At 36.2% G+C, this 57,671-nt stretch carries 50 protein-coding genes, 7 tRNA genes and 1 pseudogene (2 of these 58 cut by a window edge); 34 read left to right on the top strand and 24 right to left on the bottom strand.

Annotated elements, in window-relative coordinates; all coding sequences use genetic code 11:
* A protein-coding gene (gene infB / locus CGC49_RS02965) for a translation initiation factor IF-2 (RefSeq protein ID WP_095893386.1) crosses the window boundary here: on the top strand, positions 1-1,283 show its final stretch. It extends 1,612 nt beyond the left edge of the window; the window shows 1,283 of its 2,895 coding nt (coding positions 1,613-2,895); its start codon lies beyond the left edge, outside the window; its stop codon occupies positions 1,281-1,283.
* 299 nt (positions 1,284-1,582) lie between these two features.
* Here infB and rsmA read toward each other — a convergent pair whose 3' ends face one another.
* Genes rsmA through CGC49_RS02950 form a run of 3 tightly spaced genes read right to left on the bottom strand, consistent with a single transcriptional unit; the run spans position 1,583 to position 4,582 of the window.
* Positions 1,583-2,350 (bottom strand): 16S rRNA (adenine(1518)-N(6)/adenine(1519)-N(6))-dimethyltransferase RsmA, encoded by a 768-nt coding sequence (gene rsmA, locus CGC49_RS02960; protein WP_095911809.1) that lies wholly within the window; start codon positions 2,348-2,350, stop codon positions 1,583-1,585.
* A gap of 45 nt (positions 2,351-2,395) precedes the next feature.
* Positions 2,396-3,094, bottom strand: a complete 699-nt coding sequence (locus tag CGC49_RS02955; RefSeq protein ID WP_042344135.1) for an ABC transporter ATP-binding protein — start codon at positions 3,092-3,094, stop codon at positions 2,396-2,398.
* A gap of 6 nt (positions 3,095-3,100) precedes the next feature.
* Complete coding sequence (locus tag CGC49_RS02950; RefSeq protein ID WP_095911808.1) at positions 3,101-4,582, bottom strand: DUF5687 family protein; 1,482 nt, start codon at positions 4,580-4,582, stop codon at positions 3,101-3,103.
* 217 nt (positions 4,583-4,799) lie between these two features.
* Here CGC49_RS02950 and CGC49_RS02945 point away from each other — a divergent pair, with 217 nt between their 5' ends.
* The gene (locus CGC49_RS02945; RefSeq protein WP_095911807.1) at positions 4,800-5,822 is read left to right on the top strand and encodes an endonuclease/exonuclease/phosphatase family protein; all 1,023 of its coding nucleotides are present in this window, start codon (positions 4,800-4,802) and stop codon (positions 5,820-5,822) included.
* A 45-nt stretch (positions 5,823-5,867) separates the two neighbouring features.
* Here the strand turns inward: CGC49_RS02945 and lipB are convergent, their stop codons facing one another.
* Together lipB and ccsA are read right to left on the bottom strand one after the other, a co-directional pair.
* A complete protein-coding gene (lipB, locus tag CGC49_RS02940) occupies positions 5,868-6,566 on the bottom strand; it encodes a lipoyl(octanoyl) transferase LipB (RefSeq protein ID WP_042007320.1) in 699 nt (232 codons plus the stop codon).
* Between the two features lie 106 nt (positions 6,567-6,672).
* Complete coding sequence (gene ccsA, locus CGC49_RS02935; RefSeq protein WP_095911806.1) at positions 6,673-9,813, bottom strand: cytochrome c biogenesis protein CcsA; 3,141 nt, start codon at positions 9,811-9,813, stop codon at positions 6,673-6,675.
* A gap of 130 nt (positions 9,814-9,943) precedes the next feature.
* On the opposite strand from ccsA, the gene CGC49_RS02930 reads away from it, so the two are divergent.
* Complete coding sequence (locus tag CGC49_RS02930) at positions 9,944-10,492, top strand: hypothetical protein (protein ID WP_042007332.1); 549 nt, start codon at positions 9,944-9,946, stop codon at positions 10,490-10,492.
* A gap of 79 nt (positions 10,493-10,571) precedes the next feature.
* Here CGC49_RS02930 and gyrB read toward each other — a convergent pair whose 3' ends face one another.
* From gyrB to CGC49_RS02880, 10 genes are all read right to left on the bottom strand, one after another.
* Complete coding sequence (gene gyrB, locus CGC49_RS02925; RefSeq protein WP_042007316.1) at positions 10,572-12,530, bottom strand: DNA topoisomerase (ATP-hydrolyzing) subunit B; 1,959 nt, start codon at positions 12,528-12,530, stop codon at positions 10,572-10,574.
* A 181-nt stretch (positions 12,531-12,711) separates the two neighbouring features.
* On the bottom strand, positions 12,712-13,809 hold the full coding sequence (locus CGC49_RS02920; RefSeq protein ID WP_042007312.1) for an OmpA family protein: 1,098 nt from the start codon (positions 13,807-13,809) through the stop codon (positions 12,712-12,714).
* A gap of 297 nt (positions 13,810-14,106) precedes the next feature.
* Complete coding sequence (gene murC, locus CGC49_RS02915; protein ID WP_095911805.1) at positions 14,107-15,459, bottom strand: UDP-N-acetylmuramate--L-alanine ligase; 1,353 nt, start codon at positions 15,457-15,459, stop codon at positions 14,107-14,109.
* A gap of 68 nt (positions 15,460-15,527) precedes the next feature.
* Complete coding sequence (locus CGC49_RS02910; RefSeq protein WP_095893379.1) at positions 15,528-15,845, bottom strand: nucleotidyltransferase domain-containing protein; 318 nt, start codon at positions 15,843-15,845, stop codon at positions 15,528-15,530.
* On the bottom strand, positions 15,842-16,276 hold the full coding sequence (locus CGC49_RS02905) for an HI0074 family nucleotidyltransferase substrate-binding subunit (protein ID WP_095893378.1): 435 nt from the start codon (positions 16,274-16,276) through the stop codon (positions 15,842-15,844). Before CGC49_RS02905 ends, CGC49_RS02910 begins: the two co-directional genes overlap by 4 nt.
* Before the next feature lie 54 nt (positions 16,277-16,330).
* The gene (locus CGC49_RS02900) at positions 16,331-16,783 is read right to left on the bottom strand and encodes a GNAT family N-acetyltransferase (protein ID WP_095893377.1); all 453 of its coding nucleotides are present in this window, start codon (positions 16,781-16,783) and stop codon (positions 16,331-16,333) included.
* A gap of 43 nt (positions 16,784-16,826) precedes the next feature.
* Positions 16,827-17,915 (bottom strand): undecaprenyldiphospho-muramoylpentapeptide beta-N-acetylglucosaminyltransferase, encoded by a 1,089-nt coding sequence (gene murG / locus CGC49_RS02895; RefSeq protein ID WP_095911804.1) that lies wholly within the window; start codon positions 17,913-17,915, stop codon positions 16,827-16,829.
* Complete coding sequence (locus CGC49_RS02890) at positions 17,915-19,786, bottom strand: sodium:solute symporter family protein (protein ID WP_042348582.1); 1,872 nt, start codon at positions 19,784-19,786, stop codon at positions 17,915-17,917. Before CGC49_RS02890 ends, murG begins: the two co-directional genes overlap by 1 nt.
* Before the next feature lie 64 nt (positions 19,787-19,850).
* Complete coding sequence (locus CGC49_RS02885; protein ID WP_042007294.1) at positions 19,851-20,921, bottom strand: trypsin-like peptidase domain-containing protein; 1,071 nt, start codon at positions 20,919-20,921, stop codon at positions 19,851-19,853.
* 15 nt (positions 20,922-20,936) lie between these two features.
* On the bottom strand, positions 20,937-22,115 hold the full coding sequence (locus CGC49_RS02880; RefSeq protein ID WP_157908985.1) for a hypothetical protein: 1,179 nt from the start codon (positions 22,113-22,115) through the stop codon (positions 20,937-20,939).
* Positions 22,116-22,618: 503 nt separating this feature from the next.
* Here CGC49_RS02880 and CGC49_RS02875 point away from each other — a divergent pair.
* Positions 22,619-23,359, top strand: coding sequence for a hypothetical protein (locus CGC49_RS02875; RefSeq protein ID WP_095911802.1), 741 nt, complete (start codon positions 22,619-22,621; stop codon positions 23,357-23,359).
* Between the two features lie 8 nt (positions 23,360-23,367).
* Here the strand turns inward: CGC49_RS02875 and CGC49_RS02870 are convergent, their stop codons facing one another.
* From CGC49_RS02870 to CGC49_RS02860, 3 genes are all read right to left on the bottom strand, one after another.
* On the bottom strand, positions 23,368-23,958 hold the full coding sequence (locus CGC49_RS02870) for a DUF502 domain-containing protein (RefSeq protein ID WP_042007285.1): 591 nt from the start codon (positions 23,956-23,958) through the stop codon (positions 23,368-23,370).
* 85 nt (positions 23,959-24,043) lie between these two features.
* Positions 24,044-29,101 (bottom strand): DUF5689 domain-containing protein, encoded by a 5,058-nt coding sequence (locus CGC49_RS02865; protein WP_157908984.1) that lies wholly within the window; start codon positions 29,099-29,101, stop codon positions 24,044-24,046.
* Positions 29,102-29,120: 19 nt separating this feature from the next.
* Positions 29,121-31,835, bottom strand: coding sequence for a carboxypeptidase-like regulatory domain-containing protein (locus CGC49_RS02860; protein WP_095911800.1), 2,715 nt, complete (start codon positions 31,833-31,835; stop codon positions 29,121-29,123).
* Positions 31,836-32,134: 299 nt separating this feature from the next.
* Between CGC49_RS02860 and CGC49_RS02855 the strand changes: the two genes are divergently transcribed.
* The 12 genes and pseudogenes from CGC49_RS02855 to CGC49_RS11235 all read left to right on the top strand — a co-directional run bounded on the left by CGC49_RS02855 (position 32,135) and on the right by CGC49_RS11235 (position 38,293).
* Positions 32,135-32,899, top strand: coding sequence for a superoxide dismutase (locus tag CGC49_RS02855; RefSeq protein ID WP_095911799.1), 765 nt, complete (start codon positions 32,135-32,137; stop codon positions 32,897-32,899).
* A 324-nt stretch (positions 32,900-33,223) separates the two neighbouring features.
* Positions 33,224-33,500: pseudogene (locus CGC49_RS11380) on the top strand (IS1 family transposase); the annotation flags it as partial.
* 160 nt (positions 33,501-33,660) lie between these two features.
* Entirely contained in the window at positions 33,661-34,050 is a 390-nt protein-coding gene (locus CGC49_RS02845) for a hypothetical protein (protein WP_095911798.1), read from the top strand.
* A gap of 29 nt (positions 34,051-34,079) precedes the next feature.
* Positions 34,080-34,301 carry a hypothetical protein gene (locus tag CGC49_RS02840; protein WP_095911797.1) on the top strand — a complete coding sequence of 74 codons (222 nt, stop codon included), beginning with the start codon at positions 34,080-34,082 and terminating at the stop codon, positions 34,299-34,301.
* A 4-nt stretch (positions 34,302-34,305) separates the two neighbouring features.
* On the top strand, positions 34,306-34,620 hold the full coding sequence (locus CGC49_RS02835; protein WP_095911796.1) for an SH3 beta-barrel fold-containing protein: 315 nt from the start codon (positions 34,306-34,308) through the stop codon (positions 34,618-34,620).
* Between the two features lie 128 nt (positions 34,621-34,748).
* Positions 34,749-34,821 (top strand) — tRNA-Val (locus tag CGC49_RS02830).
* Between the two features lie 56 nt (positions 34,822-34,877).
* On the top strand, positions 34,878-35,234 hold the full coding sequence (locus CGC49_RS02825) for a hypothetical protein (RefSeq protein ID WP_095911795.1): 357 nt from the start codon (positions 34,878-34,880) through the stop codon (positions 35,232-35,234).
* 197 nt (positions 35,235-35,431) lie between these two features.
* On the top strand, positions 35,432-36,136 hold the full coding sequence (locus CGC49_RS02820; protein ID WP_095911794.1) for a phosphoadenosine phosphosulfate reductase family protein: 705 nt from the start codon (positions 35,432-35,434) through the stop codon (positions 36,134-36,136).
* The gene (locus CGC49_RS02815) at positions 36,084-36,845 is read left to right on the top strand and encodes a ParB N-terminal domain-containing protein (protein WP_095911793.1); all 762 of its coding nucleotides are present in this window, start codon (positions 36,084-36,086) and stop codon (positions 36,843-36,845) included. The genes CGC49_RS02820 and CGC49_RS02815 overlap by 53 nt, the downstream gene beginning before the upstream one ends.
* An 89-nt stretch (positions 36,846-36,934) precedes the next feature.
* A complete protein-coding gene (locus CGC49_RS02810) occupies positions 36,935-37,573 on the top strand; it encodes a hypothetical protein (protein WP_157908983.1) in 639 nt (212 codons plus the stop codon).
* A 92-nt stretch (positions 37,574-37,665) separates the two neighbouring features.
* The gene (locus tag CGC49_RS02805; protein WP_095911791.1) at positions 37,666-37,851 is read left to right on the top strand and encodes a type II toxin-antitoxin system HicA family toxin; all 186 of its coding nucleotides are present in this window, start codon (positions 37,666-37,668) and stop codon (positions 37,849-37,851) included.
* A 40-nt stretch (positions 37,852-37,891) separates the two neighbouring features.
* Complete coding sequence (locus tag CGC49_RS11235; protein ID WP_198540634.1) at positions 37,892-38,293, top strand: type II toxin-antitoxin system HicB family antitoxin; 402 nt, start codon at positions 37,892-37,894, stop codon at positions 38,291-38,293.
* 30 nt (positions 38,294-38,323) lie between these two features.
* Here the strand turns inward: CGC49_RS11235 and CGC49_RS02795 are convergent, their stop codons facing one another.
* From CGC49_RS02795 to CGC49_RS02785, 3 genes are all read right to left on the bottom strand, one after another.
* Positions 38,324-38,692, bottom strand: coding sequence for a hypothetical protein (locus CGC49_RS02795; RefSeq protein ID WP_095911790.1), 369 nt, complete (start codon positions 38,690-38,692; stop codon positions 38,324-38,326).
* Between the two features lie 34 nt (positions 38,693-38,726).
* On the bottom strand, positions 38,727-39,992 hold the full coding sequence (locus tag CGC49_RS02790; RefSeq protein ID WP_095911789.1) for a site-specific integrase: 1,266 nt from the start codon (positions 39,990-39,992) through the stop codon (positions 38,727-38,729).
* 46 nt (positions 39,993-40,038) lie between these two features.
* A tRNA-Met gene (locus tag CGC49_RS02785) sits at positions 40,039-40,112 on the bottom strand.
* Between the two features lie 135 nt (positions 40,113-40,247).
* On the opposite strand from CGC49_RS02785, the gene CGC49_RS02780 reads away from it, so the two are divergent.
* On the top strand, positions 40,248-41,489 hold the full coding sequence (locus tag CGC49_RS02780; RefSeq protein WP_095911788.1) for a sulfate adenylyltransferase subunit 1: 1,242 nt from the start codon (positions 40,248-40,250) through the stop codon (positions 41,487-41,489).
* 87 nt (positions 41,490-41,576) lie between these two features.
* On the opposite strand, the gene CGC49_RS02775 is transcribed toward CGC49_RS02780, so the two are convergent.
* The 3 genes from CGC49_RS02775 to CGC49_RS02765 all read right to left on the bottom strand — a co-directional run bounded on the left by CGC49_RS02775 (position 41,577) and on the right by CGC49_RS02765 (position 44,350).
* Positions 41,577-42,185 carry a superoxide dismutase gene (locus CGC49_RS02775; RefSeq protein WP_095911787.1) on the bottom strand — a complete coding sequence of 203 codons (609 nt, stop codon included), beginning with the start codon at positions 42,183-42,185 and terminating at the stop codon, positions 41,577-41,579.
* 84 nt (positions 42,186-42,269) lie between these two features.
* Complete coding sequence (locus CGC49_RS02770) at positions 42,270-42,860, bottom strand: peptidylprolyl isomerase (protein ID WP_042344884.1); 591 nt, start codon at positions 42,858-42,860, stop codon at positions 42,270-42,272.
* A 2-nt stretch (positions 42,861-42,862) separates the two neighbouring features.
* Positions 42,863-44,350, bottom strand: a complete 1,488-nt coding sequence (locus tag CGC49_RS02765) for a sulfatase (protein ID WP_232745192.1) — start codon at positions 44,348-44,350, stop codon at positions 42,863-42,865.
* A gap of 212 nt (positions 44,351-44,562) precedes the next feature.
* Here CGC49_RS02765 and CGC49_RS02760 point away from each other — a divergent pair, with 212 nt between their 5' ends.
* From CGC49_RS02760 to rpoC, 17 genes are all read left to right on the top strand, one after another.
* Positions 44,563-45,123 (top strand): LemA family protein, encoded by a 561-nt coding sequence (locus CGC49_RS02760; protein WP_042005293.1) that lies wholly within the window; start codon positions 44,563-44,565, stop codon positions 45,121-45,123.
* A gap of 10 nt (positions 45,124-45,133) precedes the next feature.
* Positions 45,134-46,054 carry a M48 family metallopeptidase gene (locus CGC49_RS02755; protein WP_042005294.1) on the top strand — a complete coding sequence of 307 codons (921 nt, stop codon included), beginning with the start codon at positions 45,134-45,136 and terminating at the stop codon, positions 46,052-46,054.
* Between the two features lie 275 nt (positions 46,055-46,329).
* Positions 46,330-46,403: transfer RNA gene (locus tag CGC49_RS02750), tRNA-Thr, on the top strand.
* A gap of 32 nt (positions 46,404-46,435) precedes the next feature.
* Positions 46,436-46,520: transfer RNA gene (locus CGC49_RS02745), tRNA-Tyr, on the top strand.
* A 7-nt stretch (positions 46,521-46,527) separates the two neighbouring features.
* Positions 46,528-46,600: transfer RNA gene (locus CGC49_RS02740), tRNA-Gly, on the top strand.
* 15 nt (positions 46,601-46,615) lie between these two features.
* A tRNA-Thr gene (locus CGC49_RS02735) sits at positions 46,616-46,687 on the top strand.
* A 61-nt stretch (positions 46,688-46,748) separates the two neighbouring features.
* A complete protein-coding gene (gene tuf, locus CGC49_RS02730) occupies positions 46,749-47,936 on the top strand; it encodes an elongation factor Tu (RefSeq protein WP_042344887.1) in 1,188 nt (395 codons plus the stop codon).
* Positions 47,937-48,009: 73 nt separating this feature from the next.
* Positions 48,010-48,080 (top strand) — tRNA-Trp (locus tag CGC49_RS02725).
* Between the two features lie 16 nt (positions 48,081-48,096).
* Entirely contained in the window at positions 48,097-48,282 is a 186-nt protein-coding gene (gene secE / locus CGC49_RS02720) for a preprotein translocase subunit SecE (protein ID WP_042005296.1), read from the top strand.
* 12 nt (positions 48,283-48,294) lie between these two features.
* Positions 48,295-48,846: a transcription termination/antitermination protein NusG gene (nusG, locus tag CGC49_RS02715; protein ID WP_042005297.1), complete on the top strand. Its 552-nt coding sequence runs from the start codon at positions 48,295-48,297 to the stop codon at positions 48,844-48,846.
* Positions 48,847-48,900: 54 nt separating this feature from the next.
* Entirely contained in the window at positions 48,901-49,338 is a 438-nt protein-coding gene (gene rplK, locus CGC49_RS02710) for a 50S ribosomal protein L11 (RefSeq protein ID WP_042005298.1), read from the top strand.
* Positions 49,339-49,349: 11 nt separating this feature from the next.
* Complete coding sequence (gene rplA / locus CGC49_RS02705; protein WP_042005299.1) at positions 49,350-50,039, top strand: 50S ribosomal protein L1; 690 nt, start codon at positions 49,350-49,352, stop codon at positions 50,037-50,039.
* A 22-nt stretch (positions 50,040-50,061) separates the two neighbouring features.
* Entirely contained in the window at positions 50,062-50,577 is a 516-nt protein-coding gene (rplJ, locus tag CGC49_RS02700) for a 50S ribosomal protein L10 (RefSeq protein ID WP_095911785.1), read from the top strand.
* 53 nt (positions 50,578-50,630) lie between these two features.
* Complete coding sequence (rplL, locus tag CGC49_RS02695; protein WP_095893361.1) at positions 50,631-51,005, top strand: 50S ribosomal protein L7/L12; 375 nt, start codon at positions 50,631-50,633, stop codon at positions 51,003-51,005.
* Between the two features lie 265 nt (positions 51,006-51,270).
* Positions 51,271-55,080, top strand: a complete 3,810-nt coding sequence (rpoB, locus tag CGC49_RS02690) for a DNA-directed RNA polymerase subunit beta (RefSeq protein ID WP_042009083.1) — start codon at positions 51,271-51,273, stop codon at positions 55,078-55,080.
* An 85-nt stretch (positions 55,081-55,165) separates the two neighbouring features.
* Complete coding sequence (locus CGC49_RS02685) at positions 55,166-55,513, top strand: MmcQ/YjbR family DNA-binding protein (protein WP_042009081.1); 348 nt, start codon at positions 55,166-55,168, stop codon at positions 55,511-55,513.
* Between the two features lie 106 nt (positions 55,514-55,619).
* Positions 55,620-57,671, top strand: the 5' portion of a protein-coding gene (gene rpoC, locus CGC49_RS02680; protein WP_095911784.1) for a DNA-directed RNA polymerase subunit beta'. 2,241 nt of this gene lie beyond the right edge of the window; only the first 2,052 of its 4,293 coding nucleotides appear in the window; its start codon is at positions 55,620-55,622; its stop codon lies beyond the right edge, outside the window.

Here is a 57,671-nt window from a genome sequence, read left to right as displayed (position 1 = left end):
ACATTGCTATTATCGTAGTAGCTGCCGACGATGATGTAATGCCACAAACCAAAGAAGCTATCAGCCACGCACAAGCAGCGGGAGTTCCTATTATATTTGCTATCAATAAGATAGATAAACCTACAGCAAATCCTGAGAAGATTAAAGAACGTTTGGCTGGAATGAATCTCTTGGTGGAAGATTGGGGAGGAAAAATTCAATCGCAAGACATTTCTGCTAAACAAGGAATTGGCGTTCAAGAACTATTAGAAAAAGTACTACTTGAAGCTGAATTACTGGAGTTAAAAGCCAATCCAAACAAACGAGCTTTAGGAACTGTTGTAGAAGCATCATTGGACAAAGGTCGTGGATATGTTTCGACAGTATTAGTTGAAACAGGAACTCTACGGGTTGGAGATTATGTATTGGCAGGAACAAACTCTGGAAAAATCAGAGCGATGCACGACGAACGCGGTAAAAAAGTAAAAACTGCAGGTCCTTCAACTCCGATTTCGGTTTTAGGTTTAGATGGTGCCCCACAGGCAGGAGATAAATTCTATGTGTTTGAAGATGAGCGTGAAGCAAAACAAATCGTAGCTAAACGAGCTCAATTACAGCGCGAACAATCAGTACGTACACAACGTCATATCACTTTGGACGAGATTGGAAGACGTATTGCTTTGGGAGATTTCAAGCAGTTGAATATCATCTTAAAAGGAGACGTAGACGGTTCGGTAGAAGCCTTGACGGATTCATTCCAAAAACTTTCAACAGAAGAAATTCAAGTGTCAATTATTCATAAAGGAGTAGGAGCAATTACCGAATCAGATGTATTATTAGCATCAGCTTCGGATGCGATTATTATCGGATTTAATGTCCGACCAATGGCGAACGCTCGTGCATTAGCTGACAAAGAAGAAATAGATATCCGCACTTACTCAATTATATATGATGCAATTAATGACCTCAAAGATGCTATGGAAGGAATGCTTTCGCCTGTATTCAAAGAGGAAGTTACTGGTACGGTCGAGATTCGTGAGTTATTCAAAATTTCAAAAGTTGGAACTATTGCAGGATGTATGGTTACCGATGGAAAAATCTATCGCAATTCAAAAATACGTATTATCCGCGAAGGTGTGGTTATTTACACGGGAGAACTGTCTTCATTAAAACGTTTCAAAGATGATGTGAAAGAGGTTTCTAAAGGATATGATTGCGGGTTACAAGTGAAAAACTATAATGACATCAAAGAAAACGATGTATTAGAAGCATTCCAAGAAGTCGCTGTGAAAAAGAAATTGTAAGATTTTTGTAACCAAAAAAGACTTTCCAAGACATTTGAAAGATGTCTTTATTCTCACGAATAGAAAAGTATGGAGTATAAAACTATGATGAAGTAATCTTTACATTATTGATATATTCATAATTAGAGATTACTTCTCTTCAACTCCTTTATGTAGAATCTGTTACAAATTGGTTCTAACGGAATTTTGATTCTTCTGTATGAATACAGAACTTATCTAAAAAATGTCATTTTTAATACAGGACACACTTCTATCTTTAAGTTTTTTAACATTAAAGATAAGATATTAAATATCCTTTTTTACGTTAATATTTGGGTTATATATACGAAATCTTCCCATGACAACTGTTCTGGACGTTTATCAAAAATAGGATTATTTTTTATTGATTCATCTCTGAGAAAGGATTTAAGGCTATTGCGAAGAGTTTTACGCCGTTGTTGAAATCCTGTCTTAACAATAGTAAAAAATAACTTCTCATCGCAATCCAAATGAAATTTTTGTTTGCGAACTAATCGCAGTACCCCACTTTTTACTTTTGGGGGAGGATTGAAAACCTGCTCTGACACCGTGAATAAATATTCGGCTTCGTAAAAGGCTTGTACAAATACTGACAAAATACCGTAGGTTTTTGTTCCCGCCTTTTGGCAAATACGTTCAGCAACTTCCTTTTGAAACATTCCACTAAATTCGGGTATTAACTCTCTTAATTCTAATGTTTTAAAGACAATTTGTGAAGAAATATTATATGGAAAATTTCCTATAATGGCAAAAGGCTTATGATTGAAATAAGAAGCAATATCATAGCTTAAAAAGTCAGCAGCGATAATTTTATTCTCCAATTCAGGGAAATGTTTTTGAAGGTAAGCTACCGATTCACGATCGATTTCTACCACGTGTGTATCAATGTTTTTTTGCAATAGAAATTGAGTTAAAACTCCCATACCCGCTCCTATTTCCAGTACCTTTTCGTACCCCGAAAGGGATAAGGTATCTGCTATTTTTTGAGCGATATTTAAATCCTTTAAAAAGTGCTGTCCAAAGTGTTTTTTTGCCTTAACGGTATCCATATATTTTTGTCTTTCTGGTAATAAAATACGAAGATTACTTTTAAATCACTCTACTCCAAAGAAGTTTTCTAATTCTTTCAAGGTTTGGTCAGAGGTTTGTATATCTTTAACTACTATTCCTTTGTTTAGAGCTACAATACGAGAAGTTACTTCAACCGTATGAAGCAAATCATGGCTTGAAATAAGTATTGTAATATTGTTATTTTCAGATAGTTCTTTAATAATACGTTTGAGGCGTATTTGAGTTGTTGGGTCAAGATTAGCAAATGGTTCATCAAGGATCACAACTTCAGGGTTGCCGATAAGTGCAGCAATAATACCCACTTTTTTCTGATTTCCCTTGGAAAGGTCGCGTAAATATTTTCGTGAACCTAAAATCTCATCATTGAAAAACTCTTTATATTGCGTCAAAAAATCATTAACGTCAGCTTTGTTTTGTCCGCGAAGTTCTCCAACAAAATAGAAATACTCCTCAGGGGTCAAATATCCGATAAGAAAACTCTCATCAATGAAAGCAGTAGTAAACGGTTTCCATTCTTCATTAAGATTTACTTGAATACCACGATTAGTGATACTTCCTGTCGAAGGTTCAATAAGATCGAGTAGTAGATTAAAAAAAGTAGTTTTTCCTGCTCCGTTGTTACCTACAAGCCCGAAACTTTCTCCTTTGTTAATAGTCAGTTCGGGAATATTCAAAACAGTTATTCCGTTATACGTTTTACTGAGGTTATGTACTTGTATCATAAAGGTTTATGCTTGTTGTTTAAATCCGTTAATGGTAATGTATTTTCTTGATTTGTACTTGTTTGCAATAAATTCAAAAAAGTATTCTCTACATAAGAAACCTATGAATCCTAATACTGCAAGAATCATGATTGCCCATGTTTCATCGAAGATTGATTTACATAGCCAACCTATCAATAAAGGAAAGACGAGAAAAGGAATCGCTAACAACCATTGGACGATTCCCATTCCTTGGTAGTTCATCATGGTAGATTTGTCCAGATCAATTCGTTTTTTGTTAAATGCACCCATGTAAAGTAGTATGGGTACGTTTACACCAAGGTTGTACAAGGCTGTAGCTAAATTCACCAGCAGAATATGTTTTCCAAAATATACGTAGGGAATAGTAAGTAGTGTGAGCAACAATATAGAGCCATAAATCAAGTATGCTTTGGACTTAACATACTGTTTCATAGGGATATTCTGAGCCATCAGCATTGAATAATAAGTACTGTCCCATGCAGGAATAAACTGCCCGAAATTGATTAAGAAGACTCCTGATAAGAAAATTCCAATAAAAATTGAAAACAAAAAAGACTTACCTATCTCAGGATTTGGATAAAAAAGAAGTCCGTAAAAAACGAAAAACACCATCGTCCAAATAACAGATTTACTACGCTTATTCCGCCAAATAAGCTTCAAATCAAGCTGTAAAAACGGAGCTATATCCCCAAAAAGTCTCACCCAACCGAAATCGGCAGTACTTACGGTTTTGTTCTTTGATTTTAATACGTTATCTAAGTAAAAACTTTTACGTAAGTGATTGAAAATTAATTTGTATGTAAGAAAACATAAGGCTATTGGAATAACAACAAAATAAAATTGTTCTAGCAATATATCCATTAAATTTCCTATAAAATGAGATGTTTTAAATATATCAAAACGCTCTAATCCTACCAGAATTAGGACAATTGCAACGTATGGGAACAATTTTTTGATATTGTCAGAGAAATATCTATTCAACAGAAAGTTCAGAAAATTAGCACTAAACATCAATGACAAAATGGCTATCCACCAGCACAAAATGCTGACCAAAGAATAATCTCCTACATAAATGTTCCACACCCCAAAAGGGAATATTAACAAAGGAGTAAAAAAATTAAATGGTGAAAAGAGAGTTTTTGTCAGTAAAAATCGAATGATTCTTTTTTTATTTATATTATTGATTAATAATGGTTTAACGTTTATAATAGGAAGTGATTGCCACATGAACCTAACGAAAAATTCTGCTAAGAACCAATAAACTACGAACATATTGACAATTAGCATAGGTTTTTGTTCAGGAAATGCTTCTTTCAAGAGTGGATACAGTCCTATTCCTAAGGAAAAAAATATGATAATAAAATAAATAGCTGAAAAAGCCAATAAAATCTTTACTGCCAAGTTTTTACTGAAACTAGCTGAACGCAAAAATGATTTCCATTCGAGAAATAAAAAACGTTTAAACATATTTAAAATGTAAAGGTGTAAAGGTTATTATTCGTGTATTGGTATTTCATTAAAGCACTATTTTTATGCTTATAAATTAAACTTTTAGGACTTTAAAAAATTCGGTTGGATTCTGAAAAATAGACTACTGTTCGGCAAAAGTAGTTTTTTTCTCTAACAAAATCAATTCTTTTACAAATATTTTGGTATCTTTGTGGGATGCTTATAAAATACGGAAATGTACAAAAAACTAAACTTTTTTGAGAAAATACTTTTTTTAACCAACGTATTTTTTGTGCTATGGCTGTTGGTGTCATACCTCATTCCGTACCTGCCTCCAAAGCGATTTTCAATCATTTCAGTATTAGCCTTGTTAACTCCTATTGTGTTGATTGTAAACGTTTTATTTTCTATATATTGGTTAGTAAGAAGAAAGAAAATATTTCTTCTTTCAACCGTAATTTTGTTGTTTGGTTACGAGTCTCTTACACGATTATTTCAGATATTCAACACTTCAACCGAGGCAGAAAATGGTCTTTCTTTAATGTCGTTCAATGTACGATTATTCAACCACTATCGTTGGCATCCCGACCGAAATCTAAAAGATAAAATTATTGAATTTGTTCAAAAACAATCGGCTGATATAATTGTTTTTCAAGAGTTTTATAACCATAAAAAATATGACATCGCAGGATATCCACATAAAAAAATCATTACTAAAACTCCAAAAGATAATATTGGTCACGCTATCTTTAGCCGGTTTCCAATAATCAATGCAGGATCATTGAACTTTCCGAACACGAGCAATAATGGTGTTTTTGTGGACATCAGGGTACAAAAAGACACTCTACGTATTTATAGCTTACATTTAGAATCGCTACATATAAAACCTGAAAATGAGCTGATTAATCAAGATAAAGAACGTCTTATCAAAAATATTAGTCGTAGGTTTGTACTGCAGCAGGAGCAAATGGAACTTTTCAAAACCCATCAGAACACATCTCCCTACAAAACCATTGTTTGTGGAGATTTTAACAACACTGCTTATTCTTATATTTATCGAAATATCAGAGGCGAAAACCTAAATGACGCTTTTGAAGAGAAAGGTGTGGGATTTGGAAAATCGTTTAATTTTAACTTTTTCCCTTTTCGGATTGACTATATTTTGTTAGATAAATCATTGAATATTCAAGATTTTAACACATTTAGCGAAGTGTTATCAGACCACCGTCCAATGTTAGTGAAATTTTCTATGGAGTAATAAAAGGCGTAAAGACGCAAAATTTTGCGTCTTTACGATGATATTTTAAATCATTTCTGCTTCAAAAAGCTCTTGGAAATATTTGATAATCTTTTCTTTAACCTCTTCTATAGCTACTTCTTTTTGACCTAATTCCAAGTTGAGCGAGGTCACTGCCTTACCACGTATTCCACAAGGGATAATATTATCGAAATAGCCCAAATCTGCATTTACATTAAATGCAAATCCATGCATAGTTACCCAGCGTGAACTGCGAACTCCCATAGCACATATCTTACGAGCAAAAGGCGTACCTACATCTATCCAAACTCCCGTTTCACCTTCGCTCCGAGTTCCTTTAATGCCATAGTCTTTCAGTACTAAGATGATGGTTTCCTCTAACAAACGTAGGTACTTGTGAATATCTGTAAAAAAATTATCTAAATCTAAAATAGGATAACCTACAATTTGCCCAGGTCCATGATAGGTAATGTCTCCACCACGATTAATTTTATAAAAGGTAGCTCCCTTTTTTTTGAGCGTAGCCTCATCAATTAGTAAGTTTGAAATATCTCCACTTTTTCCTAAAGTGTACACATGCGGATGCTCTACAAAAAGGAAGTAATTCGATGTAGGTTCATTGGTATTATTTGCTCTGTTTTTCCGTTTCTTTTCAATGATAGATTCAAAAAGAGACTCTTGATAATCCCAAGTTTCCTTATAATCTTTCGTTCCTAAGTCTTCGAATATGATTTGTTTATTCATTTTTAATGCGTTTATATTCAAACATATAATCTAAAATACAGCAGGATTTCATTTCAACCCTAATTATTTCAGACACTTACATATGTTGCTTGAAATACAAAAAGTGTTATTTTTTATAATATTGTCGGTATTTCCAAAATGAAATCGCCCCTGAAATCAGTACAAACGCTACCGAATAGTAAACAAAGGAAGGCGTAATGATTTTGTCTCCACTTGCATAACTATGCAGTCCTGAAAGGTAAAAATTAACCCCGAAATAAGTCATAAGAATACTAAAAAGAGCTATCGTGCTTGCAAAACTGAACGCCCAACGCCCACGAAGTCCTGGAACCAAACGCATATGGATTACAAAGGCATATACCATGATGCTTACCAAAGCCCATGTTTCTTTTGGATCCCAGCCCCAGTAACGTCCCCAGCTCTCATTTGCCCACATGCCTCCTAAAAAGTTTCCGATAGTAAGCATGACTAATCCTACGGTTAGTGATAGTTCATTGACAATCACTAACTCCTGAGTGGCTAATGACATACGTTCTTTATTTTTATCGGTCGTAAATATCATCAGGTACATGGAAATAATTCCCAGAATAGCTCCCAATACAAAAGGCCCGTAACTTCCGACAATGATTGCCACGTGAATCATTAGCCAATAGCTGTTCAACACAGGTTGCAACGTACCTATAGAAGGATCCATCCAATTCCAATGTGCGATCATCAGAATCATCGATGTAACGAAAGCAGTGGCAGCTAATGACAACAGTGAACGTTTGGCAAATAGTAATCCCATACCCATAGTTGCCCAAGCTACGTAGATCATACTTTCATAAGCATCACTCCAAGGTGCATGTCCTGAAATATACCAACGACATATCAAACCAAGCGTATGAAGTAAGAATAAAATTAAAATCAAGTATTTACATATACGAACCGCGATATTCAAGAAAGGTTTTTTTGAAAATATATCCACAACTAAGAGAATGAACATCACTCCTCCTACGTATAAGTACCACTGAAACAATAGGTTAAAAACATCTATTTTATTATAGAGAATCTCGGCTTTTATCTTACTTTCCGATGGAAGTACCTCCGCTCCGTGATTTTGTTGGTTTTTCTTAAGAGCTTCTAACAATTTATCAGGATTTGAATAATCTCCCGTTTGAATGGATTCACGAAGCATACTCAAATACATCGGCACTGCATTGCTTATAAAATTGGCGTATAATGAATCTTTTTCCAAACTTCTGTCACTACGAAATTCAACACCTGAAACCCAACGGTTATTAGGGTCGTTCAACAGAGGGAATATTTTAAGCATCTCCCCTGATAAAGTTCTGTTTATCAAACCAATACGTTGGTCTGCATTTTTAAAGTCTTTTTGAAACTGATTCGGAGTGTTCGTTGAATAAATCTCGTGTAGATAAGGACTTAATTTATAGCTCATTTTTTCGTCGAAGAAATCTGCAAAACGGACGTATTTCGTGCCTTTTTCTACACCTAAAAACGAGTGTAAACTATCATTTTGTTTCTTTACGAAAATAAAATCAACTTGTGTCCAAGCTCCAGGGTGCAACATCATGGACAGCAAGGCTTGGTTAGGATTCATCCCCCTAAAATCATCAAATTTGGTCATCTTACGCATTAACTCCGAAGCGAAAGTATGTACGGGTTTCATACGCCCTGAATCTTGGATTACCAACTCACCGAACTTTTCAGCGTGTTCTTTGCTTACGGTCGTAGCTTTCAAAATCGAATCAATTTCAGCATCCGATGGTCTTACGGAATGTTGCCCAAACATTACAGAACTTCCTAAAAGAAATAATAGAACACTTAATTTTTGTCGTTTCAATTGCACATCTCTAAGTTGTTTTGCTAATTTTATGAATCGTGATTTACCTACAAACATGAAAGCAATTAACCCTCCGTAGAGTAAAAAATAGCCTATGTAAGTAATCAGTGTACCCCAATAATCGTGGTTAACAGACAATACGGTACCTTTCTCATCGGGGTGAAATTGTGCTTGGAATAATCGGTATCCTTTATAATTCAGAATGTTATTCATGAAAATATCGTAGTTAAATCTTTCGTTTCCATCGGTTACCGTAACTTTACTTTTGAAAGCGGCGTAGCTATTTTCTGTTCCAGGATACTTATCTGCAATAAAGTCATCAAGTTTTACCGAAAAAGGAACCTCTACACGACGTGAGCCATAGCTTAGATGGAAGTCTAATCCATTTACACTGATGCTTTTTGGTGGATGTATAATTCCTTTGCTTCCCATGACAGTAACTTCTTTGCTTTCGTCCCCCGAATTGATTTCGAGTACTACCGCATTCGAACTTTCTTTAGTAATTTCTTGTTCATCCAAGGCAACCACACCTTCATAGCCTCTTACCATAAACTCTGGAACTACAAATTGAATACCTTCCAGTGAATAGAGTGAGCGCATCATGAAAGGTTGCAAACTGTCCTTAGCAACAGGGGTAAACTCTTGAGTAGCCATTGTCATATATTTCCCTTCAAAAGGAGTGCGAATCAATTGTTGTTTATCGTTAATGGTGAGATTTATAGCTCCTTCGGTCGGTCGATTTAATGCAAAAAGTATGTTGTGAACATTAGTTACTTCACCATCTTTCAAAAAATGTTCGTGACGTGTTCCTCCTGAAGATTCCACTAACTTTAGGTATAGCGCCCCTTCAGGTGATTCTACGAATCCTTCCTTAGCTCCACGGATAAATTTTTTGTATTTAACATCAAATCTTTTTCCTTTGAAATCATCATTCCAATGATATGAATTCCGAGTATAGGGTGAAAAAAGAACTTCAGTTTGGTTGCTTTTACGGAGGGGTTGTCCATCATGTTGTCCATCGACAAATACAGATATGTAAGTTCGATCAGATACATAAAAATTGGCTGTATCCCCTTCACGTATTGACATCAATCCCTCGTCACTCATATAGCGGGTAATACCTGCACCAACAATAATAAAGACCCATGAAAGGTGCAATACCAATACCGCCCAGTTTTCTCTTTTCAAAAGATTGTAGCGTTTGATATTACCAATGAAGTTAATTGCAAAAATAAGCATGATTAATTCGAACCACCACGCGTTGTATATCCAGATACGAGCCGTGTCGATACCATAGTCGTTCTCAATAAATGTCCCTAACCCTAAAGCAATCCCAAATACGATGAAAAGAATCGCCATCAAACGAGTTGAAAAAACGAAGTTTACGAATGATTTTAACATAAATTTATTGATAAGTAGTGTTTCGCGCAAAGATACGATTTTAAACCATAAAAAGCAGGAAAATACAGAAAATATTTCCAGTTCTAAAAAATATTATTACTTTTGCCTTTCAATTAAAATTATCATAGACATGAAAAGACTTATTATTGTATGTTTGGCTCTTTTTTCAGGGAAAGCATTTTCACAGGATTACCCAAAGAATCAAATAAACTTGAATGCCTTAAACGCTATTGCTATCGCTTCGGTTGAGTTGGGTTATGAACGCTATGTCGACTTCAATCAGTCAATTGAAGTTGAAATGTTTTTTAACGACCGTTTTTCCTACTTTCCAAAAGGAGATAACAGAAAATACAGTGCAACGAGTATCAAAGTAGGATATAACTACTATTTTGATTTAGATAACTTATCAGGCCCCTATATCAATCCGTTTATCAAGCAGCGTTTTGGTAGTTTTAAAGAAACTGTATTGAATGCTGACAAAAAGGAGGTTGTAGAAACGACTAAGCTGGACAGTTTTATTTTTGGAATCGGAATTGGGTATATTTGGAATTATAATGATACGTTTGTTGTGGCTCCATACGTAAACATAGGACGTAATTTCGGTAAAAAAATTGTTGAAAACAAGTATTTTTGGGCTATTGAACCAAACGCAGGTATCAAGATAGGGTATAAATTTTAGGATCATTCCCTTTAATAAAAGTAAAAAAGGCTGTTTAGTAAATTACTGAACAGCCTTTTTTATAAGTACACTTTTATGACTAAGCATCGATTTTTGCATATTTTGCATTCTTCTCAATAAACTCTCTGCGGGGAGGTACTTCATCTCCCATTAACATAGAGAAAATTCGATCAGCCTCACTAGCGTTGTCGATAGTTACTTGACGGAGTGTTCGCTGAGCAGGATTCATAGTTGTTTCCCACAGTTGTGGAGCATCCATCTCTCCCAAACCTTTGTATCGAGTAATGTGAGCCCCTCCTCCAAGTTCCTCACTCACACGGTCACGCTCTTTCTCGTTCCATGCGTAAACTTCTTTCTTGCCCTTTTTCAATGAATAAAGTGGAGGTGTAGCAATATAAACATACCCTTTTTCAATTAACTCACGCATATAGCGGAAGAAAAATGTCAAAATCAGAGTTGTAATATGTGACCCATCGACATCGGCATCACACATGATAACCACTTTGTGATAGCGTAACTTCTGTAAATTCAAGGCTTTAGCATCTTCTTCTGTGCCAATGGTTACACCCAATGCTGTGTATATATTTTTGATTTCATCATTATCAAAAATTTTATGCTGCATTGTTTTTTCTACATTCAATATCTTACCTTTTAGAGGAAGAATCGCTTGATAGTTTCTGTCACGTCCTAACTTAGCTGTTCCCCCTGCGGAGTCTCCCTCCACCAAGAATATCTCACACTTTTCAGGATCTTGTTCTGAGCAATCGGACAACTTTCCTGGAAGCCCACCACCACTCATCGCGGTTTTACGTTGCACCATTTCACGAGCCTTCTTTGCTGCCTGACGTGCTTGTGCAGCTAAAATTACTTTCTCAACAATGGTTTTAGCATCGTTCGGATTTTCCTCTAAATAAGATTCCAGCATATCGGATACCGCTTGTGAAACAGCCGATGTAACTTCGCGGTTCCCTAACTTAGTTTTTGTTTGCCCTTCAAACTGAGGTTCAGCTACTTTCACCGAAATGATCGCTGTTAACCCTTCACGGAAATCATCTCCTACAATTTCAATAGGATTCTTTTTATCTTTACTTGCTTTTTCCAACAAACCGGATTTATCCGCATAGTTTTTAAGCGTACGTGTCAATCCCATACGGAATCCTTGTAAGTGAGTTCCTCCTTCAGTAGTATTGATATTGTTTACATAAGAGTGTAAATTCTCGTTGAACGAATCGTTATAAATCATCGCTACTTCCACAGGAATCTCATTTTTTTCTCCTTCCATAGAGATTACGCGATTGATGATAGAAACCCTGTTTCCGTCCAAATATTTAATAAACTCAGATAATCCATTTTCGGAATGAAAGGTTTCAGAGATATATTCTCCTTTTTCATCCTTATTGCGGAAATCCGTTAAGGTAATGGTAATACCTTTGTTTAAATATGACAATTCACGAATACGAGTAGCTAAGGTGTCGTATTTATATTCCGTTGTTTGTTGGAAAATTTCCTCATCGGGATGAAACGTTACACGTGTCCCTCGTTTGTCCGTATTGCCTATCTGTTTGACGGGAAAGAGTGCTTTCCCTCTTGAGTATTCCTGTTCCCAAACTTTTCCATCACGGAAAACAGTTGCTATCAGATGCGTAGAAAGTGCATTCACACACGAAACTCCCACGCCGTGTAAACCTCCTGAAACTTTGTATGAGCCTTTGTCAAATTTACCTCCAGCTCCAATTTTAGTCATAACCACTTGTAAAGCGGAAACACCCTCTTTTTTATGAATATCCACAGGAATCCCGCGACCATTATCTTCAACAGTAATGGAATTATCCTCATTAATAGATACAGTGATTCTATCGCAGTGTCCTGCTAATGCCTCGTCGATAGAGTTATCCAAAACCTCATATACCAAATGGTGCAAACCCCGTGTACCCACGTCTCCAATATACATCGAAGGACGCATACGCACGTGTTCCATTCCTTCCAAAGACTGAATATTATCCGCCGAATATTGACTTTTGTTTAGTTCTTCGCTCATAAGTTATTTTTGTATTCTATAAGTAATAATAGTCTACAAAGGTACAACTTTTTTCGAAATTAGACAATACGTTCTCAAAAATGTAACCCTAAGAGATGTGAGTCGAAAAAAAGAATATAATAACAAAAAAACTGCCTGAAAAGTTTCAAGCAGTTTTTATTATTTACGACCATATGGAGAACTATTCTCCTAAAATTCTGAATTCTGTACGACGGTTTTTATGATGTTCTTGCTCTGAACACTGAACTCCGTTAGCACATCTGTTGATCAAACGAGTCTCTCCGTATCCTTTTGCAATCATTCTTGAACGTTGTATACCTTTAGAAGCCAAGTAGTTAACAACTGCATTAGCTCTTTGCTGAGATAACGACATGTTGTAATCGTCGTTTCCTCTTGAGTCAGTGTGAGACATGATTTCAACACTTGTGTTTTTGCCATTCAATAGAGGGAATAACATCTCATCAATGATTTTTTCAGAGGCTTTTGTTAATTTAGCACTATTGTATTCGTATAAAATAGGCAACATTGTAGGCTCTAATAATTTACAATCAACTTCTTCCCAAACGGTAACTCCTCCTTTTTTTACCAATACTTGTCTGGTAATAGTTTTGTACTCAGCAGGAACTTCCACTTTACGAGTTGTTGCCTCTCTATCAACTACTTCACGCTTGATGGTAGCATATTCAGCAGGGATTTCAATTTCCTCAACACGAGCAGGGGTTTTAACAACCTGACGTTTGAAAGTAGCCTCAATGCTTGGAATTTCTCTTTCTGTAGTATGAGCGTCTTTCACCAAAGTAACAACATCTACGCTCTCGAAACGAGCAGGTCTTTCAACGAAACATGCAGTAACACAGGCATCTTTATTGATTGAAGGACAGTTGTCTAGATGTTTGTACTCCCAACCTGAAGTTTTAGGATACACTTCCAAAGTTTTAACATCTTTACCAAAAGCAGCAGGAACTACAGTTAATATATTACCAGCTTCTTTTTTCTCATAAGGAACTTGAACCGTCTCATAAACAGCTGGTACGTAGACCAATTTTTTACTTGCTTCTTTTACTAAAACACGCTCTTCAATCGTTTTGAACGTACCAGGAATTACCTCCAATTTGCTGTAAGCGGGTGCAATCTGGATTCTCTCTGTCTCTTCACGAAATTCATCTTTCGTGATACATTTTACATAACACTTACCTGGAGCCGGATTTGCTGGTAAATCTTGTGCAGACACATAGCCCACAAATGAAAGTGCAACTAAACTTAAAGTTGTTTTTTTCATACTCTAAATATAAATTATTTTGTTTAAAATCTGTGGCAAATTTCGGGATTAAAATCGTATTAAAAAAAAAATTAACAGGACTTTATGCTTTTCAACGAAAACTCCTACTATTACTCAATATTTCAAGGTATACTAAAAATTACATACATATCGTGTTTGCTTTTTAAATACCTAAAAATCAACATTAATCATATAATACTAATCATTAAAAACAAGCCTATTTGTTGTTTTTCAATCGTTTAATTTTATTTAATACTTAATTTAATATATGTCTTGAGTAGATATTGATATCTTGCTCTACATCTTGAAACTGTTTTTAACTCTCTCAACTTCAGCCCCGATGTCACCTGCTCCAACAGTAAGCAATAACTTGGGCTGTTTTTTGGTCAGTAACGGAATTAAGTCCGATTTTGAGACCAAAACTTTCTGTTTGCTTTGAATTTTTTCTAACAACACTTCTGACGTGATTCCTTCAATGGGCAATTCCCTTGCAGGATAAATATCCAACAATACCACATCGTCAAATTTGGATAAACTCTCTGCAAATTCGTCCATAAAATCGCGAGTTCGAGTAAACAAATGAGGCTGAAAAACAATAGTTTTTTCAATTTTTGGATACATTTCATCCACCGCTTGGAAAAGTGCATTGATTTCCGATGGGTGATGTGCATAGTCGTCAATGAAAACGAAATCCTTTTCTTTGATGATGTATGAAAATCGACGTTTTACTCCTTTAAAAGTTGCCAATGCGGACAATAATTTTTCAGCAGGAAACCCCGCTTGTACACCCATCGCCACCGCCGCCAAAGCGTTCGACAAATTGTGTCTGCCCGGTTTTGGAAACACATAGTTTTTAAGAACGTTGTTTGCATAATGGAAATCAAAGTGATACACACCATTTTCGATACGAATATTTTGAAAGCTGAAATCAGAATTACCTTCCAATCCGTATGTTTTTCCGTTTATTTTCAGTCCGTTACATATAATCCGATTTTCATCAGATTTAATTTTGTCGGCAAAATCACGAAACCCTTTTTCAAATTCCTCTTTACTTCCGTAGATGTCCAAATGGTCGGCATCCATTGAAGTAATACACGCAATATCAGGAGATAACCTTAAAAAAGAGCGGTCGAATTCGTCGGCTTCAACAACGGTAAATTTACTTCCGTTAAGAACTAAATTGCTGTTGAAATTTTCGGCAATTCCACCTAAAAAAGCACTTACCGAAGCTCCACTTTCCACTAAAATATGAGCCAAAATGCTTGATGTTGTGGTTTTTCCGTGCGTTCCTGCCACCGCTAAACAAAAACTATTTTCAGTAATCATTCCTAAAATTTCGGAACGCTTAAAAACTTGATAACCATTCTTTTGGAAGAAAACAAGTTCAACGTGCATTTTCGGGACGGCAGGTGTGTACACTACAAGAGTATTTTCCACATTTTTGAAATCTGATGGAATATTTGCTTCATCTTCCGTAAAGTGGACTTTAATTCCTTCGTTTTCAAGTGTATCGGTAATTTCTGTTGGTGTTCGGTCGTATCCGCAGACATTCTTTCCGATGGCTTTGAAATAACGAGCCAATGCCGACATTCCGATTCCACCAATCCCGATGAAATATACGTTTTTTATGTTATTGAAATTGACTTTCATTGCGTTTTTGTTTAAGGTTTTGAAAGATTAAAAGATTTAAAAATTAAATGATTAAAAGATTAAAAAAACTATTTGTTGTTTTTCTTGTATAAAACTATTCCAACTCGCTCAATATGAGCTTTCAATTCACTATTATCTATATTGTTAAAAACCGATAAATCTACTTTGTATGGTAGTAGTAATTCGTCAATCAAAAGTTCTATTTTAAGTAAATCATCATACGAAACTTCTCCGATGATGCTTAAATCAATATCCGAATTGTATCTAAAATTTCCTTTCGCTCTTGACCCATATACAATCACTTTTTCAATATTTTCAAATTTTTCAAAAATATTTTGGAACGATGTTAAAACGGCAGCTTCTAATCCAAATTGTTTCGTTTTCATTGTGAAAGTGGCTTCATTTTTTCTTCAAAATCTTGAAAAGCAAATAGATAATCTTCTTTGATTTTTTTTAAAATATCCGTTGCCGTACTTTGGTTATAGGTATGGCTACTTTGATTACGGCTGATAATCATCTCTCGCCAAACCATCTGATTTTTTTCATTGATTAACCCCATTGCAAAGGCTTCACGAATGGCATCGCGTGAACCTGCCACGTTTGTAATCCCTTGATATATCGCGTAGTCTTTCATTAAATTCCACGCTAACTCAAAAGAAAATTCGAACGATTTGATTACCGATATTCCGATTATTTCCAAAAAATCATTCTTCTCATTTTTTGCGTTTTCCTCAAAATAGTATAGGGCTTTTTTGAGTTGCTCCAAAGCCTTAGTATAATTGGCAAATCGCTGTTTATATCTGATGTCAAGCTCCATTTCGTTTAATAATTTAAAAAATTAAAAATATTGAAAGATTTAAAAATTAAATGATTAGTTATTGTTTTTGTATTCCATCAAAACAGAGGTTAATCCATTTTTTGTAACTCGTTCTCTTATAATGTTAAATCCTAATTTTTTGTATACTTCAACTGCACTCGTTGATGAGTTAACGATGATGTGATTTGCTTTTGTGTCATTTTGAGCAAATGCAAACAATTTACGTCCAATCTTCAAGCCTTGATATTTTTTATCTACAAAAAATAAGGAAATGTGCTGACCATTTTCTTTAACTCCGATAATCCCCACAAGGTTTTCATTGATAAATGCTCCGTACATTGATAATAAAGAGACTTGTTCCTTATTTTCAATATAACTATTAAAATGGCGATAGCCCTCATCGTTATAGTCCATTTTGTTGCATTTGGTAAAGACTTCTAAGGATAATCTCAAGCCTTTTGCTATCAAATTTTCCGAATTTAATTTCTTAATGATTACCTCTTTCATTTCAATTTTTTTGATTTTTTCAATCTTTTAATCTTTAAATCATTTAATCTTTGAATAATTTAAAAATAATATCTACAATGTCCTTAGTTGCGTTGGGTTGAGCTAATTTTTTTATGTTTTCAGAGAGATTTTTCTGCTGATTTTCGTCAAGAATTAGCTGTGAAAATGTTGTCTCAAATTGGGCGTCTAACTCACTTTCGCGTATTAAAACACAACCTTGTTTTTTTGCTATTGCTTGTGCGTTTTTGGTTTGATGGTTTTCCGCGACATTGGGTGACGGAATGAAAATTACGGGTTTACCCACAATGCAAAGTTCACTTACAGAACTTGCTCCTGCTCGGGAAATAATCACATCTGCTGAGGCGTACGCAAAATCCATTCGGTCAATGAATTGCAATACTTTAATATTTTCAGAGTCGTACTTTTTATATTCTTCAAAATAGAGTTTCCCACACTGCCAAAGTACTTGGATATCAAGTTTTTCAAAAAGAGGCAAATTGCTTTCAATAAGCTGATTGATACGTCTTGCTCCTAAACTTCCACCCAAAACCAAAAGCGTTTTTTTATTTGGATTCAGAGAGAAAAAAGTTTGAGCTTCTTTTCTTTTTTCGGAAATGTTGAGCAAATCTGCCCGAACAGGGTTCCCCGTTTTCACTATTTTTTCTTTCGGGAAGAATTTTCCCATATCGTCATAAGCCACACATATTTTTTCCGCTTTTTGGCATACCCATTTGTTGGTCACTCCGGCATAGGAATTTTGCTCTTGAATTATCGTAGGAATGCCGAGCCATTGAGCCGCTTTAAGGGTTGGGGCAGAGGCATATCCGCCTGTTCCGATAACCACATCAGGACGAAACTTCTTTATGATTTTCCGAGCTTTCCACAAGCTACTGACAAGTTTCAGCGGAAACATCAAGTTGTCAAGCGTTAGTTTGCGTTGTAAACCCGAAATCCACAATCCTTCGATGGGATACCCCGACTGAGGCACTTTTTGCATTTCCATTCGGTTTTCAGCTCCCACAAACAGAATTTCGGCATCAGGCAAACGATGTTTTATTTCATTTGCAATGGCAATGGCAGGATAAATATGTCCGCCTGTACCGCCACCTGATATGATGAATTTAGGTTTCATTAATCTTTATATTTTTTTACGACATCTAACCATGTAAATTTCAATATAGCTGTGGTTAAGGCAAAAACCGCAATTGACCACCACATTTTGGGATAATCTCTGATTAACAGGAAAATAGGAATCAAAATTTGGCTCGATTGCCACACTATTCCAATAACGCAATTGCCCATATCTTTCCAAAAGTCAGTATTTTTGACAGCTGTGCTATCCTCTTGCTTTAGTTGCACATACACGGGATGCCACAAGCCCCACGGACGAATGTTTTTGTAAAAGTTTACCAATACACTCATCTCTGTTGGTTTTGATAGATAAGTACCTAAAAAACAGCCTAATAACGAAAATACAAAGAAAATAGGAAATAAATAAATAGGAGGAATATGTGCTAAGCTATATAACCAAGTTCCTTCTGTGAAATTGGCCTTATTGATATCTAAAATGAATTGAGCAGTAGCGATGAGTAAACCAGCTAACATACCCCAGAAATAGCCCCAACCATTGAAACGCCACCACACCCATTTGAGAAAGTTAGCAGCTACATACCCTCCATACAAAGCACTTGTAATCCATAGGGTTATACCGTTTATCGAATCGGCAAAAAAGCCCATAATTACTCCAAGAATCACAATCGCAAATGACGCCCAATAAGAAGCATGAATGTAATGTTTCATCGAGGCTTCAGGTTTGAAATATTTTTTGTAAATATCATTTACGATATATGCAGGACCTGAATTTACGAACGCTGAAAAGGTAGACATAAACGCCGCCAACAACCCAGCCAACAACAACCCTTTGATTCCTACAGGTACGTGGAAATTCACTACTTTTGGTAATATAGTTTCTAAATCGTTGTTGGTAATACCTGTTAACATTTGAGGAGCAATATGTACCAATGCAATCACTACAATTCCTCCGATAAGTAAATATCTCGGTATGAATAAAATAATATTCGTAAATCCACTCATGTAGGAAGCCTCTTTCACATTGCGTGTTGAAAGGATTCGCTGCATATCGTAGCTCGGCGTAGGCCCTGCTACACTAGCAAAAAATCCTTTTAATAGGGACATCCCTATAAAAGCTCCAAACATTTTATACCCTTGAGTATCAATAAAATCATTGAACGCTTGATACTTCGAATCCCAAAATGGTGTGAGCTCTGTGCCGAAGAAAATATTTTTCCATTCTTCGGGAATAATGGCTGTGATTTGCGCATCCGAAATAGTAAAGAAAGCATATCCTGCGACCAAGATTCCTGCTAATACCATAATTCCGTATTGTAGAACTTCAGTAGCAACCACAGAAAACATACCTCCTTTAATGGTGTAAATAGTTGTAAGAAAGATGATTAACAAAGAATAGCTCTGTTCTGAAGTAAGGAGTACCGAGTTTCCAAAAGCGAGAGTCATATCCCATGGAAGGATGATGGACATAAACTTTCCTACCCCTTCGAAAAAATAGGCTATGAACCCAACCGAAGTAATGATAGCAAAAATAGCGATAATCAAATGCGAGGCTCGTCCTGCTTTATCATTACCAAATCGAGTTAAAATCCATTCGGAACCTGTCATAATATTTGATCTGCGAATCCAAGCTGCTAAGAAAACCATTACAAAAATTTGATTCCATATTGGCCAAATCCACATAAACATAAAACTTTTCACACCATAGAGAAATAAAATCCCCACCATCCAGGCTGTTCCTGCCACATCAAACATCCCAGAACCGTTACTCAGCCCTAAATAATACCATTTTATGGAATTTCCGCCTAAAAAATAGGAATCCAATCCTTTTGATGCTCGTTTTGAAATCCAAACACCTACCCCAATGGTTAAAAGAATGTACAAAACAACGATTAAAACGTCAATAATACTCATAATACCAATGTTTTTATTTTAAATTTTAACTCATTACAAGCACAAATTCCCTATTTGTACTCTTTTATGCTAATTTCGAATCGATTGAATACTCACAGTGATATTGTTCAACTAAAATATTGTCCAAATCATCCGCTAATTTTGGGATGTCGCGTACATGATTTTTAATTTTTTCACTATCTTCCGAGAATAAGTCGGAAAGATGTACGCGATAAGATAAATAAATAATGTTTTCGGAAATCCCAAAATGGTAAGGGCTGTAAGGATGTGAAAGCATATACTCGTATAACGGAGCTAAATTCTGTTTTGGTAGCTTCACTAATGGCGAAGTGACAATCAAGTAGTTACTTCTGAAAATAAACATCCGTATCAATGCACTACCCTGATGAAACTCCCATACATCACGTCCTGCACGACACAAAATAGGATTTGCTCCCATGTCAGCGATTGCCGACTCGATGAATGTGGCAAAATTAGACAGTTCAAATTCCTCAAAAACAGAAGCATTCACTTTATTTCCACACTGTGGGCAAAATTTGGTTTCTGTTTCAATAAAATGATCACATGAATTACACTTCACCCTAAAAACATTATCCGAAAAGGTGAAATCACGTAACTCCTTGATTACTTCATTGAAGTGAATAGCAAACCCTACATTGTCCGCCTCTGTAAATTTTGAAGTTGTAACCCCTACCAACGTTCCGTCTTGATTCAGCATTGGACCTCCTGAATTACCAGGATTTACGGCAGCATCGGTTTGCACGTAATGGCGATTGTTCATCGGCTGATTCGTCGACGAAATAATTCCTTCCGTGATGGTAAAAGGCATTCCGAAAGGAAATCCATTGATAAACACTTTCTGCGTATTATGTATTTGTAAATCAGGGTTTATGGTGATTGAAGTATCTGCTAATGAAATTCCCTCAACGTGCAAAAAAGCTAGATCTAATTCAGGGTTTGCCATTACCACACGTGCAAAGTAACGATTTCGCTCTTGGTCTTCTACTGCCAACGTTTTTGCTCCTTCCACCACGTGATAGTTTGTAATTAAAAAATCATAACCCTTAACTGCAAAACCACTACCTGTTCCTCCTGAGGTAATGATTTTAAAGATATATTTTTTATGTTGTTCCATGTTCAATTCTTGATTTTATCCAAACAACCGAGCTAAAAAGCCTTTTTTGGTTGTTGTTCCGTTTTTGATGTTTTTCGGTAAGGTTTCATTGAGCAAATGATCAAAAGTTTCCAAGTAAATAGTGGCTGCCTTTTCGTAGGCTTCACCCGAGGCACGTTCAAGTGTTCCGATAATAAAGTCCTTGTAATTTTGATCTAAATTATAGAAATACATCAATCGTAAGTAGATGTAATTCAGGTAATAAGCTACGTTGAAGTGATCGTTCGAATTTTTATACTTGCGTATCTGCTCTTCGAAGTCGGTTACATATTCTTGGATGATTTTTGAAGAAGATCGCCATTTGAGTCCCATCAAGGCTTTTGTGTAATAGATGTCCTTCATAAGATCTTCTTGCGATTTCTCCATCAATTTTTTAAAGAAATTTCTTCCTCGGTCAATGCGGTAATGAAAGTCGATTCGATTATTGCTTATATTTTGTATATATTCCTGTAAATCAACACGCAGAACTCCTTGTATACACGGCATATTTCCTAATTGTAGCAGACTAATCATCAAAATATCCCACTGACTTTCCGACCAGCGTTTCTCTTGAAAATAGTCCATGAAGAGTTTGTATTCATCTAAAATACTTTGGATTTTCTCCCACGCCTGTTGTTTTTCTTCTTCATTAAGATGTTCAATAACAGGAGATTGCACATATTCTACATTGTATTTTTCGATAAATTCATCATCAAAATCATCAGCGGTTTCACAAATTTCACGCAATGCTTCATAGATTTTATTGGGCTGACACACATAGAGTGGAGCTTCGAATTTAAACCACAGCATTTGGTTTTCGAGATGAATCTGAGGGATAGTCAAGTGCGTAAAATTCAGTTCATTAACTTCACGAAGTAAAGCGATTTTGTTTGATTTTTCTGTAATTTTAACGAAAGGTGATTCGATATAAAAATAATCGTTTCGCACACCAAAGGTAACACGAGAAGACCCTTGTGGATACTCAACAGAAAAATCGCCCGAGGCAGGTACTTGCTTTGCTACCTCTGGATTGATGTAGTCCAATAACTTTCGTAAAGATTCTGCATAACGTTTTTCTTCAAAAGCATCGACCGCAGCATACCAACTATCCACTTGAGCGATAGGGTCATTGATGTTTTTTATAGGCCTGTGATACTTCGGGATTCTATTTCTCATATATATATGTTTTCGAAGCAACAAAAGTACTATTTTTTTAGGTTTTGCAAAAATTATGCACCCACGATTTTCAGAAAATATTTCGTTTACTGAGTATGGGCATTGAGGAAAAAACATCAAATGAGAAAAATATCAAAAAAAAATCTTTTTATCTGTATTTTAACAATAAAAATTTGAACCACGTAATTACAATGTTAAAAAAATATCATATTAATAAAATTTTTTTATTTTTATTATGTTATTTATGTCATTATTTTCTTATTATTTGAATTATTGTGAAAAAAACTCTAAAAATATTTTGTTATTTCAAATGTTAATTATACTTTCGTACCGTTGAATATGCATAATCAATAACATTTAATTAGGTAGCGTATTATTAATTGAAGACCATAAAAATCCAATAACTGCCTTCAAGTTTGGTAAGCATTTAGGATGTTACAAGTAGATTTTTATTGAATTTAAAACAGCTTTTATTTTAATAAACTCTTAACAACATATATTTTATGAAAAAACGTTTTTTACTAATCCTCGGATTGTCATTTTTGTTATCGTCGTGTCAATGTGCTTTGATTAAGTTATTTAACGTACAAAGGTCAGCTCTCAAACATAAAAAAGTATTTGTACGAGGAGATCAAAGTTTTATTTATATCCCGATGAATCATTTGGGTCGCCAACAGTATTATGATGAAGTGAAAGCTTATTTAGAAACAAAGCGTTCAGAAGGTTATACAATTTATTACGAAGGAATGTATCTAAGTAGAGATACCATAAGCCAACAGCGGAAAGATACTTTACTATTAAAAAGAAGAAAACTTATGGGATTTCACCTCACACCTTCCTATAGCGACAAAAACAATCATTCGCTGCCAAAATGTTACAAAAAATATGTTGGGCAAACGATGGAAAACACGGGAATCATTTATGGAACAGACGTGAATATTGATATGACTACAGAAGAAGTCATTGAGGCATATGAGGCTAAATATGGAGAAATTCCGCTGAATGAATGTGATTTTACCACACCTTTGAATACTCCTTACAAATGTGAGCAAATAAAAGGGGTGCACCCAACAAATTTGCTTTATAGATACTCTCATACATTCCGCGATGAACATCTTGAAAACTTTATAAAAACCGTAAAGGACAAAAAGGTCATTTTAATTTTTGGAAGAGCCCATTGGCATCACGGTATTCGCTCTACTTTAATAGATGAAAACTTTGAAATGATTGAAGGGAAAATCTAAAAATCCTTTTAGTGGTTTTTTGTATTTGTCATGCCACTCATCCCTCCACTGAGGGCAAATTCCATAGCCTTATGAGCGGAAAAGCCTTCAGCTGGTTTTATATTGTTAGCATTGGTGACAATCACCCAACCCGAAATCGCATAGGAATGGGGTAGGTAAACGCTAACCATATCAGGCATATTTGCCAAGTCCATGTTTTTTTGAGTTAAAAAGCCAATACGCCAAGTTTCGGGTTTTTCTTGTACTTTAACCCACACAGGATTATTGAATTTCCGTTTATCACCTACAAATGAAGTCAGTACATCTTTGATAGAGGAATAGATAAACTTGATACCTGGGGTATGCTCCAATAGATAATCTAAACTATTGACAAGTATCCGTCCTAACAAAAACTTATTGCCTATAAATCCTACCAAGGTAGTCCCAATAGTAATCATAAAGAATACCAGTCCAGGGTATTTTTTTGATATATCAGGTATTAGATTGTCTATGCTCGAAAAAATAGACCATATGATCCATATGGTAGCACTCAAAGGCCCCAAAATTAAAATTCCTTGTAGGAAATAGCGAATGAGCGTAGCGAAATGATTGTGTTTCATCTTTTTTTGTAGCAAAAATAAAATAAAAATCACTACGGATATGTTTTCCGTAGTGATTTTTTAGATTTTTTTCATTGGATATGAGTTATTCTTCCCATTCAATGTCGTCAAAAACAATTTGTCCCAAAGTGGATTTTATGGTAATGACCACATTTCCAGATAGATTAACATCTATTTCTTTGGTGTCAGCTTTACCTTCGGAAAAATCTTCTTCTGGACCGAATGTAGTTGTACTGTTTTCATCTCCATTCAACACCACGAATTTTCTATTCGTACCTCCTGTTAAAGCTTTTTTATATCTGAATTTCAATTTCTTAACTCCATTAGAGAATGTAATTTTGATGTAAGGTGATGCCGATGAATTATGCAACATCAATCCTTTTCCGTTGATAGCATAATCCGTACCTCCTTGTACTAAATTCGTACGTGCTTTGTATTCCAATTTGGCATTATTGACAGTGAGAGTAGCCGTTGACCCATAACTTGTTGAATTGGTTGTAACATTTTCAAAATCAAACTTATTTGCGGGAGGTGTTACGGTACATACTTGGTAAGCTTCCGTAAAATTAACATCGCCTAAATTTCTTATTATAAGCTGAATATCAGAAGAGTATACTGCCATTATCCCAGTGATTGTGCCTTTTTTATCGTTAACATTTTCACCTGCAAAAGTTGCTTGATTTCGGGTGAAAATGGTCAAAGCATTAGTACAGTCGGTAGTAATCTCTTTTGCTCCATTGTAGGTAGTTGATGTTGCTGTAAATTGAGCATTTTCAATACGCACCAATTGGCTTTCGTAGTTTCCTGTCAAAGCATCTGCAATAGTGATTGTTTTCGGAGTAGGAGCTACCGCGCTGGTGTTTACATTAATAATGTTCCCCACCTTGAGTCCTTCAATTTGTAATAATTCATTGTATTTTTTCAGTTTAGTACCTTTTAGGTTCAACTCTAATTCAGTACCCAACGCATGGTGGTGTTCTGAAGCGAATCGCAAAGCAATACCAGCTGTGTTGTCTTGAACAAAAGCGTTAGACACTCCCACATTTTTTGCTCCCTTGTCAGAGGTAACAATCACTTTGATTTTGAAGTCTTCTGTAATATCTACATTTGCTGAAGTGTGCATCGCTCGTATTTCGCTTACGGTTTTCTCAACGTAAGTAGGTGTACTTGGATCTCCTGAACCTCCACAATCTTGACGAGTTTCAGTAAAGTTCACATCAGTTACATTTCTCATTATAAGTTGAGCACCCGAAGTGTGAACGCCCATAACTCCTGTAATCGTACCTTTTTTATCGCTTACAATCTCATTTACAAACACTGCCTGACTTCTCGTATAAACATTTAAAGCATTGCTACAATCCGTAGTGATAGTTTGAGTTCCCTTGTAGATCACCGAAACATCTTTAAACTGAGCGTTTTCTATGCGTACTAACTGGCTTTCGTAATTCCCTGTTACAGCTTCTGCAATGGTAATTGTTTTTGGGGTAATAGGTGTCGCACTATTGTTTTTGCTGAGTACGTTACTGGCTTTGAGTCCCTCGATTTGTAATAACCCATTATACCTTTTCAATTTAGTACCTTTCAAATTTAATTCTAATTCCGTACCCAACGCATGGGAATGTTCCGAAGCAAATCGCAAGGTAATTCCCGCTGTATTGTCTTGAGCAAAAGCGTTTGTCTGTGGCACATTTTTCCCGTCTTTATCAGATGTTATTACTACTTTGATTTTGAGGTCTTCCGCTATATCAACATCCGCTGAGGTATGCATATCACGGATTTGTTTCACGGTTTTCTCCTCATACGTAGGCGTACTCGGGTCTCCTGAGTCGCCACAATCTTGATAGGCTTGCGTAAAGTTTACATCGCCTATGTTTCTCATTATGAGTTGAACACCTGACGTATGAATGCCCATAACTCCCGTAATCGTACCTTTTTTATTACTCACATCTTGATTTGCAAAGGTTGCTTGGCTTCGGGTGAAAACATTCAAAGCATTATTACAATCCGTAGTGATAACTTGTGTCCTGTTGTAAACGTTTAAAACATCTTTAAACTGAGCGTTTTCTATACGTACTAACTGGCTTTCGTAGTTCCCTGTTAAAGCTTCCGCAATAGTAATTGTTTTGGGGGTAGGCACTCCTGCATCTACTTTTTTATTAATAAGGTTGCTGGCTTTGAGTCCCTCAATTTGTAGCAAACCACTATATTTTTTCAGTTTAGTACCTTTCAAATTCAATTCCAATTCCGTACCCAACGCATAGGAATGAGCAGAAGCAAATCGCAAAGCAATACCCGCTGTGTTGTCTTGAGCAAAGGCATTTGCACCTGCTACGTTTTTCGCATCTTTGTCAGATGTTATTACGACTTTGATTTTTACATTTTCCTCAAAAACAAAAGTTTCTGCTTTAAGTAATTCACGTATTTCTTTTACAGTTTTCAGAGTTGCCTCTGTATCAGGATTATCGGGAGTATCTCCTTCACATTTAGTGTAATCATTTTCAAATTTCACATCAGTTACATTTCTCATTATGAGTTGAATAGTAGAGTTATGGACAGCCATTACCCCGGTGATTGTACCTTTTTTATCGCTAACGTCTTTTCCTGCAAAAGATGCTTCTTTTCGAGTGTATACAACCAAATGATTGGTACAATCCGTAGTGATAGTTTGAGTTCCGCTGTAGATTTTTAAAACATCCGTAAACTGAGCATTTTCAATACGCACCAATTGGCTCTCGTAGTTTTCTGTCAAAGCCTCTGCAATGGTAACTGTCTTAGGAGTAGGCACCCCTGCATCCGCTTTCTTATTAATAACGTTGCTGGCTTTAAGTCCTTCAATTTGTAATAATCCATTATATTTTTTCAGTTTAGTACCTTTTAGATTCAACTCTAATTCAGTACCCAATGCATAGGAATGAGCCGAAGCAAATCGCAAAGCAATACCTGCTGTGTCGTCTTGAGCAAATGCATTTGCACCTGCTACGTTTTTCGCATCTTTGTCAGATGTTATTACGACTTTGATTTTTACATTTTCCTCAAAAACAAAAGTTTCTGCCTTAATTAATTCACGTATTTCTTTTACAGTTTTCAGAGTTGTCTCTGTATCAGGATTATCGGGAGTATCTCCTTCACATTTAGTGTAATCATTTTCAAATTTCACATCATTTATATTTCTCATTATGAGTTGAATGCCACTGGAATGAACTCCCATTACCCCAGTGATTGTACCTTTTTTATCGCTAACGTCTTTTCCTGCAAAAGAAGCTTCTTTTCGAGTGTATACAGCCAAATGATTGGTACAATCCGTAGTGATAGTTTGAGTTCCGCTGTAGATTTTTAAAACATCTGTAAACTGAGCATTTTCAATACGCACCAATTGGCTCTCGTAGTTTCCTGTCAAAGCCTCTGCAATAGTAATTGTTTTCGGAGTAGGCACTCCCGCATCTGCTTTTTGATTGATAACGTTACTAACTTTGAGTCCTTCGATTTGTAATAATCCATTATATTTTTTCAGTTTAGTACCTTTTAGGTTCAATTCTAATTCAGTACCCAACGCATAGGAATGAGCAGAAGCGAATCGTAAGGCAATACCCGCTGTATTATCCTGAGCAAAAGCATTTGCACCTGCCACGTTTTTCGCATCTTTGTCAGATGTTATTACGACTTTGATTTTTACATTTTCCTCAAAAACAAAAGTTTCTGATGCAAGTAATTCACGAATTTCTTTTACGGTTTTCAGAGTTGCGTCTGTGTCAGGATTATCGGGAGTTTCTCCCTGATTTTGACCTATGTGTACATTTTGCAGTTGGACAGTTGTACTTATTTTTCCTCCACTTTCGTATACAAAAGCAATATAAATTTCTCCTTTTGGAAGTGGAATAGCCGCAGATTCTTCATAGTTGTTATCATATTTTCCACTGTTGTTTATCAACGCATCGATTGCTGACTTACCGAGTTCCTTCCATGTAGCCCCATTAACATCATTGCTTCCGTTGTAATCACTACTGTAATATATTTTTAGCGGATTCCCATTTTGATGAGCGTCTGCTAATTTAATTTTTAGAGCCAGATCTTCAGTTGTAATGTTAAATTTTGGCGTAATTAGCCATGTAGTTACATCAATCACAGCATTTTGCTTAAATGCCGACATTTGTACATAATTAACTTTATTGAAAGTTTTTATTTCCCACAGTCTATCTCCCTTGGTAGCAATAGTTTTCCATCCTTTAGGCATTCCTGAAGAGAAGGATTCATCAAAAGGGAATTGCGAAATGGTAATTTGTTCTGTTTCCTCCTCATTATTTCCTTTTCCAATAATCTTAATATCACTGGTTGAACTTACCATAAATTGATAGGATGAGCCATATTTTGTTAATACTCCTGTGACATCTAAAATACCTGCAGGTACTTTCTCATCAATAAAATTAGCATATCGGCTGGTTCTAAATGCAATTTTTTGACCTTGTTTGTCTATCAAATTATAGTTTGTTCCTTGCTGTGCATCATTGGCTTTTAAGTGATAGGTTTTTCCGATTGCAGCGGTTTGGAAAGATACATTTTTTAATGTAATTAATTGATTTACATTAGAATTTACTTTTAAAGTCTCAATAGAAGCATCTGCTTTTGCTAACTCTTCAACGGTTTTATTCTGATCCTTTAGAACAAAAAGATGAGATGAATAAACGGCAGGGGGAATACTTCCCACACTCACTCTTCCACTGCTACTTGTATAAGTTTTGTAGCCAATTTCCAATCCTCCGTTGTTAATCTGAGTGCTAAGTCCTTTCAAACGAAGTTGTACTTTACTTCCAACAGGGAACTCAGTGTACAAAGCAGTTTTATCAATACTTACTGCTACTCCAGCTGTTTTTTCTTCGTTCTGGATATACAACTTCTTATAAAAGTTACCTCCTTCATCACTTGAAACGATATATCCTTCAATAGCCTCATCTTTGGCATAGTCAGTAACTTCGGCTGTAGCTGAGCTATTTGCTTTTGTGAAACTCACAATCTCTCCATTAAAAGGAGTGAGTTGTCCTTTGTCATAATCTGGAAGTTCGTAATCTGTATCTTTTACACAGGCAACAATTGCAACCAATGATAGTAAAAGCATACTAAAAATAGAAATTATTTTTCGAGATTTCATAATCATTTTCTTTAAAGGTTTATATACTTATAGCTAAATTAATCATATAGGTTCGTCCGTAGCCCAAAAAGTAACGAGGGCCAAACGATGGTACGCCGTGAGCATTGTCTCTGAGCATACTTCCGTAGTTAGCAGTGCGTGACTGTTCGAAGCCTCCTGAGACGAAATTTTGACCGAATAAATTGTTAACGCTACCAATTAGGCTCACGTACGTTTTTTTAATACGCCATGATTTTCCTCCTACAACATTTACCAAAAAAACATCTTGTAAACGTTCCTGTTTTAGTAGTTTGCGAGCGAGTTCTTCATCAATATCTGTAAATGTTTTTCTAGTATCTGGATTGATAAAAAAACCGCGCGTTCTATTAATAGCAGATATAGATACGTAATTATCAGTCAATAGATTAGCAGTAGCAGATACCCACCAATATTTTTTATTTCGATGCTCGATCCCTATGGAATAAGCCTGTTGCGGCCCACTTGGAACACGGTAGTTCTTCAACGATACTTTATCTACTTCAATTACTCCTATTTCTCCCGATGACACATACATTTTAGGATTATTGATATATGTATGTTGTCCGATAGCTGCGGCTGCTGTAACCTTCCATGTGGGAAAAATCTGAGCCTCCGCACCAAATTCCAAACCAAAATGTCGTTTTTGAATGTTGTCAACCGTTTGTGAAATAAAATCACTTGAAATTTCATCGGTCAAAGCCATTTCTGTAAAGAAAAAGTTGGTTTCAGAAGTATTTTCAACATGAGTGTAGTATCCTGTCAAGCGTGATTTGAAGTAAGGTACTCGGAGAATATAGCTTCCATCAAAAGTGTAGGCCGTTTCATTTTTTAAGTTCGGCAGTATTCTGTTGGAATAACGAATATTAGCAAAACTATTTCGTATGGATTGTGGAGTATTAAAATAGCCGGTATTCAGCTGGAAAATATGTCTTCCTGTGAGAGCATAAGTCAATCCAGCTTTGGTACTCACGCCTCTAAATATTTTTCGGTCACCCTTGCCAAAAGAATCCGCAAAAAGAGCATAGTTATATTTTCCTTCGCGTTGATATTCAGCATGATGTAGCCTACCTGTAACAAAAAAATCAACCTTATGGAACTTAAAATCCACCTGCGAAAAGAATTCTCCTAAAGAACTTTTCAATCTGTATTCATAATTCCATTTATCTCCTTTGACTTTTTGTAAATTAGTATCATTCTCATCATACGGTTTATTCGCAAAATAGTCGTAATTCATAAAGAAAGAACCTCCCAACAAATCATCTATCTGTGCATAATTTTCAGAAGTTATATTTCGGTAGACTAATCCTGATGTCCATTGAATGTTTTCCTGTAGAGGAGTTGAAAAGTTTACATTAGCAGAAAACGTACGTTCATCATTCACATCATTACTGATAATGAAAGCGCTACGATCATTACGAGTATTCATATTGGCACGGTACAACGATGACCAATCCAATTGTTGATGCTTCAAAAAATAATCCTTTTGCAAATTTGCCATTTCCCAATTTGGCCCCGTACGTTGGTTTATATAGTAACTGGGTAAATTTCGGTAATAATTTGGTTCAGGATTAGACGCATTACCATAGCTAATACGTGTGTTCCCCATATTTCCAAACTGATAACCCAAATCAACATTCAAGCGAGTATTATTCTTATGAAAATCATACGACAATATAAAAATAGGTTCATCAATTATTCGATTTCTTGAATTTCGTATGTCTCCTGCTTGATTTCCCCAGTAAGGGTTGTATTTATATCCTGCCAAATCAATTACCTCACGAGTCAATGGAGCTGTTTTTCCTCTTCGAGTAAGTGAATACATTCCGAGGAGCGTAAAATTATGGTGTTGATTTAGGTGATATTCAACCGCACCAAATGAGGCATATGAATTATAGAGCGTTCCATCAATGTACGACCCATTTCCTGCCCATCGACGCGATGTGGAAAAAGAATAGGCGAATCCTTTTTTAGATAATCCCGAGTTGTAGGTGTACATAATCCGCCCAGCATAGCTTCGATTTCCTGCGGAAGTTGTAAATCGGAATCCTGGACGATTCAATGATGGTCGTATGTTGATATAATTTGACCCTGCTATTCCTCCGAAAGTATAATCTGATTTGGCTATACCGTGCTGTGACTCTTGAGTTCTTGTGACATCGTTAAGCCCGCCCCAATTACTCCATTGAGCCCTTCCATTTTCTATACGATTCATCGGGATTCCATTCATTAAAACCGTAACATCTTTAGAATCATATCCTCGAGGCTTAAAAAAAACAGCACTAAAATCAAAAGCTGCCCGACGCATAAAAATGTCCTGTGAACTATGTAAAAGTCCAGACATAGAATCAGCACCGCTTTCATCATCTTCCAATTCACTTTCGGTGATAACTGCCATTTGTTCAGATTCATGGACAAAATCGGCATCCATAAAAACTACCGGCAAGGTAACTTTCAATCCAGAGAGTTCTATCAACATGCGTTTTTCAACATAAGATTCCTTTGAAAAACGCAATACATAAGATCCTTCCGGAAGTTCAATACTAAAAAAACCGTTGATGTCCGTAACCCCAACAATGGTAGTACCCTCAACACGAACCTTTACATCTTGTAATGCATTTTTCATTTGATAATCAGACACATATCCCTCAATAACTGATTGAGAAAATATAGGTACTGACACCAAACACAACAAATAAAAACAGAGTGTTTTATACATGATTTTATTTTTTTAAGTTTGTAAAAATCTGAAATAAATTACTCCCACAAAGGTAACATAAAAATAACAAATAACAAATTATTGAAGTTTGTTTAGCCTAAAAATTACCAAATTTAGAAGCTCTCTTTCTATTCTAATGGAAAATAAAATTTAGAAGCTAATGTACTAAAAAATCTCTTTTAAGGAAAAACTTATTGATAATAAGGCGTTAATATCATCCGATAGTACAGAAAAAATGAAAAATAATTTTTATATCTATATTTTTTTTCTATTTTTGGCGAGAAAAAATATGTCACATTATGAAATTACGTAAATTAATCCCTATGACAGCTCTGATATTTTCAGGAGCTGTTTTCTCATCAGGAGAGCTATATGCTCAGAAAAAGAAAAAAGAAACCCGAGAAGCTAAAACAGAAAAAGTAAATTACGGAAGTCCCAGTGAAGTTAAAGCCAATGAAGGAGCCTTTAAAATCGTACCTCTAAACTATGGTTACGATGCGGTTAGTTCTTACATTGACCAGGAAACTATGTTCATACACTTTTCGAAACATTACGTAGGATACTTGAACAATCTAAACAAAGCTGTTGAAGGCAAAGCTCAAGCAAATCAATCCATTGAACAAGTGCTTAAAACTTTGGATATGAATAACGCGACCTTACGAAACAATGCTGGAGGCTATTATAACCACAATCTCTATTTTGATGTAATTTCTCCAAAAGGAGGAGGTATGCCAACAGGAACTTTGGCAACAGCTATCAACAATGAGTTCGGAAGTTTTGAAAATTTTAAAAAACTTTTTGCAGAGGCAGGAGGTAAACGCTTCGGATCAGGATGGGCGTGGCTAGTTGTAAATAATGGTAAATTACAAATCGGAAGTACAGCTAACCAAGATAATCCTTTGATGCCAGGATTGGAAATTTCTGGAACACCTATCTTAGGAATGGATGTGTGGGAACATGCGTACTACCTAAAATATCAAAATAAAAGAGGAGATTACATTCAAAATTTCTTTAACGTAATTGATTGGAATAAAGTAGCAGAATTATATAATAAGGCTAAATAAAGATATTTCATCCGTAAAAAACAACACCTCTGGATTTGATTCTTACCAAATTTTCAGAGGTGTTGTTTTTTATGACATATCTTTCTTTTCGAAACCTCCTAAAAAATGGTATTTTAAATTTGGTATATTTCATATAATTTAGCCGAATGAAATGTACCAGATGCGAATCGTTAAATAAGATTAAGGCAGGTTTTGTTGGAGGAAGACAGTAATATAAATGTAAAGAGTGTGGTTATTTTTTCAGTGTTGAGAAAAAAATCTGATGTAAAACGCCAGAACAAAAGCGTCTTGCTTTGCAAATGTATTTGGAAGGATATTGAATATTGTGGCAAGCAGTATACAGAAACTTTCTTGAAACTTTGACAACAATTGAAAAGCAGAGATATCAATGGTTTTTGTAGCGATTATTGCAAGAGTTATTCAGAGGTAATTCCAAGTGAAAAGCATATGGAATCCAAAACAGAAACCTTTACAGAGGAGGGATATAATAGCAGAATAAGACATCATTTGGCGAGATTTAAAAGAAAAGTAAAATGCTACTCGAAGTCAAAAAACAATGTTAGAAAACTCCTTGAAACTTTTATTTTTGAAGCTGAATAATAATTCAAAAAAAAATTACTCTCCACTCTTTGCCTTTGTGAAGCTCGGCAGGTTTACAATCTACGAATATTTTTGCCCTATTGAGGGCTTGAAGATTTTTTGAGTGATTTTTAGGCATTTTTTATTAAGGCATTAAAAATCAACCTCAATAATTGTCCCCAATGAGAAGAACAGAAACTACTAACACTGGCGTTACTGTTAAATTAGTCTCAGTTAAAGGCATATATAGAGTGTTTGCTTTTAATGAGCAAATAGATATTTTAGAAGAAAAAGAATATGTCGAACTTTCACAGGCTAATCTTAACTTTAATTACATGGTATCGAAATACTCAAAAGTTGAAAAAGTTGAAATACTTTTTGAAACATCAGGCACGGGGCATAAACACCTTTACACAAATCTTGAATTGAAAGGGCGTGGTATCTCTTTAAGTTATATTTCAGACAAGGGCTACAAGGTTTATTCCTCCACAAAATTAGCCTTTGAAAAAATCAGAGGTCAGCACTCTGTAAAGTTTGCAGAACACGGCATTGACGTAAGAGAAATAGCGTAAAATACTAATGCGGTAAGTAAAAAAAGAATATGAAATTTAAAATATTAAATATAGATGTCCAGCACTACAAGCCAAGAAATAGAACGATTGGTGTTATTTGGTTGGCTAATGATGAAAATATTTTTATCGACAGTGGTCTAAATCAAATGACTTTAAGAAATACATTTGACGATATAAGAGAGTTGACTCCAAAAGAAAAGAAAGCAATTCAAGAAATAATAAAAGATAATTTACAAATTATTGAATTTTAAAATTATGAAAACATCAGATTTAAAACAAATAATGCAGTTAGCTTGGCAGTTTTTCAAACAAACAGGCTACAAATTCAGTGAGTGCCTCAAAAAAGCGTGGGCAAATTATAAACTAAAAAAAGCAATGCAAAAGCAAATAGTACGGTTTTACTTTCAGAAAGTAGATGGGTCAATCCGTGAGGCGTGGGGTACGATTTGCCCCGAACTCACACCACAAACGTCTGAAAATCAAAGAAAAAGAAACGAAACCGTGCAGGTGTATTACGACACCGAAGTAAAAGAGTTTCGGTGTTTCAAAAAATTTAATTTAATCGCATAAAAAACTCAAAACATTTTGCAAATCAGATAAATATTTGTATTTTTGCTCTGTCTATTGATTTAGAGAAAATAACCTAAAAAGAGGTTGCAGGGCAAAAATACAATGCTCCGCAACCTCTTTTTTATATTGCGGGGTAGAGCAGTTGGTTAGCTTGCGTGTTTGACTTGCACGAGGTCGGTAGTTCGATTCTACCCCCCGCTACAAAGTTTTTGATATTTCATCAAAAAATTGTACCTTTACTAAAAAATATTTTACAAATGAAAATTTTAACATTACAAATCAAACGCCCATATTTAGAAGAAATTCTATCAGGCAAAAAAAAGAAAGAATACAGAGAAATTCGCCCTAAAAATGCGGACAAGTACGTTATTCAAGACCCCGAAGCAGAAAACGAAGAGGATTGGTTAAAGCCGGTTGAATACGATGCTATTCGTTTTTTTAATGGTTACGCAACCGACCGCCCAGAAGTCTTAATTGAGATTAAAGACGCTTTTATTGAGCTTTTAACCGATGAAGACGGTAACGACATTATTTATGAAGAAGAAGGTGAAGAGTACATCGAAGCCGTTATGGTCTATACATTAGGCAAAGTAATTGAACGTAAAAACATTTAATAACATTTAAAATTATTCAGCTGAGTCAGAAAACAAAGAACATCAAACACACAAAAGCAAATTAACAAAGTGTCGGGCGTGAGTAGAACCGCCCGTTATGGTAGAAATCGTAAAGGTCAAAACTTGTCAAGAGACCAACGTAGACGAAACGTTTACGCCGCATTACGAAAACAAGCAGGACTTTCAGCGGGTTAATGATGAATATCTACCAACACACACAGCAAGTTATCAACTCGGTTAAAGAAAAAACTAACCGAGTTTTGCTGTTTTATTCCTGTGGCAAAGATAGTATTACCTTGCTTGATATGTTGGCTAAAAACTTTGATGAAGTGGTATGCGTATTTATGTATTTTGTCAAAGATTTAGAACACATCAACAAGTACATCAACTTCTCAAAAAAGATATATCCCAATGTGACTTTTATTCAGAAACCGCATTATACATTGAGTTATATCAATAGTTCGGGGCTGTTTTGTACGCCTACTAAAACTCGTATTTTAAAACTATCAGATATTATCCAATCTGTGCGATTAGAAACAGGGATTGATTATGTTTTCATTGGAAACAAACAATCAGATGGAATGAACCGCCGTATAATGTTACGTACTTATGAACTACAAGCTATATCTCCCCATAAATTGGTATATCCACTATCTCTTTGGAAAGACAAAGATGTATTAAAATACATCGAAAAAAACAAACTTCCAAAACCTATTCAGTACGGAAATAAAAGAAGTAACGGCGTGGGGTTTGATTTAGATGTATATATCTATTTAAGAAAAAATTATCCGAACGACTTACAAAAGATTTTAAGCGTTTATCCTTTATCCGAAAAAATACTTTTTGAATATGACCAAGCCCAAGAAAGAGAAAGAAAAAAAGCAACTTTACAACAAAAGTGAGACAATCACGATAAAGAGAAGTCAGATAAATTTTGCTCCATTCAATCCTAAAAAGCACTCACAAGAGCAAATCGCTGAAATGAGAAAGAATATCAAAAACGTAGGCTTTTTAGGGGGAATTATTTGGAACGAACAAACCTCAAACCTTGTAGATGGACACAAACGCACGATGTCCCTTGACCTCATACACGGATACGATGGTACTCCTGAAAAGGATTATGATCTAAAAGTCGAAAAAATATCACTTGACCTAAAAACTGAAAAAGAGCAAAACATCTTCCAAACTCGCTCACGCACCGAATTAGATGAAGAACTAATGCGGTCGCTCATTCCTGAAATTGATTACAAAAATGCGGGATTAGATGATTACGATTTGAACTTATATGCTGTGGATTATTCTAACTTTGAAGTGCCTGATGTTTCACAGGAAATTGAAGATGTATATCAACCTATCAAGCAACAAAAAGAAATTGAGCGAGAAGTAAAAAAAGAACTTTCTGATGAAGAAAAGAAACAAGCGGTAAAGCAATCCAAAGAAGATATAAAGCAAAAAGCCATCGAAAAAGCCCAAAATTTAGATGCGTACGTAACGCTTTCGTTTGATAATTGGAAGAACAAAGAGTCCTTTATGCTCCGAATGGGATTTGACCCCGAATTTAAGATGATAAAAGGCGAAACTTTATCGTCAATGGTAGAGCGAATTGATTAAAAACTTTTAATAACTTTTTATATGGAGTACGGAAACGAAAAATATACAAACGAAGAATTAAAAAAAGCTCTAATCGAAGCCAAGGAGGATTGGGCGACAACATTCGCAACAATTTAGTAGATAGTTTCAAAGCAGGAGAAGACGCTGTTGATTCTCTTCGCAAAACATTTAGTTCCTTAGTGGAAGATATGACTTCTCAAATTTTGATGGACGTACTTCTTGAACCTGCATTCAAAAAATTCAAAGACGAGGCTTCCAAGTCGTATGAAATAGACGGAGACCAAACGCTCATTGACAACATAGGGGAACTTTATAAAGACGTTATACGTCAAAGAGAGCATTTTAACACAGCCTTGAAACAGTTGAATCAAGAGGGAAAGCAATACGACTTGAATCTTTTTGAACAACAAGACAAAACTAAATTACGTCAAGCGGAAACCAAAGGATTTGCCTCTATGACGCAAGACCAAGCAAGTGAATTGAACGCAAAGTTTACATTAGGATTAGAACTTGACCGAGTGCGTAACATACATCTTGAAAAAATGCTTGTGTCATCACAGGAAATTTCATCAGGATTTAAGATGTTACAAGAAAATTCGGCAAAACAATTGAAGCATTTAGCAGGTATAGAGGTTAACACTTTTGTTTTGCATAAGATGAGTGAAGACATGGCAGGAGTGAAAAGCGTACTTTCCGATATTCAGCTTAAAGGATTGAAAATGAGGTAAATAAAAAAAAGAAACAAAAATGTTTCAAAATATTTGCAAGAAACAAAAATGTTTCGTATATTTGCAGTGTTAATTTAAAGTTCATTTAAAAGATGAAGGTATCAGAAATGTTACGTCTTTTGAAAGAAGACGGTTGGTTTCTGCATAGAGAAGGTAAAAAGCATTCTCTATACAAGCACGAGACCAAAGCAGGCACTGTGATTTTACCAAGACACTCGGCAACGGAGTTGAAAAAAGGTACTGAGCAGTCTATTCTGAAACAGGCGGGGCTTAAATAAGCCCTGCCCTTTAAATTAGTTAAACTTTAAATTTGTGGTTATGGAAATTAGATTGATTTTAGAGAAATCGGCAACAGGATATTCTGCGTATTCTGATGATTTAAAAGGTGTTGCAACTGCGGGAGACACTATTGAGGAGGTAAAAGAAAACTTCAAAGAAGTACTTGATTTGCAAGCGGATTATTTAGAGGAAGAGGGAAAAACTACGGAAGCTACTGAATTAAGAAATGCAAAGGTTCTTTGTTACTTGGACTTGAACACATTTTTTGAATATTATTCCTTGTTTAACAAAAGTGAATTAGCAAAGTATTTAGGAATAAATCCAAGTCATTTGAGACGATTATCAGGGACAAACATCGAATTATCAGAAAAAAAAGCCCTGCAAATCCAAAAAGGATTACATAAATTAGCAGACGATTTAAAGCAGATATGTTTTGCTTGACTTTTGAACTTTTAAATTAACGATAAAGCCCTATTTTTTAGGGCTTTTTAGTTCTTTATACACGTGGTCTTTGAATGGATACCATAGGAAGTCGTCAGTGAAAAATAGGGTTGCAACAAAATGCTCCGCTTTTTTGATGTATTCTTCATCACTGATTTTAGTTGAATCGAAAACATCTACAAACTTCGTAATATCTTCGGAGTCGTACACATGGATATTGCAAACCGACCCATAGTGCTTTCTGAAATCCCAAATGAATTTTTCAATCTCCTTTTTAGTAAACGTTTCTTTTTTGCAAAGTACGTAAAAATTTGAGTGTGAGGGTCTTTTGTCCGTAATTGTAACCTCAAAATCCTGCTGATATTCAGCGGGTATAAGTGTTTTTTCTGTGGTTTTCATAGTTTTGTTTTTTAGAGGTACAAAAATACGAAAACTATTTCAACAAATGGCTATAATCCTCAGGAAGTTCTGCGTCAATATCTCGCAAATATTGTTGCAGAGCATTGAGCGTTGTGTGTCCTGTAATTAACATTAACTTATCATAAGTTTCCATTTGCCCGTATTGGGTGCGGAGTTCTCGATATAGCTTTGTGATGAATGTATGTCGGAATGAGTACAGCCCGTAGTCCTTACCTAAACCTAATTGGTCTTTGATATCCTTAAATCGTTTGCTCCAATAGTCTCGTTTGTCGGTTTCATTGGTTGCCCAATAATCCGCCCCATTGGGAGCAAACAAGTAAAAATCAGAATTTAACCCTTTGAAATGCTGAATTTCTTTCATCAGAATTTCAGGAATGATTTTAGTTTTGACTAATTTATTTTTGGCACGAACATTCAGTTTAGCATCTGCAAAATCAATATCTTTTATTTGCAGACGGCACACCTCAATAGGTCGCAAAAAGTTGTAGGAAACAAATTTCACAAAAAGTAGTAGATTTTTGTCCTTTTGCTCCATGAGTGTAAAAATCTCATTTTCTTGAGTTTTTGTGTAGGTTTTATTGCGTTCAGGTTTTGCTTGTAATTTCTTGATTTTTGCCGTTACATTGTGAGTTGCCAATTCGTTTTCCTCCAGCGTTGAAAAAACAGCACTCAGCACTGCAAGGGTGTTGTTTCGATTTCTCGGGCTTGATTTGACCAGTACGTGATTAAGATAGTCGTTAATGTCTTTTTTTGTAAGGTCTGCAATATTGGAGTTGTGCAATCCTCTTGCTTTCAGGTATTTTTTAAACAGTTCTATGCGACCTTTGTAATCCTTGAATGTACTTTCTTTAACGATGTTTTTTTTGAGTTCAAGTACGTAATCAAGAGCGGAAATACAGGTGTATTTACCTTGAATTTCTTCGCCCTCGTATGGGGAAAACCCGTCTTTGAGTAGTTTCTCAACTACATTTCGCAGTCGATGAAATGCCTTATACCTTTCGTCAAAATCTTTATATTTCTGATTGAGTTTATAGTAAATTGAGGGCTGTTTTACCATTTTTCCGTCTTTGTTTCGGAAGTAATAGTACACGTACCAACGTTTGTTTTTTGCCATAATTTCCTGCTTTTCCTTGTCAGAAAAAGCTGATAAAGGTTTTTCAGTGATGACCTTTGGGAATATTTGAGGCTTTTTATAAGGCTTCATATCTTCGGATTTTGGTAAAGAGAGGTTATACTCGCTTTTATACTCGGTTCGGATTAAATGGATAATTTTAGACATAAAAAAATACGCTTAAAAGCGTATTTTTCAAGTAGTTATAACCTTGTAGCGAAGACGGGATTTGAACCCGTGACCTTTGGGTTATGAATCCAACGCTCTAACCAACTGAGCTACCTCGCCAATTCATATCACTCCATCCGAGTTTGCGGGTGCAAATATAGGATTTTTTTTTATTATGACAAACTTTTTTAAAAGATTTTTTAGTTATACAATTATTTGTTACCTTTGCGGGCATAAGTTAATGAATAAATAGTAATGGATATACTTAGGTTTTTAACAGCAGGAAGTGTTGATGACGGAAAAAGTACGCTAATCGGGAGGCTTCTTTATGACAGTAAAAATATATTGGTAGACCAAATGGAGGCCTTAGAGCGTAGTTCAAAAAACCGAGAAGATGGAAGTGTCGATTTAGCACTACTTACCGATGGACTTCGAGCTGAGCGGGAGCAGGGAATTACCATCGATGTAGCATACAAATATTTTTCAACACCTAAACGTAAATTCATTATTGCCGATGCTCCAGGGCATATTCAGTACACTCGGAATATGGTAACAGGGGCTTCCAATGCCGATTTAATAATCATCTTGATTGATGCTCGAAATGGAGTTATTGAACAGACTAAGCGACACTCTATCATAGCTTCTTTGTTAAATATTCCTCATGTGATTGTTGCTATCAATAAGATGGATTTGGTAGATTTTTCACAAAATCGTTTTCAAGAAATCAAGCAAGAATATGAAGAAGTAGCCAATGCCCTGGAACTTAAAGGAGTAGAATTTATACCCATTAGTGCCTTGAATGGAGATAATATTGTTGAAAAATCAACAAGAATGGATTGGTACAAAGGTTCTTCATTGCTTAATCGATTAGAAAACATTGAATTAGTTACGTCCGTAAACTTAACAAATGCTCGTTTTCCTGTGCAGTTGGTACTCAGACCTCAAACGGAAGAGCTTCACGATTATCGAGGATACGCAGGGAAAATTGAAAGTGGTGTGTTCAAAAAAGGAGATAAAGTGATGGTTTATCCATCGAAAATAGAGGCGACCATTTCAGCTGTTGAAGTAAATAATAAAGAGGTGTTGGAAGCGTTTGCTCCCCAAAGTGCCGTACTTCATTTGGAAGAAGATGTAGACATCAGCCGAGGTTCATTAATCGCTAAAGATGATGAGTTTATCAAAATTTCTAATGAATTGGAGGCAACTATTTGTTGGATGGATGAACGTCCATTGCATGTTGGCGGGCGCTATTTATTGCAACATAACACCCAAGTAGTGAACGCCATTGTTAAGGAAATTAAAGAGCGAATTGATGTAAATACTTTGGAGCGTTTTGGTGGAGTTTCATCAGTTTCATTGAACGAAGTGGTTACTGTAACCATCAAAACCTCAAGTCCTTTGGCGTATGACAGCTACCAAAAATTACGAGAAACAGGAAGTGCCATTTTGATTGACACTACAAGCTATGTAACCGTGGCAGCAGTTCTTTTGAAGTAGCCGACTAAACATCTGAGAGACATACAAAAAGAGGTTGCTTATTTTTATCAAGCAACCTCTTTTCATATATAATTATGGGAAACAAATTTATTTGCCTTTAGCGTAAAGTTCCGCTACTTTTTCCCAATTGATAACATTGAAAAATGCTTGAATGTAATCAGGACGACGGTTTTGATAATTTAGGTAATAGGCATGTTCCCAAACATCTAACCCTAAGATTGGCATTCCTCCACAGCCTACATTAGGCATTAGAGGATTGTCTTGATTCGCTGAAGAACATACTTCCACTTTACCTCCTTTGTGGACACAAAGCCAAGCCCATCCTGAACCGAAGCGTGTGGTAGCCGCTTTTGCAAATGCTTCTTTGAAAGCATCGAAACTTCCGAAAGCCTCATTAATAGCGTTAGCCAATTCGCCCGTAGGTTGTCCGCCTCCTTTTGAAGACATCACTTCCCAAAATAGGTTGTGATTGTAGAAACCACCTCCGTTATTGCGAACAGCTCCGTTGTTCATATCTAAGTTTTTCAAAATTTCTTCGATAGACTTTCCTTCTAAATCCGTACCAGCAATGGCTGTATTTAGATTAGTAGTGTAAGCATTGTGATGTTTCGTATGGTGAATTTCCATAGTACGTGCATCAATATGAGGCTCTAAGGCATCATAAGCATAAGGTAATTTTGGTAATGTAAATGACATAGTGTAATGTTTTTTTATGTGTTAAAACGCAAATATAAGTATAAAAAATGAAAAATCAAAGAAGAATTTTCAAAAGTACTGGATTTAGTTTATTAGTCTTCGGATGGAAATAATCCTGACAGGTTCTTTTAATAGTTGTTCCTGTCCGTATCCCTCCCATAGAACGGTTTTGCCTTTTTGGATTTCTTTGACAATCTTCATCCCTTTGACTACTTTTCCGAATACAGCAAATCCGTATCCGTCAGAATTTCGTTTGCCACCATAATCTAACTGTGGCTGACGCTGGTTAAGTACGATAAAAAATTCTGTTGTAGCACTATCGGGAGCGTTTCGAGCCATTGAAACAGCTCCTATTTTATGTGATAGTCCCGTCTGTTCGGTGGTTTCAATTTTGATAGGGGGATAAACATTGAGCGTATCGTTGTAAAATCCACCTTGGATTACCTCAATTGGAGTTGTACTTTGTCCCTGATTATTAAGCCTCACAACTCGATAAAAACTTCTTTCGTCATATCGCTCCTCATCAACGTATCTGAGAAAGTTAGCTACCGTTTTAGGAGCTTTTTTAGGGAATAATTTTACAATAATATCGCCTTTCGAGGTTTTTATAACCACCTTTTGGGCGAATGATATTCCCGAAATCAGCAACAGAAAAGTAATAATAAGAGTTCTCATATCTACGGTTTTTTATTTATAACTTCATCAGGATAAGGTACTTGCTTTCCAGTAATTTGAACGGTTGGCATTTGAGCTTTTGCCTCTCGTAAATAATTTGCTAAATCATGAGCTAATTCCTCTGTTTTAGTCTGATTTTCAGTAGCTATATTATGTTTTTCACTAATATCTGTTGTTATGTTATAAAGTTCAAAATCTTGAGAGTCATGGTAATATATGAGTTTGTAATTACCTTTACGAATAGCACTTGATGCTCCCAACCCTAATGTGCGATTGTAACCAAACCAATTATTAGGCAAATGCCAGTAAAGATTTCTTTCAGGAATGTTTTTAGTTGGGGTAAAAAGTTGATTTACAAAGCTTTTTCCGTCAATAGTTTGTATGATATTTTCTTTTTCCATATTGCAAATTTCTAATAATGAAGGGAAAATATCTTCGATACTTACAATATTATTATTTGTTTGATTTCCAATGATTTTTCCTTTCCAAGACACCAAAAATGGAATGCGGATGCCTCCTTCTTTTAACGAACCCTTGCCGCTTGCCAATGGATGGTTAGCACTGTTCTTTGACAAGCCTCTTGCCCAAGCGTCTAATCCACCGTTATCGGAGATAAAAATAATGATTGTATTTTCACTTAACTCTTCCTGTTCTAAAAAATTCATCAAATCTCCTAAACTTTTGTCCATACCTTCAATTAGGGAGGCATATTTAGCTTCAACAGGATGCATTCCTTTGTCTAAATATTTGTTAACAAAACGTTTGTCCCCCATTATTGGAACATGAATGGCATAGTGTGACATATACAAAAAGAAAGGTTTCTCTTTCGGGCGTTTCTGAAGTTTCTCAATGGCTTTTTGAGTCAAGGCTTCTGTAACGAAAATATCTTTTCCATGAAATTCTTCTAGATGTGGGACGGCAAAAATGTTTTTTTGTATCGTGTCGTTCCCAAAGTTGTCTACTCCTTCATAAGATTTCAATCCACCTGCTGCATGTCCACCCACATTCACGTGGAATCCCATGTTAATAGGATCTTCGCAGGGAGTGTCTTTGGCAGCAAAATGAGCCTTTCCTATATGAATGTTATGATATCCCGATTTTTGTAGTAGCTGAGGTAGGGTAGTGGAAACAAACGTACGCGGAATGCCATTTTCGGTAGCAATGCCATTAACGTTCCATTCCGGATAGGTAAGTAAAGTGTCTTTTTGATCCGTAGAAGTGTCTCTAAACAGAGTCCAGTTCGTTACTCGATGTCTTGCAGCGTTTGTTCCCGTGAAAAGACTTACTCTCGAAGGGGAACAAATTGGGGTAGCGTAAGCCTGGGTGAATTTCATTCCTTGTCTCGCTAGCCGTTCCATATTAGGAGTTTCGTACATGTGATTGAAATCCGTAGTTTGTTCAAAAAAATCAACCGAAGTATCCTGCCACCCCATGTCATCAACTACAAACAAAACAATATTGGGAGGTGTTTCAGTTTTATTGCACCTCAAAAAAAGAATTGGTAAAAAGGCGATAATTGATAAAATGTATAGCTTTTTCATAAAAAATAAGAGAAGACAAAGGTACATTTTTTTTGGTGAGAATACAAAGAATGGGGAGCCGTAAGGAGACGTATTTTTCGGAACAATAAATTTCAAAACATTTTGGATAAAATAAAAAAAAAATAGTAACTTTGTCCCAGTTAACTTAAAAAAATAAAAATATGATAGGATTAATCATTTTAGGGGTTGTTGTAATATTGATAATTTGGTACGTGATGACCAACAATAGATTGGTTGCTTTGTCAAACAATCGAGAAAATGCCTTTGCCGATATTGACGTTCAGTTAAAGCAACGTCACGATTTAATTCCTCAGTTGTTAGGAGCGGTTAAAGGATATATGCAACACGAAGCCGATGTTTTGACTCGAGTGACGCAAGCCCGAAGTAAGGCCATGAATGCTACAGACGTAAATTCAAAAATAGCAGCTGAAAAAGAATTGGGAATGGCAATGTCGGCATTTAATATTCAGGTAGAAGCATATCCCGATTTGAAAGCGAATACTAATTTCATGCACTTACAGCAAGAGATAGCTGATATAGAAAACAAATTAGCTTCGGTGCGAAGATATTTCAATTCAACGACCAGAGAATTGAATACAGCCATTCAGTCAATTCCTACCAATATTGTAGCGGGAATGAAGAAAATGACTGTACAGCCATTCTTCGATTTAGGAACAGAGCAACGAGCAACCCTCGACAAAGCTCCAGAGATTTCATTCTAAAGCGAACGAAATGCAGTACGTCGGAATACAGTCTCAGATATCCCGAAATAATTTTAAATCCATACTTTTAATAATTGCCTTTCCGCTATTGGTGTTATTGGAAGTGTACGCTTTCTTGTATTTTACAAACGAGCAAAATGTTACTACTACCAATAGCTTATTTGTAGGAGCGACACCTGTCGTCTTGGTTGTTGTTGGAGTTTGGTTTCTAATATCTTACTTTTTTCATACACAAATGATTCAATTTGCTACTAATTCCAAACCTTTGGAACGTAGGAATAATATGAGGGTTTACAACTTGACCGAAAATTTGTGTATGTCGGTTGGTATGCAGATGCCCAAACTGTACATCATAGAAAGCGAAGTTTTGAACGCATATGCCTCAGGGATCAATGAAAAAACATATGCAGTAACCCTTACCCGAGGACTTATAAATACACTAGATGATGCGGAATTAGAGGGGGTTATAGCACACGAGCTGATGCATATACGTAATCGAGATGTACGCTTGTTAATAGTTACTATTGTTTTTGTAGGTATTTTTGCTGTTTTGGCAGATTTAGCTTTTCGTATGCTCCTGAGCAATGGACTTTCTTCAAGGAAAAAAAGCAGTAATGATAAAGGTGGAGGTGGAATGATCATATTAATCTTTTTGATAATAGCTTTTGTCGTATACATACTATCTATGGTCTTTAAATTTGCTCTATCTCGAAAACGAGAATATATGGCAGATGCAGGAGCCGCTGAAATGACTCGAAACCCTTTAGGTTTAGCCAGTGCTTTACGTAAAATTTCAGGAAACTCAGAGCTGGATATCAAAAATGATGAAGTAAAAGAGATGTTTATAGAACATAAAAGCAAAGGGATAATGTCATTATTTGCTACACATCCACCGATTGAAAAACGCATTCAGGTGTTGGAGCAATTTTAGAATCAGATACAGCAGAGGGTAAAGTTTCATTTTTGTCGTAGCTTTGGTAGGCAGAGAATTAATAGAAATATGATAGGGGGGGAGTTAATTCATTCTCTTTCAAATGATGATTTTTATAACACTCTGTATGCAAATCTTTTTTTTATATAAAATATTGTTTTTCAGTGTTTTGTGTAAAATGATGGATAATTATGAGTAAAAAAAACGTAAAAAATTTTGCTAACAAAAAAAATATATATACATTTGCACTCCGTTAGAAATAACGAAAGAGTTATGCCGATATAGCTCAGTTGGCCAGAGCACGTGATTTGTAATCTCGGGGTCGTGGGTTCGAATCCCTCTATCGGCTCGAAAGTTCATACTTTTAATAATTGTGGCAAAGGGAAGATACTCAAGCGGCCAACGAGGGCAGACTGTAAATCTGCTGACTATGTCTTCGCAGGTTCGAATCCTGCTCTTCCCACCAAAAAAATGCGGGAGTAGCTCAGTTGGTAGAGCGTCAGCCTTCCAAGCTGAATGTCGCGAGTTCGAACCTCGTCTCCCGCTCACAGAAGGCTATAAGCCGGTGTAGCTCAGGGGTAGAGCGCTTCCTTGGTAAGGAAGAGGTCACGAGTTCAAATCTCGTCATTGGCTCTTGAATTGCACACATTTAACACTGAATTATATAACTAAGATTTAAAAAAAATTATTAATCATGGCAAAAGAAACATTTGATCGTTCCAAACCCCACTTGAATATTGGTACTATCGGACACGTGGATCACGGTAAGACAACTTTGACAGCTGCTATCACTAAAGTATTATCTGATGCAGGTCTTTCTGAAGCAAGAAGTTTCGATTCAATCGATAACGCTCCTGAGGAAAAAGAAAGAGGTATCACCATCAACACTTCACACGTTGAATATCAAACAGCAAACCGTCACTACGCACACGTTGACTGTCCTGGTCACGCGGATTACGTTAAAAACATGATTACTGGTGCTGCTCAGATGGACGGAGCTATTCTTGTAGTTGCTGCTACGGATGGTCCAATGCCACAAACTCGTGAGCACATCCTTTTAGGACGTCAGGTAGGTATTCCTCGTATCGTTGTTTTCATGAACAAAGTGGATATGGTAGACGACCCAGAATTGTTAGAGCTTGTTGAGCTTGAAATGAGAGAGTTGTTGAGCTCTTATGACTATGATGGAGATAACGGACCTATCGTTCAAGGTTCTGCCTTAGGAGCTTTGAATGGTGAGCCAAAATGGGTTGATACAGTTATGAAACTAATGGAAGCTGTTGATAACTGGATTGAATTGCCAACTCGTGATATTGATAAGCCATTCTTGATGCCAGTTGAAGACGTGTTCACTATTACAGGACGTGGAACTGTAGCAACAGGACGTATTGAAACAGGGGTTGCTAAAACAGGTGAGGCTGTTGAAATCATCGGTATGGGAGCTGAGAAATTGACTTCTACAATCACGGGGGTAGAGATGTTCCGTAAAATCCTTGACAGAGGAGAGGCTGGTGATAACGTAGGTCTATTACTTCGTGGTATTGATAAAAAAGATATCAAACGTGGTATGGTTATTTGTAAACCAGGTTCTGTTAAGCCTCACGCTAAATTCAAAGCAGAGGTGTATATCTTGAGCAAAGAAGAGGGTGGACGTCATACTCCATTTAAAGATAAATATCGTCCTCAGTTCTATGTACGTACAACTGACGTAACAGGTACTATCTCATTACCTGAAGGAGTTGAGATGGTTATGCCAGGAGATAACGTAACAATTACAGTAGAGTTGTTACAAGCTATCGCTCTTAATGTAGGACTTCGTTTCGCTATCCGTGAAGGAGGACGTACAGTAGGTGCAGGTCAAGTAACTGAAATTCTTGACTAATAAGAATTGATATTTCAATTTAATAATATTAAAGAGGTTTTGAACTTTATGGTTCAAAACTTCTTTATGAAAGACGGGTGTAGTTCAAGGGTAGAATAGCGGTCTCCAAAACCGTTGATGGGGGTTCGAATCCCTCCACCCGTGCAAAAACGATAAGATAATGGTAAATTATATTAAAGAATCTTATGAGGAATTAAAAAATCACGTTACGTGGCCAACCTTAGCTCAGGCTCAAAAGGAAATGGTTATCGTAGTGGTTTTTTCGGTTTTGTTTTCACTCCTAATTTGGGGAATGGATTCTTTCTTTGAGTGGCTAATGGCTTGGTATTTTAACTTTATGAAGTAAAAAAATAACGGGATGTCTGGAATATTAGAGAAAAAATGGTACGTTGTTAAAGCTGTTACTGGACAAGAAAATAAGGTTAAGAACTACATAGAAAATGAAACTACTCGTTTGGGGTACGCTGATTATGTGGAGGAGGTTTTGGTGCCTACCGAGAAAGTTGTTCAGATTCGCAACGGAAAGAAAATAAATAAGGAGAAAGTGCATATGCCGGGCTATGTTATGGTAAAAGCAAACTTAGCAGGTGAAGTTATCCACATAATCAAATCAATTCCAGGAGTTGTTAGTTTTTTAAGTGAAACTAAAGGAGGAGATCCGCTTCCACTGAGAAAATCAGATGTGAACCGCATGTTGGGACAGGTCGATGATCTTGCCGAAAATGTAGAAGCTGTTGCGATTCCGTATACGGTTGGAGAAACAATTAAAGTAATTGATGGGCCGTTCAATGGTTTTAATGGAACAGTTGAAAAAGTAAATGAGGAAAAACGTAAACTTGAGGTAATGGTTAAAATTTTTGGACGAAAAACGCCACTTGAGTTGAGTTATATGCAAGTAGAAAAAGTATAAGACAAAAAAGTGTAATTGTATTTACACTTTAAATTTTTTAATTAATAATAAACAATGGCAAAAGAAATTAGTAAAGTAGTTAAGCTACAAGCTCGGGGAGGTCAAGCGAATCCGTCGCCACCAATTGGACCCGCATTAGGTGCTGCCGGTGTTAACATTATGGAGTTCTGTAAGCAGTTCAATGCTCGTACACAGGACAAACAAGGGAAAATTATCCCAGTTGTTATCACTGTTTATAAAGACAAGTCATTTGACTTTGTTACTAAAACCGCACCTGCTGCAGTTCAGCTATTGGAAGCCGCGAAGATTAAAGGAGGTTCAGGGCAACCTAACCGTAAAAAAGTAGGAAGCATTACTTGGGATCAAGTAAGAGCTATTGCAGAGGACAAAATGGCGGATTTGAATGCGTTTACTATTGAGTCTGCAATGAGTATGGTTGCTGGTACAGCACGTTCTATGGGTATAACAGTAACTGGTGATAAACCTTTTTAATCTGAAAAATTATGGCAAAATTGACAAAGAAACACAAAGAGGCTTTATCAAAGGTTGATTACAATAAATTGTACTCGTTGGCTGAGGCTTCTGCACTATTGAAACAAATCACATATACAAAGTTCGATGCTTCGGTTGATATTGCAGTTCGTTTGGGTGTTGATCCTCGTAAAGCAAATCAAATGGTTCGTGGTGTGGTTACGCTTCCACACGGAACAGGTAAGGACGTGAAAGTACTTGCGTTGGTAACTCCAGACAAAGAGGCTGAGGCCAAAGCTGCTGGTGCTGATTATGTTGGATTGGATGAATATCTGCAAAAAATTAAAGACGGTTGGACTGATGTTGACGTAATTGTTACGATGCCAAGTGTTATGGGTAAATTAGGTCCTCTTGGGCGCGTTTTAGGTCCTCGTGGTTTGATGCCTAACCCAAAAACAGGAACAGTAACAATGGAAATCGGGAAAGCAGTTCAAGAAGTGAAAGCAGGTAAGATTGACTTCCGTGTTGATAAAACAGGTATCGTTCACGCTGCTATCGGTAAGGTATCTTTCTCAGCGGAGCAAATTATTGACAACGCTCATGAGTTGATTCAGACATTAATAAAATTAAAACCTACTGCAGCAAAAGGAACTTATGTGAAGTCTATCTATTTGTCTTCAACAATGAGCCCAAGTGTGCCAGTAGATACGAAATCAGTTTAATTGGTAGTTAAAAAAGGAAATTATGACAAGAGAAGAAAAATCATTAGTAATAGAGGATTTGACTGCACGGTTAGCTGAGAATAACGTAATCTATGTTGCTGACCTAACTGGTTTGAATGCAGATGAAACAACAAACTTACGTAAGGCTTGTTTCAAGGCGAATATCAAATTGGCAGTTGTTAAAAATACGTTGCTTGCAAAGGCAATGGAGGCTTCTGAAAAAGAATTTGGTGAATTGCCGTCAGTTCTTAGAGGAAATAGTACTTTGATGTTTTCAGAGGTAGGAAATGCCCCTGCGAAACTTATCAAAGAATTCAGAAAAAAATCAGATAAATTGGTTTTAAAAGGTGCTTTTATTGAGGAAGCTATCTTCGTTGGAGCAGACCAATTAGAGACTTTGGTTGCAATCAAGTCGAGAGAGGAGCTTATTGGCGATATTATCGGATTGTTGCAATCACCTGCTAAAAATGTTGTTTCAGCTCTTAAATCAGGAGGTGGAAAATTGGCAGGTATTATTAAAACTTTGTCTGAAAAATAGTAGATTGAACGCACAAAATTAAATTTTATAACAAACTTAAAAAACGATAGAAAATGGCAGATTTAAAAAATTTCGCAGAACAATTAGTAAACTTAACAGTTAAAGAAGTAAACGAACTTGCTCAAATTTTAAAAGATGAGTACGGAATTGAGCCAGCAGCTGCAGCGGTTGCAGTAGCAGCAGGTCCAGCAGCAGCAGGTGAGGCTGTAGCTGAAAAAACAGAATTTGATGTATTCTTGAAATCAGCAGGTGCTAACAAATTAGCTGTTGTTAAATTGGTTAAAGAATTAACAGGTCTTGGACTTAAAGAAGCTAAAGAAGTAGTTGATGGAGCTCCTTCAAAAATCAAAGAAGGTGTATCTAAAGACGAAGCAGAAGGTCTTAAAAAGTCTTTAGAAGAAGCTGGAGCTGAAGTAGAATTGAAATAATTTTACGAAGTTTAACATATAAGGTTTAGGTCTTTTCTTGTACAGAATAGGCCTAAACCATTTTGCGTATTATATCGGTAATAAACTATTAGTTACAAAAACTTAGCTTTAATAGCTTGATAATTAATATGTTATTTCGTTGATTTATAGAAATCAATATTTGGGTTTTGAACAAAAAGTTTTAAAATCTGATTTTTTTTAATAAGGTTGCATATTGTTGTAACTTTAAAACGTTAGGCTTAAAGAATTAAATTTATAAAAATAGATGCTTACGAATCAAACTGCAAGAATCAATTTTGCTTCTGTAAAACACACACCAGACTATCCCGATTTTTTGGATATTCAGATTAAATCGTTCCAAGATTTTTTCCAATTGGAAACTAAATCGGAGGAGAGAGGCAATGAAGGGTTATATAACACATTTAAAGAGAATTTCCCAATAACAGACACGCGTAATCAGTTTGTGTTGGAGTTTTTAGACTATTTTATTGACCCACCTCGCTACACTATTCAGGAGTGTATCGAAAGAGGTTTAACTTATAGTGTGCCGTTAAAAGCAAGATTGAAACTATATTGTACAGATCCTGAACACGAAGATTTTGAAACTATTGTACAAGATGTCTATTTGGGAACTGTTCCTTATATGACTGCCAGTGGTACGTTCGTTATCAATGGAGCTGAGCGTGTAATCGTTTCACAATTGCACCGTTCACCAGGAGTTTTCTTCGGGCAGTCGTTCCACGCAAATGGAACAAAATTATATTCAGCCAGAATTATTCCTTTTAAAGGTTCTTGGATTGAATTCGCTACAGACATTAACAATGTGATGTATGCGTACATTGATAGAAAGAAAAAATTACCTGTAACAACTTTGTTCCGTGCTATTGGTTTTGAGCGGGATAAGGATATTTTAGAGATATTTGATTTGGCTGAAGAGATCAAAGTTTCTAAGACAGGTTTGAAGAAATATATTGGTCGTCGTTTAGCTGCTCGTGTGTTGAATACGTGGCACGAAGACTTTGTTGATGAAGATACAGGAGAGGTGGTATCTATTGAGCGTAATGAAATTATTCTCGACCGAGATACTGTTTTAGATAAAGATAATATAGAGGAAATTGTTGAAGCTGACGTGAAAACTATTCTTCTTCATAAAGAGGACAGCCAAGCAACAGATTATACAATTATTCATAATACTCTACAAAAAGACCCTACAAACTCTGAAAAAGAGGCTGTAGAACATATTTATCGTCAGTTGCGTAACGCTGAACCACCTGATGAAGAGACAGCCCGTGGCATTATCGATAAATTATTCTTCTCTGACCAACGTTATAATTTAGGAGATGTAGGGCGTTACAGAATTAATAAAAAATTAGGAATAGATATTCCAGAAGATAAGCAAGTTTTAACAAAAGAAGATATCATAACAATTGTTAAGTACTTAATTGAGCTTATCAATTCAAAAGCGGAAGTTGATGATATTGATCACTTGTCAAATCGTCGTGTGCGTACGGTTGGTGAGCAACTTTCGGCTCAGTTTGGTGTTGGACTTTCTCGTATGGCTCGTACGATTCGTGAACGTATGAATGTTCGTGATAATGAGGTGTTTACTCCTATTGACTTGATTAATGCTAAAACACTTTCATCGGTAATCAATTCGTTTTTTGGAACGAATCAGCTTTCTCAGTTTATGGATCAAACCAATCCACTCGCTGAGATTACGCACAAACGAAGATTGTCAGCTTTGGGGCCAGGAGGACTTTCACGTGAACGTGCAGGTTTTGAGGTGCGTGACGTTCATTACACACATTACGGACGCCTGTGTCCTATTGAAACTCCTGAGGGACCAAACATCGGTTTGATTTCATCTTTGGCTGTGTTCTCAAAAGTAAATTCAATGGGATTCATTGAAACTCCTTACCACAAGGTTACTAACGGGAAGGTAGACTTGAAAGACATGACCTATTTGAGTGCTGAAGAGGAAGAAGGACTTAAGATCGGTATGGCAAACATCAGTTTGGATAAAGAGGGTAATATTACAGAAGAGAGAGTTGTTGTAAAAGAAGATGGGGATTTTCCTGTAATTGAACCTAATCAAGTGGAGTTTATTGACGTTGCTCCTAATCAGATTGCTTCTATTTCGGCTTCGTTGATTCCTTTCTTGGAGCATGATGACGCTAACCGTGCTTTGATGGGATCGAATATGATGCGCCAAGCGGTACCTTTATTGAAACCAGAGGCTCCAATTGTTGGGACAGGTTTGGAGCGTCGCGTGGCATCCGATGCACGTGTTCTGATGAACGCAGAGGGTGATGGTGTAGTAGAATATGTTGATGCTGAGAAAATTATAATTACATATGACCGTACTGAGAATCAAAAATTAGTGAGTTTTGAGGAAGAACAAACGGTTTATGATCTTATTAAATTCCAAAAAACGAATCAAGGAACTTGTATCAACTTGAAGCCTATCGTTCGAAAAGGAGATAGAGTGACTAAAGGTCAGGTACTTTGTGATGGATATGCTACTGAACAAGGGGAGTTAGCTTTAGGGCGAAATATGAAAGTAGCGTTTATGCCTTGGAAAGGATATAACTTCGAGGATGCTATTGTTATTTCAGAACGTGTGGTTCGTGAGGATATTTTTACGTCTATCCACATTGACGAGTATTCGTTGGAAGTTCGTGATACTAAGTTAGGTGCAGAAGAGTTGACCAACGACATTCCAAACGTTTCAGAAGAAGCTACCAAAGATTTGGATGAAAATGGTATGATTCGTATCGGTGCAGAGGTGCGACCTGGAGATATTCTTATTGGGAAAATTACTCCTAAAGGAGAGTCAGATCCTACACCCGAAGAGAAATTGCTTCGTGCGATTTTTGGAGATAAAGCAGGAGATGTAAAAGATGCGTCGTTGAAAGCATCGCCTTCGCTTTACGGGGTTGTTGTAGATAAGAAATTGTTCTCACGCGTTGTTAAAGATAAGAGAAAGCGTGGAAAAGAAAAAGAAGATGTTGCAGTGGTTGAGGCTTCTTACAATTCTAAATTCCAGGCTCTAAAAGATAAATTAATCACTAAATTGTTTACACTGGTTGAAGGAAAAACATCACAAGGTGTAACCAATGATTTGGGAGAAGAAATTATCCCGAAAGGTAAAAAATATTCGGTAAAGGCTTTAGAAGCAGTTGACGATTATGCTCATATAGTTTCTGGTGGTTGGACGGATGACAAAGAGGTGAATACGTTGATTGATGACTTGTTGCATAACTACAAAATTAAGTTGAATGACTTGCAAGGAGCATTACGTCGTGAGAAGTTTACTATCTCAGTGGGGGATGAGTTACCAGCAGGAATTTTGAAATTGGCGAAAGTGTATATAGCCAAAAAACGTAAGCTGAAAGTAGGAGATAAAATGGCAGGTCGTCACGGAAATAAAGGTATTGTAGCTCGTATTGTTCGTGATGAAGATATGCCGTTCTTGGAAGATGGAACTCCTGTGGATATAGTGTTGAACCCTCTTGGGGTACCTTCTCGTATGAATATTGGACAGATTTATGAAACCGTTCTCGGTTGGGCAGGTCAAAAATTAGGTCAGAAGTACGCTACGCCTATTTTTGATGGAGCATCGTTGGAGCAAATCAATGCATTGACTGACGAGGCAGGTATTCCACGTTTTGGACATACTTATCTGTATGATGGAGGAACTGGAGAGCGTTTTGATCAACCTGCAACTGTTGGGGTTATCTATATGATTAAACTCGGACACATGATCGACGATAAGATGCACGCACGTTCTATCGGGCCTTATTCGCTTATTACCCAACAACCACTTGGAGGTAAGGCTCAGTTTGGAGGTCAGCGTTTTGGAGAGATGGAGGTTTGGGCATTGGAAGCATATGGAGCTTCAAGCACATTGCGTGAAATCTTAACCGTGAAGTCCGACGACGTAATCGGTAGAGCTAAAACGTATGAGGCAATCGTTAAAGGAGAAACAATGCCAGAACCAGGGCTTCCTGAATCGTTCAACGTATTGATGCACGAACTTAAAGGTCTTGGACTTGATATAAGATTGGAAGAATAAAAAAATCAAAATTCAGAAACTTTGCCAAAGTATTCCTTTGGCAGAGTTTTAAGTGTTTCTAAGATTATTAAAATACTCATTTTTGATGAATATCGAAGAATTGCGTGAATTTTGTCTGTCGCTTAAAGCTTCTGAAGAAAGTTTTCCTTTTGATGATAATATTCTGGTTTTTTCAGTTAAAGGGAAAATGTTCTGCTTGGTAAACATCACAAAATATGAGTTTATAAATATCAAGTGTGATCCTGAAGAAGCGGTTGAGCTTCGTGAACAATATGCAGAAGTTACTCCAGGTTGGCATATGAATAAAAAACATTGGAACAGTGTCCAAATTAATGGAAAAATTTCCGATAAATTACTTAGAAAATGGATTTTCAATTCATATGAGCTTGTAGTAAAGAGGTTACCAAAGAAAGTTCAAGAAGAATTATTTTAAAATTGAATATTTTTTTAATAAATCCTCTAAAATTAAAAGTTTTAAAAACCTTCTAAAGGTTTTGCAAAAAATAAAAAAAAATAAAATTCATACCGCATAATATATTATGGCAAGAGTAAAAGACAAAGTTACAACGACGAAGTTTGACAAAATTTCTATTGGGTTGGCATCGCCTGAATCTATTTTGGCAGTTTCGCGTGGTGAGGTTATTAAACCTGAGACGATTAACTATCGTACGCACAAACCTGAGCGAGATGGGTTGTTCTGTGAGCGTATTTTTGGGCCTGTTAAGGACTATGAATGTGCTTGTGGAAAATATAAACGTATTCGTTACAAAGGGATTGTTTGCGACCGTTGTGGGGTAGAAGTAACAGAGAAAAAAGTGCGTCGTGATAGAGTAGGGCATATCAACTTAGTGGTACCGATTGCACACATTTGGTATTTCCGATCATTACCGAATAAAATCGGATATTTGTTGGGATTGCCGTCCAAAAAATTGGATATGATTATCTACTATGAGAGATATGTGGTTATCCAACCAGGAATTGCAAAAGGACCAGATGGCGAGGATATCCAACCGATGGATTTTTTGACGGAGGAAGAATATCTAAATATTATGGAAACTCTTCCTGTTGAGAATCAGTATTTAGAAGATACTGACCCGAATAAATTCGTTGCCAAAATGGGAGCTGAATGTCTTTTAGATTTGTTGCAACGTTTGGATTTGGACGAACTTTCGTATGATTTACGCCATAAAGCTAACAGTGAAAGTTCTAAACAACGTAAAACAGAGGCTTTGAAGCGTTTGCAAGTGGTTGAAGCGTTTCGTGAGGCAAAAAATAATCGTGAAAATAAACCTGAATGGATGATAATGAAGGTAATTCCTGTGATTCCGCCTGAGTTGCGTCCGTTGGTGCCGTTGGATGGAGGGCGTTTTGCAACTTCTGATTTGAATGATTTGTATCGTCGTGTGATTATTCGTAATAATCGTTTGAAGCGATTGATGGAAATCAAAGCACCCGAGGTAATTTTGCGTAACGAAAAACGTATGTTACAAGAATCTGTGGATTCATTGTTTGATAACACACGTAAATCATCAGCAGTAAAAACGGAATCAAATCGTCCGTTGAAGTCATTGTCTGATTCATTGAAAGGTAAGCAAGGTCGTTTCCGTCAGAATTTACTTGGAAAACGTGTGGATTACTCAGCACGTTCTGTAATTGTGGTAGGGCCTGAACTTAAATTATACGAGTGTGGTTTGCCTAAAAATATGGCAGCAGAACTTTACAAACCGTTTGTTATCCGTAAGTTAATTGAGCGCGGAATTGTAAAAACAGTTAAGTCAGCTAAGAAAATTATCGATAAGAAAGAGCCTGTAGTTTGGGATATTTTAGATAACGTGATTAAAGGGCATCCAGTGCTTTTGAACCGTGCTCCTACGTTGCACCGTTTGGGTATCCAAGCATTCCAGCCGAAGTTGATTGAAGGTAAAGCGATCCAGTTGCACCCGTTGGTGTGTACGGCGTTTAATGCTGACTTCGACGGTGACCAAATGGCGGTACACTTGCCGTTGGGGCCTGAAGCTATTTTGGAAGCTCAATTGTTGATGTTAGCATCACATAATATCTTGAATCCTGCGAACGGTTCTCCAATTACAGTACCTTCTCAAGACATGGTTCTTGGCTTGTATTATATGACCAAAGGAAGACGTTCAACACCTGAGTATCCAATTAAAGGAGAAGGCTTGACATTCTATTCTGCGGAAGAGGTAAATATCGCCTACAATGAAAGAAAGTTGAATTTGAATGCCTTTATCAAAGTACGTGTAAGAGATTTAGGAGAAAATGGTGAAGAAGTTTACAAGGTAATTGAAACTACCACAGGTCGTGTATTGTTCAACGAAGTGGTGCCACGTGAAGCAGGATATATCAACGAGGTATTGACCAAAAAATCGTTGCGAGACATTATTGGACATATTTTGAAATCAACAAGTATTCCAACGACAGCGGAATTCTTAGATAAAATTAAAAATATGGGTTACAAATTCGCTTTCCAAGGTGGATTGTCATTCAGTTTAGGGGATATTATTATTCCACAAGAAAAAGAAAAGATGATTGCCGAGGCAAACGGATTGGTTGAAGGTATTGTAGCCAACTAT

Origin of the sequence: Capnocytophaga sp. H4358, from assembly GCF_002302515.1 — a bacterium.
Taxonomy (GTDB): domain Bacteria; phylum Bacteroidota; class Bacteroidia; order Flavobacteriales; family Flavobacteriaceae; genus Capnocytophaga; species Capnocytophaga canis.
The sequence above is the reverse complement of the archived record's forward strand: the minus strand, read 5'-3'. Positions and strand labels throughout refer to the sequence as shown.

Coding starts and splice junctions, on each gene's coding strand:
- rsmA (WP_095911809.1), bottom strand. CDS start 2,350: ATGGATACCGTTAAGGCAAAAAAACACTTTGGACAGCACTTTTTAAAG.
- CGC49_RS02955 (WP_042344135.1), bottom strand. CDS start 3,094: ATGATACAAGTACATAACCTCAGTAAAACGTATAACGGAATAACTGTT.
- CGC49_RS02950 (WP_095911808.1), bottom strand. CDS start 4,582: ATGTTTAAACGTTTTTTATTTCTCGAATGGAAATCATTTTTGCGTTCA.
- CGC49_RS02945 (WP_095911807.1), top strand. CDS start 4,800: ATGTACAAAAAACTAAACTTTTTTGAGAAAATACTTTTTTTAACCAAC.
- lipB (WP_042007320.1), bottom strand. CDS start 6,566: ATGAATAAACAAATCATATTCGAAGACTTAGGAACGAAAGATTATAAG.
- ccsA (WP_095911806.1), bottom strand. CDS start 9,813: ATGTTAAAATCATTCGTAAACTTCGTTTTTTCAACTCGTTTGATGGCG.
- CGC49_RS02930 (WP_042007332.1), top strand. CDS start 9,944: ATGAAAAGACTTATTATTGTATGTTTGGCTCTTTTTTCAGGGAAAGCA.
- gyrB (WP_042007316.1), bottom strand. CDS start 12,530: ATGAGCGAAGAACTAAACAAAAGTCAATATTCGGCGGATAATATTCAG.
- CGC49_RS02920 (WP_042007312.1), bottom strand. CDS start 13,809: ATGAAAAAAACAACTTTAAGTTTAGTTGCACTTTCATTTGTGGGCTAT.
- murC (WP_095911805.1), bottom strand. CDS start 15,459: ATGAAAGTCAATTTCAATAACATAAAAAACGTATATTTCATCGGGATT.
- CGC49_RS02910 (WP_095893379.1), bottom strand. CDS start 15,845: ATGAAAACGAAACAATTTGGATTAGAAGCTGCCGTTTTAACATCGTTC.
- CGC49_RS02905 (WP_095893378.1), bottom strand. CDS start 16,276: ATGGAGCTTGACATCAGATATAAACAGCGATTTGCCAATTATACTAAG.
- CGC49_RS02900 (WP_095893377.1), bottom strand. CDS start 16,783: ATGAAAGAGGTAATCATTAAGAAATTAAATTCGGAAAATTTGATAGCA.
- murG (WP_095911804.1), bottom strand. CDS start 17,915: ATGAAACCTAAATTCATCATATCAGGTGGCGGTACAGGCGGACATATT.
- CGC49_RS02890 (WP_042348582.1), bottom strand. CDS start 19,786: ATGAGTATTATTGACGTTTTAATCGTTGTTTTGTACATTCTTTTAACC.
- CGC49_RS02885 (WP_042007294.1), bottom strand. CDS start 20,921: ATGGAACAACATAAAAAATATATCTTTAAAATCATTACCTCAGGAGGA.
- CGC49_RS02880 (WP_157908985.1), bottom strand. CDS start 22,115: ATGAGAAATAGAATCCCGAAGTATCACAGGCCTATAAAAAACATCAAT.
- CGC49_RS02875 (WP_095911802.1), top strand. CDS start 22,619: ATGAAAAAACGTTTTTTACTAATCCTCGGATTGTCATTTTTGTTATCG.
- CGC49_RS02870 (WP_042007285.1), bottom strand. CDS start 23,958: ATGAAACACAATCATTTCGCTACGCTCATTCGCTATTTCCTACAAGGA.
- CGC49_RS02865 (WP_157908984.1), bottom strand. CDS start 29,101: ATGAAATCTCGAAAAATAATTTCTATTTTTAGTATGCTTTTACTATCA.
- CGC49_RS02860 (WP_095911800.1), bottom strand. CDS start 31,835: ATGTATAAAACACTCTGTTTTTATTTGTTGTGTTTGGTGTCAGTACCT.
- CGC49_RS02855 (WP_095911799.1), top strand. CDS start 32,135: ATGAAATTACGTAAATTAATCCCTATGACAGCTCTGATATTTTCAGGA.
- CGC49_RS02845 (WP_095911798.1), top strand. CDS start 33,661: ATGAGAAGAACAGAAACTACTAACACTGGCGTTACTGTTAAATTAGTC.
- CGC49_RS02840 (WP_095911797.1), top strand. CDS start 34,080: ATGAAATTTAAAATATTAAATATAGATGTCCAGCACTACAAGCCAAGA.
- CGC49_RS02835 (WP_095911796.1), top strand. CDS start 34,306: ATGAAAACATCAGATTTAAAACAAATAATGCAGTTAGCTTGGCAGTTT.
- CGC49_RS02825 (WP_095911795.1), top strand. CDS start 34,878: ATGAAAATTTTAACATTACAAATCAAACGCCCATATTTAGAAGAAATT.
- CGC49_RS02820 (WP_095911794.1), top strand. CDS start 35,432: ATGAATATCTACCAACACACACAGCAAGTTATCAACTCGGTTAAAGAA.
- CGC49_RS02815 (WP_095911793.1), top strand. CDS start 36,084: ATGACCAAGCCCAAGAAAGAGAAAGAAAAAAAGCAACTTTACAACAAA.
- CGC49_RS02805 (WP_095911791.1), top strand. CDS start 37,666: ATGAAGGTATCAGAAATGTTACGTCTTTTGAAAGAAGACGGTTGGTTT.
- CGC49_RS11235 (WP_198540634.1), top strand. CDS start 37,892: ATGGAAATTAGATTGATTTTAGAGAAATCGGCAACAGGATATTCTGCG.
- CGC49_RS02795 (WP_095911790.1), bottom strand. CDS start 38,692: ATGAAAACCACAGAAAAAACACTTATACCCGCTGAATATCAGCAGGAT.
- CGC49_RS02790 (WP_095911789.1), bottom strand. CDS start 39,992: ATGTCTAAAATTATCCATTTAATCCGAACCGAGTATAAAAGCGAGTAT.
- CGC49_RS02780 (WP_095911788.1), top strand. CDS start 40,248: ATGGATATACTTAGGTTTTTAACAGCAGGAAGTGTTGATGACGGAAAA.
- CGC49_RS02775 (WP_095911787.1), bottom strand. CDS start 42,185: ATGTCATTTACATTACCAAAATTACCTTATGCTTATGATGCCTTAGAG.
- CGC49_RS02770 (WP_042344884.1), bottom strand. CDS start 42,860: ATGAGAACTCTTATTATTACTTTTCTGTTGCTGATTTCGGGAATATCA.
- CGC49_RS02760 (WP_042005293.1), top strand. CDS start 44,563: ATGATAGGATTAATCATTTTAGGGGTTGTTGTAATATTGATAATTTGG.
- CGC49_RS02755 (WP_042005294.1), top strand. CDS start 45,134: ATGCAGTACGTCGGAATACAGTCTCAGATATCCCGAAATAATTTTAAA.
- tuf (WP_042344887.1), top strand. CDS start 46,749: ATGGCAAAAGAAACATTTGATCGTTCCAAACCCCACTTGAATATTGGT.
- secE (WP_042005296.1), top strand. CDS start 48,097: ATGGTAAATTATATTAAAGAATCTTATGAGGAATTAAAAAATCACGTT.
- nusG (WP_042005297.1), top strand. CDS start 48,295: ATGTCTGGAATATTAGAGAAAAAATGGTACGTTGTTAAAGCTGTTACT.
- rplK (WP_042005298.1), top strand. CDS start 48,901: ATGGCAAAAGAAATTAGTAAAGTAGTTAAGCTACAAGCTCGGGGAGGT.
- rplA (WP_042005299.1), top strand. CDS start 49,350: ATGGCAAAATTGACAAAGAAACACAAAGAGGCTTTATCAAAGGTTGAT.
- rplJ (WP_095911785.1), top strand. CDS start 50,062: ATGACAAGAGAAGAAAAATCATTAGTAATAGAGGATTTGACTGCACGG.
- rplL (WP_095893361.1), top strand. CDS start 50,631: ATGGCAGATTTAAAAAATTTCGCAGAACAATTAGTAAACTTAACAGTT.
- rpoB (WP_042009083.1), top strand. CDS start 51,271: ATGCTTACGAATCAAACTGCAAGAATCAATTTTGCTTCTGTAAAACAC.
- CGC49_RS02685 (WP_042009081.1), top strand. CDS start 55,166: ATGAATATCGAAGAATTGCGTGAATTTTGTCTGTCGCTTAAAGCTTCT.